The sequence below is a fragment of the Pseudomonas sp. GW823-FHT06B06 genome (assembly GCF_058795195.1).
Genome location: NZ_JBXAHO010000029.1, coordinates 7,616 through 65,286, shown reverse-complemented (window position 1 = coordinate 65,286; position 57,671 = coordinate 7,616). Strand labels below are relative to the sequence as shown.

Genomic DNA, 57,671 nt, shown 5'->3' with positions numbered 1-57,671 from the left:
CAGCAACGATGGCAGCATGGACATGCTCGATGCCGCCGCCGATGCGCTGAAACAAGGCCAGACCCTGATCATTTTTCCCGAAGGTACACGCACCCAGCCAGGCCAGGCGCCCGCCTTTCATCGGGGCGGCGCGGCAATTGCCGTGCGTGGTGCGAAAATCCTCAGCCCCGTGGTGATCCGGGTCAGCCCGACCACACTGACCAAGGCCGAACCCTGGTATCGGATCCCCAAGCGCCGCGTACACTTCAGTTTCCGTGTGGGGGACGATATAGACCCCCAGGCCTTCGCCGCGCTCGGCCCGCCCCCCCTGGCCTCGCGCAAGCTCAACGATTACTTGCATTCTTACTTTATCAAGGAGCTCGCCGAAGATGAGCAATCTTAACCGTGAAATAAAAGATCTGATCATTGAAGCCCTCGGCCTCGAAGACATCAGCGCCGACGACATCGACGATCAGCAGACCCTGTTCGGCGAAGGTTTGGGCCTGGACTCGGTGGACGCCCTGGAACTCGGCCTGGCCATCCAGAAAAAATACGGCATCAAGATCGATGCCGACGCCAAGGACACGCGCAATCACTTCAGTAACGTGGCGAGCCTCGCGGCCTTCGTCACTGCAAAACAGGCAGCTTGAGACCGGACCATGCAAACTCGTGACGACATTTTCAACACCCTGCGCGATGCCTTGGTCGAACTGTTCGAACTGGACCCGGACCGGGTGAGCCTCGAATCCAACCTGTACCAGGATCTGGAAATCGACAGCATCGATGCGGTCGACCTGATCGATCACATCAAGCGCCAGACCGGCAAGAAAATCGCGGCCGAAGAATTCAAGTCGGTGCGAACCGTCAGCGACGTGGTCGAGGCGGTCTACCGTCTGGTTCAACCGGCCGCATGAGTCGATTGATCGGCCTCGGCTTGCTGCTGGCGGGCCTGCTATACCCTTTTGCGGTGTATTTCGGCATGGAGCATTTCGCCCCGTGGCAGTTCGGGTTGCTGCTGGGCAGCCTGTGGCTGGCCCGCGCGCTGACCGGCAAGCGACGGCCAGGCAGTTCGTGGATGGCGGGCGTGGCTATCCTGTTCTGCCTGTTGCTGGCGTTGTTCGACAGCCCGGCACTGCTGCGCTGGTATCCGGTATTGATCAGCGCCTTCATGCTGGGGCTGTTCGGACTGAGCCTGAAGTACGGCCCACCGATGGTCGAACGCCTGGCCCGCCTGCGCGAAGCACATTTGCCGGCCAAGGCCATTCGCTATACCCGCCAGGTGACTATCGCCTGGTGTGTATTTTTCCTGTGCAACGGGATCTGCGCCGCAGCCCTGACACTGTGGGCGCCGCTGAGCTGGTGGATGCTGTACACCGGCCTGATCTCCTATGGATTGATAGGCCTGATGTTTGCCATTGAATGGCTAATACGCCAACGGGTAAGAGGCGGCGCATGAACTGGATAAAACTTGAGCATCTGTTGCTCAAGGCCGAGCCGGGGCGAGCCGTGACGGCCGACCCGCAGCTTGATCACGCACAATTGCGCGAGCAGGCCCTGCGCCTGGCCGCCGGCTTGCAAACCCGCGGTGTGCGGCGCATTGCCGTGCACCTCGAAGACGCCGCGGACCTGGCGATTGCCTTGTTGGGCGCCTGGCGCGCGGGGGTCAGCGTGTTGCTGCCGGCCGACTTGCAACCGCAAACCCGCCAGCGCTGGTCGGGTGAAGTCGATTTATGGCTCACCGATCAGCCCGACGACACACACCCGGGCGATTATCAGGATGCGCCCCTTGGCGCCGCTGCCCTCGATCTTGACGGCTGCTCGCTGAGCCTGTGCACTTCCGGCTCCAGCGGCGAACCCAAGCGCATCGAAAAAACCCTGCGCCAGCTGGTCAATGAAGTCCAGGCCCTGGAACAGCTGTGGGGCGCCGACCTGGGCCCAGCCTGCATCATTGGCAGCGTCGCCACCCAGCACATCTATGGCTTGCTGTTCCGGGTACTGTGGCCACTGTGCGCGGGACGCCCGTTCGTTCGCAGACAACTGGCCTTCCCAGAAGACCTGCAGCGTGCCAGTCTCGAACACCCGGCCTTCGCCTGGGTGGCCAGCCCGGCGCTGCTCAAGCGCATGGGCGACAACCTCGACTGGCCGGCGCTGAGCGCAGTACGTCGGGTATTTTCTTCCGGTGGCGCATTGCCCTCCGAGGCCGCGCAGCGTCTGCATGACCGCCTGCACCAATGGCCGACGGAAATATTCGGCAGTTCGGAAACCGGCGGCATCGCCTGGCGCCAGGGCCAGTCACTGTGGCAACCCTTTGCTGGCGTCCAGTTGACCCAGGACAACGAGGGGGCTTTGCTCATCGCCTCGCCCTACTTGCCTGACGGCCATATCGAGCACACCGCCGATGCAGCGCGAATGGCGGCTGATGGCCGCTTCGAGTTGCTTGGACGACTGGACCGGATCGTCAAGCTGGAAGAGAAACGGATCTCGCTGCCGATGCTGGAGCAGGCACTGATGGCCCACGACTGGGTGGCCGAAGCGCGCCTGGGTGTCGTCCAGGAAAACCGCGCCTCGCTGGGCGCATTGTTGGTCCTGACTGACGCAGGCTTGCATGTGCTGCGCAATCAAGGCCGGCGCACACTCACCGAACAACTGCGGCAACACCTGAGCCTGCATTGTGAAACCCTGGCCTTGCCCAGACGCTGGCGCCTGTTGCAGCAACTGCCGCTGAACGCCCAGGGCAAACTGCCCCAGGCCGACGTCGAAGCCGTGCTGCTGGCACCGCGCCCCAAGGCTCCGCAGGTGCTGGAACAGGTGGAAGCCAATGGTGAGTGGAGCCTGCAGCTGGCAGTGCCGCCGGATCTTGCCTATTTCAGCGGGCACTTTCCCACAGCTCCCGTATTGCCCGGCGTGGTGCAGGTGGAGTGGGCGCTGCTCTTGGGCCAGCAACTGATGAACCTGCCGCAGAAATTCGCCGGCATGGAAGTGCTGAAATTCCAGCAATTGGTGCGTCCCGGCGACGAAGTCCAACTGCACCTGCGCTTCGACCCAGCCCGCGGCAAGCTGTATTTCGCCTATCGCAACGAAACCGCCACCTGTTCCAGTGGACGGATTTTGCTGGAGCCGGCACATGCATAACCCCTGCGCCGTCGTCCCGGTCTACAACCACGAGACCGCCATCACCACCGTGGTCGATGCGCTGCTGGCCAACCACCTGCCGTGCATTCTGGTGGACGACGCCAGCAGCCCGCCCTGTGCCAGGGTGCTCGATCAACTGGCGCTGCGCGACAACGTGTATCTGATCCGCCTCGCCACCAACCAGGGCAAGGGCGGTGCGGTGATGACCGGTCTGCGGGAAGCCTCGCGCCTGGGCTTCAGCCACGCCTTGCAGGTGGACGCCGACGGCCAGCACGACCTGCAGGATGTGCGACGTTTTGTCGAACGCTCCCACGCCCATCCCGACGCCGTGATCTGCGGCTATCCGCTGTATGACGACAGCGTGCCAAAGGGTCGTTTGTACGCCCGCTACCTGACCCACGTGATGGTGTGGATCAACACGCTGTCGCTGCAGATTCGCGACTCCATGTGCGGCTATCGCCTCTATCCCTTGGCCCCGGTCCTGGCGTTGATCGAATCGGCGAAAATCGGCAAGCGCATGGACTTCGACTCGGACATCCTGGTCCGCCTCGCTTGGCGCGGGCAGCCGATGCAATGGCTGCAAACCAGAGTCCATTACCCGCTGGACGGTGTTTCGCATTTCCGCATGTTCCACGACAACGTACTGATTACCAGCATGCACACCCGGTTGTTCTTCGGCATGCTGCTGCGCTCGCCGCTGATCCTCTGGCGTCGGTGGCGCACATGAACGTCGACAAGCAACACTGGGCCGACCGCGAGGAGCGCGGCAGCTTCTGGCTGATGAAATTTACCGCGGTCGCTGCCAAGGTGCTTGGGCGTCGACTGCTGAGCCCGCTGCTGTACGGCATCGTGTTGTACTTTTTCCTGTTCGGCCGCAGTGCCCGTCAAAGCGCCTGGGAGTATCAGCAACGACTCGCCGACTGGAGCGGTCGCGACGAACTGCGCCCGAGTCATTGGCGTGTATTCAGCCAGTTCATGGCCTTCGCCGACTCCCTGCTCGACAAGCTCGACGTGTGGAACGGCAAGCTGGGCATCGAGCACATCGAAATCATCGACCCGGCATTGCTGCGCAACCAGTTACGCGGCACGCGCGGGCAAATGCTGGTGGGCGCCCACCTGGGCAACCTCGAAGTCTGCCGCGCACTGGCGGAAATCGGCGAGAAGGTCACCATGAACGTGCTGGTGCACACCAAGCACGCCGAGCGATTCAACCGCTTGCTGGGCGAAGCCGGGGCGACCAATCTGCGACTGATCCAGGTCAGTGAACTGGACCCGGTGATCATGCTGCAACTGCACGAACGCCTGGAACGCGGCGAATGGCTGGCGATTGCCGGCGATCGCGTGCCGCTGCACGGCGGGCGCAGCGTGACCGTGGACTTCCTCGGTCATCCGGCAAAGTTCCCGCAAGGACCATGGCTGCTGGCGGGGCTGCTGAAATGCCCGGTCCACCTGCTGCTGTGCCTGAAAAAGGCCGATGGCAATTATCGACTCACCCTCGAACCCTTCGCCGACTCGATCACCTGGAAACGCAGCGACCGCGAACAGGTCATACATCAGTGGGCCACCCGCTATGCCGAGCGCCTGAGTCACTATTGCCTCCAGGCACCTCGACAATGGTTCAACTTTTACCCTTTCTGGAAGACCGATGACGACGCCAACGCTTGAGCCTGTAATCTTCGGCGAACGCCCTTTGCGCATCGACGATGTGCTGGCCCTGGCCAACCGCCAGGCGCCCACGCAGTTGCAGGGCGACCCGCAGTTCCGCCAGCGCATCGCCAAAGGCGCGCAGTTCCTCGATTCCCTGCTCGACAAGGAAGGCGTGATCTACGGCGTGACCACCGGCTATGGCGATTCCTGCGTGGTCGCGGTGCCGCTGCATCACGTCGAGGCATTGCCGCGTCATCTGTACACCTTCCACGGCTGCGGCCTGGGCAAATTGCTGGACGCGCAAGCCACCCGCGCGGTACTGGCGGCACGCTTGCAGTCGCTCTGCCAGGGTGTCTCCGGGGTGCGCGTGGAGCTGCTGGAACGCCTGCAGGCATTCCTTGAACACGACATCCTGCCACAGATACCAGAAGAAGGATCGGTCGGCGCCAGCGGTGATCTGACGCCGCTGTCGTACGTTGCCGCCACGCTGTCCGGCGAGCGTGAAGTGATCTATCGCGGCGAGCGCCGGCAAGCCGCCGATGTTCACCGCGAACTCGGCTGGCAGCCACTGGTGCTGCGTCCCAAGGAAGCCCTGGCACTGATGAACGGTACCGCCGTGATGACCGGGCTCGCCTGCCTGGCCTACGCCCGCGCCGATTATCTGCTGCAACTGGCCACGCGCATCACCGCGCTGAACGTGGTAGCGCTGCAAGGCAACCCGGAACATTTCGACGAGCGCCTCTTCGCCGCCAAGCCACACCCTGGGCAGATGCAGGTCGCCGCCTGGTTGCGCAAGGACCTGGCCATCGACGCGCCGACCGCACCGCTGCATCGCCTGCAGGACCGCTATTCGCTGCGTTGCGCACCGCATGTCCTCGGTGTGCTGGCCGACAGCCTGAACTGGCTGCGCTCGTTCATTGAAATCGAACTCAACAGCGCCAACGACAACCCGATCATCGATGCCGAGGCCGAACGCGTGCTGCACGGTGGGCACTTCTACGGCGGGCACATCGCGTTCGCCATGGACAGCCTGAAAAACCTCGTGGCCAACGTCGCCGACCTGCTGGATCGACAACTCGCCCTGTTGGTGGATGAGCGCTACAACCACGGTTTGCCCAGCAACCTGTCCGGGGCCACGGCCGACCGCGCCATGCTCAACCACGGCTTCAAGGCCGTGCAGATCGGTGCCAGCGCCTGGACCGCCGAAGCGCTGAAAAACACCATGCCCGCCAGCGTATTCTCCCGTTCCACCGAGTGCCACAACCAGGACAAGGTGAGCATGGGCACCATCGCCGCCCGTGATGCGATCCGCGTGTTGGAGCTGACCGAACAGGTCGCCGCCGCCACCTTGCTGGCTGCCAACCAAGGCGTCTGGTTACGCGCCCAGGCCGAGGATGCGCGGCCACTGCCACCGGCTCTGGCGGCCATGCATGAAGCATTGGCCAAGGATTTCCCGCCGGTCATCGAAGACCGTGCGCTGGAGGGCGAACTGCGCCTGTGCCTGCAACGTATCGCCGCACAACACTGGAGGCTGCATGCGTAGCAAGGGAGTGCTCTACACCGATACGCAAATCCTCGTGCCGTTCTTCGACGTCGACAGGATGAACGTCGTCTGGCACGGCCATTACGTCAAATACCTGGAAATCGCCCGCTGCGCCTTGCTGGACAAGATCGGCCACAACTACACGGCAATGTCCGAATCGGGCTATGCGTGGCCGGTGATCGACCTGCAATTGCGCTACATACGCGGTGCCCAGTTCGGCCAGACGCTCAACGTGCGCGCCAATCTGGTGGAATGGGAGAACCGGTTGAAGATCAATTACCTGATCAGCGACCTGGAAACCGGCGAACGCCTGACCCGTGGTGTTTCCGTACAGGTCGCCGTCGACATGAGCAATCGCGAAATGCAATTGGCCTCGCCGAAGGTATTTACCGACGCCGTGGCGAGGGCCTTACCATGATTTCCGGCCCTGTAGGAGCGAGCCTGCTCGCGATGGTCGCTAACGATGACGCTGGGCGCCTGTCACCCCGCGGTGCCCTCAGGTTTTTCGCGAGCATGCTCGCTCCTACAGTGTTCTGGCTGTTACTGGGCATTCCTGGGCTGGCCAACGCCTTCGATCTACAGCAGCTCAGCGAGCAACTGGCCAGGCCCGATGTCATCCATGGCAACTTCATTCAGGAAAAACGCCTGCGCGCCCTGCCCCAGCCACTGACCAGCAAGGGCACTTTCGTCCTGGCGAAGAATCTCGGGTTGTTGTGGCTGCTGAAAACGCCGTTGCAACAGGACTACCGCATCACCCCCACAGGCATTGCCCGGCGTGATGCCAGCGGCTGGCAGATGTTGCCGGGCAAGAGCGCCGGCGCTGAGCAGAACCGCTTGTTCCTGGCCGTCCTGCAAGGCGACAGCAGCGGACTGCAACGGGATTTCGAGCTGGCGCTCAGTGGCGATGCACAAAACTGGACACTGAAGTTGACGCCACGCTCGATGCTGCTCAAGCAGGTGTTCAACCAGATCAACATCACCGGCGGCGAACTGGTCCACAGCATCGAGCTGCTGGAAACCCAAGGTGACAGCACGCTGTTGCGCATGCAAGACAGCACCAGCGCGCAACCGTTAAGCGACACGGAGCAGCATGACTTTGCCGAGTGAACGCAGGCTACCCTGGCTGTTCCTGATCCTGCTGCTGGCAGTGCTGGCGCTTGCCGGCTGGCAATGGCGCGACGGCGCCCCGCTGTCGGCCAACCTGATGGAGCTGGTGCCCGGCACCGCGCCGGATGCGCTGGAACTGCGTGCCGAACAACGCATGCAGGAACCGCTGAATCGCGAAATGCTGGTGCTGGTTGGCCACACCGATCGCCAGCAAGCCATTGCCATGGCGCAAACACTGGGCGATCAGTGGCAAGCCAGCGGCCTGTTCGACAAGGTCCAATGGAACCTGCAAGCCGACTTGCCGGCCTTGCGCACGCAACTGCTGCAAGGCCGATTGGCCATGCTCGCGGCAGAAGATCGCGAGCAGTTGATCGAACACCCCGATGCTTTTATCCAGCAACGGGTGCAGGCGCTGTTTGACCCCTTCACCGGTTTCAGCCTGGTGCCGAGCCAGGATGACTGGCTGGGCCTGACCGGGCGCATCCAGAACAGCCAGCCACAGCACGGTGCCGTGCAACTGGACATTGGCAGTGGCGCCTTGATTGCCGAGCAAGATGGCAAGCACTGGGTGCTGCTGCGGGCGCGCGCCACCGGCAATGCTTTCGACATGAACCTGCCGCTGCAAGTGGCCGACCTGCTCCAGCACAGCCGTGAAGAGGCCGCCCGGGCCGATGTGCAACTGCTCGCCGCAAGTGGTTTGCTGTACGCGGCCAACGGCCAGCGCCAGGCTTCCCGTGAGATGACCTGGGTGGGGGGCGGTGCCACCGTCGGGATCCTGTTGTTGCTGTTGCTGGCTTTCCGCCGTTGGCGTGTCGTGCTGGCGTTTGTCCCGGTGCTGGTGGGCATGCTGTTCGGCGCGGTGGCCTGCGTGGCATTGTTCGGCCACATGCATGTGATGACGCTGGTGTTGGGTTCGAGCCTGATCGGTGTCGCCGTCGATTACCCGCTGCATTACCTGTCCAAGAGCTGGAGCCTGAAGCCCTGGCACAGTTGGCCGGCGCTACGCCTGACCTTGCCGGGCCTGAGCCTGAGCCTGGTCACCAGCGCCATCGGCTACCTGGCCCTGGCCTGGACGCCCTTCCCGGCGCTGACCCAGATTGCCGTGTTCTCGGCGGCGGGACTGCTCGGTGCCTATTTGTCCGCGGTGTGCCTGCTGCCGGCGCTGCTCAAGGGTGCCGAGCTGCGCCCGGCGCAATGGCCGCTGCGCCTTAGCGAATTTTTACTGGGACGCCGCGAAGCGTTGCTCAGGCATTTGAGCACGCCGGTATTGCTGGCACTGCTGATCGCTTTTTGTGCCGGCGGCCTGGTGCAGCTCGAGACCCGCAACGACATCCGCCAATGGGTGGGCGCCCCGCAGCAGTTGACTGACGAAGCGCAGACCATTGCGCGAATCACGGGCTATCAACCCACCAGCCAGTTTTTCCTGGTGCAGGCGGCCGATCAACAGCAACTGCTCGAACGCCAGGGCGCCCTGAGTGAACGCCTGGATCAGTTGGTTGGCCTGCAGAAACTCCAGGGTTACCTGTCGCTCAACCAACTGGTCAGCCCGCCCAGCGAACAGCGCAAGGTGCGTGAGGCGTTGAGCAAATTGCCGGCGTTTTGGCAGCCGTTACTCGATATCGGCGTACCGGCACAGGCGCTGCAAGCAGAGTTGAGCCAATTGCAGGCCCTGCCCATCGAAGACATCGACAGCGCACTGGCCGGCCCCTTAGCCGAGCCTTATCGCCTGTTGTGGCTGGGGCCGACCGCTGACGGCGTGGCGGCGATGGTCAGCCTGCAGGGCCTGAACAATCCTGCCCTGTTGCGGGTACAGGCCGAAGATTTGCCGGGCGTGAAGCTGGTGGATCGACTGGGCGAGTTGAACAACGTGTTCGCCGCCACCCAGGTCAGTGCCGCAGAACTGAAACTCGCCTCCTGCGCGCTGATCGTCCTGGTGCTTGCCCTGCCGTTCGGTCTTGGCGGCGCGTTGCGCATTGTGTCCCTGCCATTGCTGGCGGCGTTGTGCAGCCTGGCCAGTCTCGGCTGGCTGGGACAGCCATTGACCCTCTTCAGCCTGTTCGGCCTGCTGCTGGTGACGGCGATCAGCGTCGACTACGCCATCCTCATGCGCGAACAGGTCGGCGGCGCCGCCGTGAGCCTGTTGGGCACTTTGCTGGCGGCACTGACCACCTGGCTGTCCTTCGGCCTGCTGGCAGTGTCGAGCACGCCAGCGGTGAGTAACTTCGGCCTGTCGGTAAGCCTGGGCCTGATCTTCAGCTTCCTGCTCGCGCCCTGGGCCGGTCGCCAGGTGCATGCCGCCAGTATCACGGAACCGACAACATGATGATCGCGCTGTTTTGGGCGATGGCCCTGGTACTGTTCGCCGTAGCGACCCGGGTCGGTCGCCATTTTGGCCTGATTCCAATCGTCAGCCAGTTGCTGCTGGCGACCCTCGGCTTGCCATTGCTGATGTACTTCTGGATCGAACCGCAATGGCAACTGAGCGGCGCGGCGCTGGTGTCACCGTCCTGGCTGAAGAACCTCTACAGCCTGAGTTTCGCGCTGCTGCTGGGCTACATCCTCAGCGACGTGATCGATCTGCAACTGGACCGCCAGAGCCTGAAAATCGCCCTGCCGAGTTTCTGCATTCCGTTTGCCTGCGGCCTCGCCACGGCCATCTGGCTGCTGCCACCGCAACCCTGGATCAGTTCGCTGGCGGTCGGCCTGCTGTTCGCCATTACCGCGATCCCGGTGTTGTACCTGTACCTGCGGCACATCGCTTACCCGCACGCCGCCACCCGGCGACTGGTGCAGACTGCGATTATCATCGACCTGACTTGCTGGACCCTGTTCGCTTTCGCCCAGGGCAGCCTGCACCTGAGCAGCCTGTTGCTACCCTTGGCCGGGGCCTGCCTGCCCGTGCTCCTGCGGCTGCTGGGCCTGCGTCAAACCTGGCTGTACAGCCTGGGCTTTTTCGCGTTACTGGTGGTCGCCGAGCACTACAAGCTCAATGCCCTCATTTTCGGCATCGGTTATGTACTGATCATGGCAGCACTCAAGGCACCGCTTGTCCTGCCGTTGCCGGCAATCTGGATGAGTCGCTTGCAGACGTACATCGCCATTCCACTGATACTCACCTTCGGTATCGTCCAGATCAACGTGCACAGCGCAATGGACAGCCTCGGCTGGGTGCAGCTGGCGGCCCTGCTGCTGTTGCCGATTGCCAGCAAGCTGCTGGGCAACTGGCTTGGCCTTGGCTGGGCCGGTGCCTCGTTCCAGGGCGCCAGCCGCTGGCGTGAAAGCATATTGCTGAACATTCGCGGCTTGAGCGAGATCGTCTTTCTCAACCTGCTGCTGCAACAACAGCTCATCAGCCCGGCGCTGTACTTTGCGTTGATGCTGATGGGCCTGGTCGCGACCCTGCTGCCGGCACTGGCCGGCATGCACCGTATCCCATTGATAGCTGCCGCCCCGGCAAGGAGCCCCCATGCCAATCGTTGAAATGCAACGTCGCCAGATCGTGGTCATCGGTGCAGGTCCGTCCGGCGCCATCGTCGCCGCGCTGCTCAAGCGCAAGGGACATGATGTACTGGTGATCGAGCGCCAGCATTTCCCGCGCTTTTCCATCGGCGAAAGCCTGCTGTCCCACTGCCTGGATTTCGTTGAAGAAGCAGGCATGCTCGACGCCGTCAATGCTGCGGGCTTCCAATTGAAAACCGGGGCCGCGTTTGCCTGGGGCGAGCGTTACAGCACGTTCGATTTCGGCGACACTTTCACTCAGGGCAAGCCGACGACTTTTCAGGTGCAGCGCGCGGATTTCGACAAACTGCTGGCCGATCAGGCCGCACTGCAAGGCGTTGAAATCCGCTATGGCGAAACCATCGTCAGCGTCGATATCGACCAGGCCAAACCGCTGCTTGGCGTACGTCGCGAAGACGGCAGCGAGTACCACATCGAGGCTGACTTCATGCTCGACGCCAGCGGATACGGTCGCGTCCTCCCGCGCTTGCTCGACCTTGAAGCACCGTCGAATTTCCCGGTGCGCCAGGCGGTGTTCACCCATGTCGAAGACCGCATCGTCCACCCGAACTTCGATCGCACCAAGATCCTCATCACCACCCATCCTGTCCAGCGTGACATCTGGTTCTGGACCATTCCGTTCAGCGGCGGCCGCTGCTCGGTCGGCGTGGTGGCCGCCGCGGAACATTTCGAAGGTCGCAGCGATAACCTCGACGATTGCCTGCGCGGCTTCATTGCCGAGACGCCCAGCCTGGCCGGGGTACTGGACAACGCCGTATGGGACACGCCAGCACGCACCATCGGCGGTTACTCCGCCAACGTGAAAACCCTGCACGGGCCTGGTTTTGCGTTGCTGGGTAATGCGGCGGAATTCCTCGACCCGGTGTTTTCCTCTGGCGTGACCATCGCCATGCGCTCGGCGAGCATGGCCGCGGGGGTGCTGCACCGTCAGCTGCAAGGCGAGTCCGTGGACTGGCAGCGTGAATTCGCCGAACCGCTCAAGCGCGGGGTCGATACGTTCCGCTGCTACGTCGAGAGCTGGTACGCCGGGACTTTCCAGGACGTGATTTACTACCCGGATGGCAATGCGGAAATCCGCCGCATGATCAGCTCGATCCTCGCCGGCTATGCCTGGGACGAGCGCAATCCATTCGTCGCCGAACCGAAACGTCGCCTGCGGATGTTGTCAGAACTCTGTGCAAGGGATGCGACATGAGCGACTTGAGCAACGTGCTGCGCAAGCCCGTTGAAGGGTGTGCCTGATGATTCGAGTTCTGCTGCTCGGCTGCATCCTGCTGCTGAGCGCCTGCGCGAGCCAGGCGCCACTGCCCGCGCAGACCCCAAGCATGGCGTTGCCGCTGCAATTGCACATCCAGCGCCTGCAGGCCGAACAACGCCAGGACTGGGTACTGGTCATCCAGCGTGAAGGCCCTGCCATACGCTGGTCGATGATGGACTTGCTGGGTATTCCGCAGGCCCGCCAGAAACTGGTCGATAGCCATTGGCAAGCCGATGGCCTGTTGCCGCCTAACCCGGAAGCCCGTGAGCTGTTCGCCGCGTTGCTGTTTGCACTGACCCCCAGGGATGAACTGCCTGGCAACTATCCAAAGGCGTGGCAATACGGGGCGCAACGCTCGCTGCCAGCGCGCTGGGACGTCCGTTATTCACAACCATTGAGCTTCGAATTGAATTTGCCCAAAGGCCCGAAATATCTAATCACCCCCCTGAGCGGTGACGCACCATGACGGCTTACCTCAATGCCCTCGGGGTCGTCTGCGCCCTGGGCCGTGACAAACAAGAAGTCGCCCGCCACCTGTTCGCCGGCGATTGCTCAGGCATGCGCAGCGAAGCCGGCTGGGTGCCAGAGCGTTCATTACCGGTAGGCGCGGTGCGTGGCGATCTCGTGCCGATTCCCGCAGAACTGGCCTGCCAACGCAGTCGCAACAATCAATTGCTGATGGAGGCCACGCTGCAAATTCGCGGTGACATCGATCAGGCCATCCAGACCTACGGCCGCGATCGCATCGGCATCGTGCTGGGCACCAGTACGTCGGGCATCGACGAAGCCAGCCAGGGCCTGGCTCGCTACGTGCGCGAACAGCAATTTCCGGCGCAATACGACTATCAGCAACAGGAACTCGGCGCACCGGCAAACTTTCTCGCCGACTGGCTGCAAGTAAGCGGCCCGGCCTATGTGATTTCCACTGCCTGCACCTCCAGCGCACGCGCATTGATGAGTGCCCAGCGCCTGCTCGATCTGGGCATGTGCGATGTGGTGCTGTGCGGTGGAGTCGACACACTGTGCAAGCTGACGCTCAACGGCTTCTCGGCACTCGAAGCCGTGTCCGGGCAGCGCTGCAATCCGTTTTCAGTGAACCGCAACGGCATCAATATCGGCGAAGCAGCCGTGCTGTTCCTGATGAGCAAGCAGCCTGGCGACCAGCCGATTGCCCTGCTTGGCAGTGGCGCCAGTTCCGATGCGCACCACATTTCCGCGCCAGAACCCACCGGCCGCGGCGCCCAACAGGCAATGCGCAAGGCCTTGAGCCGGGCCAGACTGCGGCCTGAGCAAATCGCCTACCTGAACCTGCATGGCACCGCCACCCAACACAACGACGCCATGGAAAGCCACGCAGTGGCGGCGGTGTTCCCGGCCGGCGTGCCCTGTTCTTCGACCAAGCCCATGACCGGCCATACCCTTGGCGCGGCCGGCGCGCTGGAAGCCGCCTTCTGCTGGTTGAGCCTGAGTGACGACAACCGCGAGCACCTCCTGGCCCCGCATGTCTGGGACGGCCAAGCCGATCCCGAGCTGCCCACCCTCAAATGGGTGACTCCCGCCGATCGCCTGGCGTCCACTGGACCTCGCTACCTGATGAGCAACTCCTTCGCCTTCGGTGGCAACAACGTCAGCCTGATTATCGGAGACGCCCCATGATTGATTGGCCGCTCGCCGAACTGCTGCCCCATGCTGGCGACATGATTCTCATCGAGCAGATCCTGGCATTCGATGAAGAGCAGATTCATACACGCCTCAGGGTCAAGCCCGACGGTCTGTTCAATTTGCCCGACGGCAGCCTGCCGGCCTGGGTCGGGATTGAACTCATGGCCCAGAGCGTCGCGGCCTTCGCCGGTTGCCATGCGCGCCAGCGCGGCGATGCAACGCAGCTGGGCTTTTTGCTCGGCTCTCGCAAGTTCGAATGCAACGTCGACCGTTTTCCCGCCGGCACCGAACTGACCCTGCATGGCATCCGCTCCCTGGAAGATGACAACGGCATGGGCGTGTTCGAGTGCCACATCAACGCACCCGGCATTCACGCCAGCGCCCGCCTGAACGTGTATCGCCCGCCTCAGGCGGCTCAATATCTTGATGAATCCGAAGGAGTCCAGTCATGACTGAATTCGTACTGGTCACCGGTTCCAGCCGTGGCATCGGCCGCGCCATCGCCCTGCGCCTGGCCCAGGCCGGGCATGACATCGTGCTGCATTGCCGCAGTGGCCTGGCGGATGCCCAAGCCGTACAAGTCGAAATCGAGACCCTGGGTCGCACTGCGCGCATCCTGCAATTCGATGTGTCCGACCGCGCCGGCTGCAAAGCCATCCTTGAGGCCGACGTCGAAACCCATGGCGCCTACTACGGCGTGGTGCTCAACGCCGGGCTGACACGTGACGGTGCTTTTCCGGCGCTGAGCGAGGATGATTGGGATGTGGTGATGCGCACCAACCTCGACGGTTTCTACAACGTGCTGCACCCGGTGATGATGCCGATGATCCGTCGTCGCGCTGCCGGGCGAATCGTTTGCATCACGTCGGTGTCCGGCTTGATCGGCAATCGCGGCCAGGTCAACTACAGCGCCTCGAAGGCCGGGTTGATCGGCGCGGCGAAGGCGTTGGCGATCGAGTTGGGCAAGCGCAAGATCACCGTCAACTGTGTCGCACCCGGCCTGATCGACACAGCCATGCTCGATGAAAACGTGCCGGTGGAAGAACTGATGAAAATGATCCCCGCACAACGCATGGGCACCCCGGAAGAGGTGGCCGGCGCGGTGAATTTCCTGATGTCGGCGGAAGCCTCGTACATCACCCGGCAGGTGCTGGCCGTCAACGGAGGCCTGTGCTGATGAAACGTGTCGTCGTCACCGGCATGGCCGGCATCACCTCGCTGGGCAGCGATTGGGCAACCATCGCCGACCACTTCGCAGCCAACCGCAGCGGCATTCGCCGCATGGACGAATGGGACCGCTTCACTGAACTCAATACGCGCCTGGCCGGGCCCATCGATGACTTCATCGTGCCGAGCCACTGGACGCGCAAACAACTGCGCAGCATGGGCCGCGTTTCGCGACTGGCCGTCGGCGCAGCGGAGCGGGCGTTGGCCGATGCCGGATTGCTCGGTGACGAATCGATCAAGGACGGGCGCATGGGCGTTGCCTGCGGGTCCTCCACGGGCAGCACCGACGAGATCAAGGCCTTCGGCAACATGTTGCTGAACTCGGTGGCCGAAGGCCTGAACGCCAACTCCTACGTGCGCATGATGCCGCACACCACCGCGGCCAACATCAGCATCTTCTTCGGCCTCACCGGCCGCCTGATCCCCACCTCCAGCGCCTGCACCAGCGGCAGCCAGGGCATCGGCTACGCCTACGAAGCCATCAAGTTCGGCCGCCTGCCGTTGATGCTCGCTGGCGGTGCCGAGGAACTGTGCCCGACCGAAGCCATGGTGTTCGACGCACTCTACGCCACCAGCCTGAAAAACAACGCCCCGCACACTACCCCGCGTCCCTATGACAAAGGGCGCGACGGCCTGGTGATCGGTGAAGGCGGCGGCATGCTGGTGCTCGAAGAACTGGAACACGCGCTGGCGCGAGGTGCCCGTATTCATGCCGAACTCGTTGGTTTCGGCAGCAATGCCGACGGCCAGCACACCACCCGCCCGGAGCAAGTCACCATGCGCCGGGCCATGGAGTTGGCCCTGGAAGATGCGGGCTTGAGCCCTGCCGACATCGGCTACGTCAACGGTCACGGCACGGCCACCGAACAGGGCGACATCGCCGAAACCCTGGCCACCAGCAGCCTGTTTGGCGAACACATGCCGATCAGCTCACAAAAGAGCTTCCTCGGCCACACGCTCGGCGCCTGCGGTGCGCTGGAGTCCTGGTTCAGCATCGAAATGATGAACAGCGACCTGTACGCCCACACCTTGAACCTTGACGAAGTCGACCCGCATTGCGGCAAGCTCGACTACCTGCGCGGCGAGTTCCGGCAGATGAGCAATCAGTACGTGATGAACAATAATTTTGCGTTTGGCGGGGTGAATACGTCGTTGATTTTCAAACGCTGGGCGTAGGCGGCGAGCGCACTTCAATCCCTGTAGGAGCGAGCATGCTCGCGATGGACTAAAGAACGCCGCGTGTCACCAGGAAACAAGCGTCATCGTTGACGACCATCGCGAGCATGCTCGCTCCTACAGGGACGGTGCAGCCTTCATGACTTTAACGGCTCAACCTTCCTCGTCAACAACTCCACGAACGCCCGCGCCATCGGCGACTTCTGGTCCTTGCGCTGCACCAGCCACACCGCCGACACCGCCGCCGGGTCGAGCAACGGCCGATAGACCACCCCGTCGATGCGCATTCGCTGATAAGACGCCGGCAGCACCGACACACCCAATCCTGCGGCTACCAGGCCAATGATAGTCATCGCTTCGCCGGCCTCTTGGGCAAAGTGCGGACTGAAGCCGGCATCACGGGCCAGGCTGAGTAATTGTGCGTACAGGCCACTGCCATAGCTACGGGGGAAAAATACGAAAGGCTCCAGTGCCAGGGCGGACAGGAACAGGCCTTCTTCACTGCCCTGCGCCAAAGGGTGCTTGGAACTGAGCACGGCCACTAACGGCTCACGCATCAACTCGACGACGCTCAAGCAATCCGGCAGCCCAAGAGGCCGCATGATCCCGACCTCGATCGACTCATCCACCAGCGCATCGGCCACCTGGGTGCTGCTCATTTCCCGCAAATTCAAATGCACTGCCGGAAAACGCTGGCGAAACGAAAAAATCGCCTGGGGAATCGTTGAGTTGAACGGTGCCGACGATGTGAAGCCGATTTTCAGTTCGCCCAACTCGCCCAACTGCGCCCGCCGCGCAACATCCGCCGCCTTGTCGACCTGCGCCAGCACCAGCCGTGCCTCTTCCAGGAACAGTCGACCGGCCTCGCTCAGCTCGACCCGACGATTGGTACGCTCGAACAATCGCGCACCCACTTCCTGCTCCAGGGCCTGGATCTGCTGGCTCAGCGGTGGCTGCGAGATACCAAGCGCCTGCGCAGCGCGGCCGAAGTGCAGTTCTTCGGCGACAGCGATGAAGTAACGCAGATGACGCAATTCCATGAAAACCCCATTAGGTCGTTAAAGCTATCAAACAGGTCGAACAATATATTGGATTGAATCATTAGCCAGCTATATGCTTTTTTCATTGCCTGACGGGCTGCGCTCCTCCGAGGTCCACCGTGAAAACTGCTGTCGCTCCACTTACCCATGAAGTTCCTCCCGCCACACCAGACGATGTGGCTGCCGAGCTGGAAGAGATATACATCGAAAAAGGCACGCCAGCCTTCATGCGCACGGTGCTGGCGCTGTTCTGCGGCGGCTTCGCGACGTTCGCCCTGCTCTACTGCGTGCAACCGATGATGCCGCTGCTGTCCAACGAATACTCGATCAACGCGGCGCAGAGCAGCCTGATTCTCTCGGTAGCCACGGGCATGCTTGCCATTGGCCTGCTGATCACCGGCCCGATCTCCGATCGCGTCGGGCGCAAAACGGTGATGGTGGCGGCGCTGTTTGCCGCCGCACTGTGCACCATGGCCAGCGCGATGATGCCGAGCTGGCACGGTGTCCTGGCGATGCGCGCGCTGATTGGACTGTCGTTGAGCGGCCTGGCGGCGGTGGCGATGACCTATTTGAGCGAAGAGATTCACCCGCAGCACATCGGCCTCGCCATGGGTTTGTACATCGGCGGTAACGCCATCGGCGGGATGAGCGGGCGTCTTATCACCGGCGTCTTGATCGACTTCGTCAGCTGGCACACGGCAATGCTGGTGATCGGCGGCCTGGCACTGATTGCGGCAGCGGTATTCTGGAAAATCCTCCCCGAATCGCGCAACTTCCGTGCCCGCTCGTTGCACCCGCGCAGCCTGGTCGACGGTTTCACCATGCACTTTCGCGACGCCGGGCTGCCACTGCTGTTCCTCGAAGCCTTTGTGTTGATGGGGGCGTTCGTCACCCTGTTCAACTACATCGGCTACCGCCTGCTGGCCGAGCCTTACCACATGGAACAGGCCTTTGTCGGATTACTCTCGGTGGTGTATCTCTCGGGTATCTACAGTTCGGCGAAAATCGGCTCGCTGGCCGACAAAATCGGCCGCCGCAAAGTGCTCTGGAGCACTATCGCGCTGATGATCGGCGGTCTCGCCCTGACGATGTTTACGCCATTGCCGCTGGTCATCATCGGCATGCTGGTCTTCACCTTCGGTTTCTTCGGCGCCCACTCCGTCGCCAGTAGCTGGATCGGCCGTCGTGCCACCAAGGCCAAGGGCCAGGCATCGTCCTTGTACCTGTTCAGCTACTACGCAGGAGGAAGCATTGCTGGCACGGCGGGCGGCGTGTTCTGGCACTTGGCTGGCTGGAATGGAATCGGCTTGTTCATCGGTGGACTGCTGGCCGTGGCATTAATGGTCGCCTTGAAGCTTTCAAAGTTGCCGCCACTGCCAGGCACCGGTGCGACTATCTGAGCACTATCTGCGCCTCCAGTACCGCGTTGCGCTTTTCCAGGGTCAAGGATTGCAGCGCGGTGCCGTCACGTTCGATGCGGTCCAACCATGCCAGTAATGCCTTGGCGTCACCGCTGAGGTTCAGGCGCAACTGATCACCGTCGGTGTTGACCTGATGCAGTTCGAGTCCGGCCTCGGTAGCACTTTCGCTGACGTGCAGTGACAGCGGCTGAGTGACAGGCTCGCGCATGCTGCGCGGACGCGCCAGCTGCAGTTGCGCCGTCAGTGCCAGCTGCTGCTGATACTGACGCTCGGCCGCTGCAAGACGCTGTTGCGTCGGTTGCCAGACCAGGCTGAATGCCGCTACACCAAAGACAAACGCGACCAACACCAGCAACAATCGTTGTTCGCGCAGCGACAGGCGCTGCCAGCGCTGCAGCAGCACCGGCCATGTGACCAACCCGCTCAGCTTCATGCGCCTTGCTCCAGGGTCAGGGTCGCCTGCACCCGATCGCCTTCCTTGCTCGCGCTGTCGAGTCGCACAGGCAAACCTTGCTGGCGGCCACGCTCACGCAGTAATTCCAGTTCGGTAAAACTATTGGCGGTCAGCCGGACTTTCCAACCATCGCTTTCGCGAAATTCAATGCGCTGGACATCGACATTGCTGGCGCCGATGACTTGTTCGACGAGTTTGACCAGCCCGGCGATATGGCCGTCCTGAGGGGCCGCATTTTGGCTTTGCATTACATTGAGTTGTAACGCCAGGTCAACGATGCGGGTCTGCTCCGGGTAAAGCCCTTTGAATTGCTCCACGTTGCGACTGTAGAGCTGGCGGGTCTGGTTTTCGAGAAAGCCGATACGTGCCGCGCTGGCACCCCAGTCGAGCAGCAGCAGCAACAACACGACCAGCCCGCCGAAACGCCAGGGCAGGCGCTTTCGAGGCGCCGCGAAATCGCCGTGCAACAGATTGATTGCCGGTCCATGCACCGGGATCAGCCACTGATCGATATCAGTGGCATCCTTACGCTCGTCACGCCACTGAACGTCCCTGGGCAAGCCTGGCTCGAGCGCCACCAGATCTTCATCCGACAACGTCAGGCGTGCAGGCAAGCCTCCACCGAGCAACCAGCGGCCAAACCACCAGATGCCGAGTGCCTGGTCACGAGGCAACACATCGGCATCGACGAACACAGATCGCACCTTAATACTCACTTCGGCCAGCAGCGCGAGGACAACGGCAAATCGTTCGCGGTCGATCACCATCACCGGATAGCGACCTTGTGGATCGCGCGCACCGGTACTCAGGTGCAGCTTTTCCAGGGCTTGGCTCAACTGCTCTTCGACAGCGTAAGCGATGGCCTGGGCATCAGGTTGGCGCCTGGATGGCCATGGATCGCTGAGCAACCAACTGCACAGTTCCATGGGCAACAGCACATCGACCGCCTGCCCAGCCAGTGACTGTGCCGCTTGATCCAAGGGCAAGCGCTGCCGTTCGCCGGTCGAAGTCCATAGACAACAAGGCCAGGCGAGCGTGGGCAGGCCCAAGCCTTCGGCTGTTAGATAAAGCCAGGTTTTCATTGCTGGATCTCGCTTGCATTCGAGGGGAGAACACGCCGTTGCAGGATCTTCAACTGACGCGTCTTGGGGTCGCGTTCGACATCGGTTGCCAGCCGCAGATGCCCCTGCCCCTGGGTTACTTGAACGGTGATCCGGTACCAGCGGCTATCAACGCCCAGGCCATGGCCGCTCAAGCCCAAACCGGATATCAGCGGGTCCTGGGTAAAGGCCTGAACGCTTGGCCAGCCTGCCGGGGAACGCTGGCGTACCAAGGTTTCGGCCGTGGTGCGCTCGATACCGTCGAGCGTACGCAATACCAGCGCTGGCGCTGTGTTGATGTTCATCGTGGCCTTTGCCGGCAACAGCGCGACCCAGGGCGCCAAACGACGCAACAGCTCAGCATCGACACCAGGAAGCAGTCGCAGCTGGCTGAGCTCGAGCAGCGGCCCTACTTGCTGCAGTTGCAACGACGGCAGTTCGAGCAGCGTCAGCAAACGCATCCAGCGCTTGAGCGTGACTTGATCGATCTGCCCCTGAATCAACAGGGTATTGAGATTGAAACGACCGGCCAGATCCTCGATCTCGACGCGTATCTGCGCATCTTCAATGGCAAAAGCGCTGGAAGGTTCGGCCATCGGCTCGCTGTCTTTTTGCTGAGCCTTGAGCAACACCAGGCCCCAGGTTTCCCCGGCTACACCGAGTTGCCGCAGGTGCATCTGCTGTAACTGCTGCCCGGTGCTTTGCAGCAATGCGCGATGGCTGCGCAGCATGCCGCCGATGATCAATAACGCCAGGCTCATGACCAGCAACACACTGATCAGAGCAACGCCGCGTTGACCGGCCCTCATGGCAGTGCTCCCGGCAATAACAGCACCCGACGGATCGCCTCGAAGCGCCCTGCCGACATTTGCATTTCCACCGCCAAGGGCGCCTTCGGGCTCTGCCCGGACGGCCAATCGCCGCGCCAACCAACCTGGCTGTCGTACAGACGCCAACGCACCTCTCGAACATCGTCGAGCAGTTTTTGCCGCTGCACGCTCTGCGCCCCTTCCGCCCGGCTGTCACGCCAAAGCGCGCCGTTGTCGAGTCGATAAGTCAGCAACTGCCGCTCACTGCGCGGTAAGTCCAGCGGATTACGCCAATTGCCGCGCAGCAGTTGCAACTGCGACGGGTCTTGCACGACAGGCGGCTGCGCGATGTGCATAAGGTCACGTTCGATTACTGCCACGGCGCGTTGCAGGTTCCTGAGTTCACGTTCGTGGCTCAGGGTGCCCCGCTGCACGCGCACCACACTGTCGAACAGCGTCCAGCTGGCCAGCCCCAGCAAGGCAAAAATCGAAATGGCAATAACCAGTTCGAGCAGGGTGAATCCGCCTTGCTCATTCATGACGATTGGCTATCCAACCGGTGGCGCGGAACAGGGTCTGGTCACGTCCGGCAAGGCCGACCTCGACTTCGACCAACAACCCGGGAGGATCGCGCGTCGGGTCGACGTTTTGACGTACAACCCAGTCGCGTTGACCCAGGCTCACCATCCGTTGTGGCTGCGCAAGCACGGGGGACGATTGCAGTCGCAGCTCGCTCAGCTGATTGTCTGCCACCCAGGCCGCGAGAAGACGCTCTTCGGCAGCGCCTGCCTGCCTGACCACGTATTGGCTTGCGGACAGCACCGCCGTCGCCAGGGTCGCGAAAATCGCCAGGGCCACCATGACTTCAAGCAAGGTGAATCCACTCATGCGAACAATGGCCGGTGGCTCACTCATCGATCATGATCTCGCCCATGCCATCACCGGACAGGGTCGCCCAAATCTTGTCTTTGCCAGCGAACGTCAGTGTGAAGTTGCTGGTTTCATCGCTGCTGTACAGCAGAATCTGCGGAGGGCCGACGTCAGCGCCCAGCCTCAGGGCATACCCCTCCTGCTCAAGGCTCAGTTGCAAGCTCTCGGGCCATCGGTTGAAGGCGGCCAGCGGTTCCCAGCCACGCCCATCCAGACGCATCGACCGGTACCCCAGGACGCTCAGCCGCAGACCGTATTCGCGCCCCTCCAGCACTGCCTGTTGCCGCAGCTGGCGGATGACGCCACCCAGGGCGCTCGCTTCCTGCCTCGCTTGCTGTGCCGGGTGGATGCCCGTGGCCAGACTCACCATGCCCAACAGCACGCCGATCAGGACGGTCACGATCATCATTTCCAGCAAGGTAAATCCCCGACTACGGCGCGGCATGGTTCAACTACCCCAATTGCCGACTTCCGCTGCGTGCCCTTCGCCACCCGCTACGCCATCGGACCCGAGGGAATACAAGTCATAGCCGCCATCCGCCGATTTAACACCGGGATTGAGGTACTGATAGGGCGTGCCCCACGGATCAACGGGCAAGGATTTCAGGTAACCCTGAGGGTTCCAGCTCCTCGCCGCCGGCATTCCGGAAGGTCGCTTGCTCAAGGCCTCCAGCCCTTGTTGCGTGGAGGGGTAGTGGAAGTTGTCGAGACGATACATTTCCAGGGCGGTGCCGATGGCCTGGAGATCGACTTTGGCCGCGGTGACTTTGGCCTGATCGGGGCGGCTCATGAACTGCGGCACCACGATTGCCCCCAAAATGCCGATGATGACTACCACCACCATGATCTCGATCAGGGTAAAGCCGTGCTGGGAAGTTCTGTGACGTAAAGCGTGCATGGTCAATTCACCAATTGGTTGAGGCTGAGAATCGGAAGCAGAATGGCCAGGACGATCAGCAACACGACGCCGCCCATCAGCACGAGCATCGCGGGCTCGAACAGACTCACCACCAGGGCAATTCGCGCCGCCAGGCTGCTTTCCTGTTGTTCGGCGGCGCGGGCCAGCATGCGATCGAGTTCGCCCGCCCGCTCGCCACTGGCGATCATGTGCAGCATCATCGGCGGGATATCGCCGCTCAATTCCAGGCCATGGGTCAGGGTTGCGCCTTCGCGGACCGAGCGGGCGACATCGGTCATTCGCGCACGGATGGTCAGGTTGCCGATCACGGCAGCGGCAATTTCCAATGCGTCGACCAAAGGCACGGCGCTTTTGCCGAGGATGGCCAGGGTGCTGGCAAATCGTGCGGCCTCCATTGCGCGCAGCACGTCGCCAAAAACCGGGACGTTCAACGCCAGGCGATGCCAGCGCAGGCGCCAGGCTCTTTGACTCAAGCTCCAGCGCCAGAGGGCGACCAGCAGCGCCAGCGCAGCTATCAACAACAAGCCATGGCTACGCAACCCGTCACTGGTACGTATCAATGCCCGCGTCAGCAACGGCAGCGGTTGGCCGCTGTCGACGAAAATCTTCACTACGTCGGGCACCACGTAACCGAGCAGAAAGCCGACGATGACCACGCTGGCCGACATCAGGATCAACGGATACACCAACGCCATCTGGATCTTTTGCCGTGAGGCCTGGCGAGCCTGGGTATACGCGGCCAATTGCTCCAGCACATGGCCCAGATGGCCGGAACGTTCGCCAGCGGCCACGGTGGCACGGAACAGGTCGGGAAACGCCTTGGGAAACTGCGCCAGCGCATCGGCGAGGGCATGCCCTTCCATGACCCGACTCCTGACCATCGACAGCAAACTGGCAACCCGACGCTTGGCACTCTGTTTCGCCACGGCCTCAAGAGATTCCTCCAAGGGCAATCCGGCCTGAACCAGCGTGGACAATTGCAGTGTCAGCAGTGCCAGGTCGGCGGCACTCAAACGCCCTGCGCTGCCTGGCTTGTTTGTGCCACCAACGACCCGGATTTCCTTCAAGTCCCGCGGCCACAACCCGCGCTCACGCAACAGTTGCCGAGCATGACGGGGGTTGTCTGCCTCCAGCCGTCCCTTGCAACGGCGACCCTGACCGTCATCGGCCCGGTAATCGAATGTCGGCATGACCTAGTCCTCTCGCGTCACGCGCAACAACTCGTCGAGACTGGTCAGCCCGTCCAGCACCCGTTGGCGGCCGTCCTGGAACAGACTGCGCGACATCTGGCGGGCCTCGTTGGCCAAGGCTTGTTCACTGGCCCCCTGGTGAATCAGCGATGCCAGTGACGGTGTCACGCAGATCAACTCATAGATGCCGACGCGCCCGCGATAGCCGTGCTGACACTGCTCACACCCCACGGCCCGGAACAGCTGCAGCGATGCGGTGCCGAGCCCCAGGCGCTGGCAAGCTGTTGCATCGGCGCTGTAGGGCACCTTGCAATGAGGGCACAAGGTGCGCAGCAGTCGCTGGGCTAGAACACCCACCAGCGACGATGCCAACAGGTAGGCATCGACACCCATGTCCGCCAGGCGAGTCACCGCACCGACCGCACTGTTGGTGTGCAGCGTCGAGAGCACCAGGTGACCGGTCAGCGAAGCCTGGACGGCAATTTCAGCAGTCTCGCGGTCACGGATTTCGCCGACCATCACCACATCCGGATCCTGACGCAGGATCGCTCGCAACCCCCGGGCAAAAGTCATGTCCACTTTGGGGTTGACCGGCATCTGCCCCACGCCCGGCAGGTGGTATTCGATGGGATCTTCGACCGTAAGGATATTGCGGGTCTGGTCATTCAGACTGTTGAGCGCGGCGTAGAGGCTGGTGGTCTTGCCTGATCCGGTGGGCCCGGTCACCAGCAAAATGCCGTGCGGTTTGCCCAGCAGGTGGCGCAGGTTCCGGAGGATGTCCTCCGGCATGCCCAGACGCGACAACTCAAGGCGCCCGGCCTGCTTGTCGAGCAAGCGCAGTACCACCCGTTCGCCGTGTGCCGAGGGTAGGGTCGAGACCCGCACATCGACTTCATGCCCGGCCAGGCGCAAGGCCATTCGACCATCCTGGGGCACACGCTTTTCAGCGATATCCAGGCGCGCCATGACCTTGATGCGCGATACCAGCAGCGTTGCCAATTCACGTCGGGGCCGGAGCATTTCGCGCAACTGCCCGTCGACCCGCATGCGCACCGACAGGTACTGCTCGAACGTTTCCAGATGCACGTCCGAGGCGTGTTCGCGCATGGCCTCGCTGAGTAATGCATTGATCAAACGGATGATCGGCGCATCGCCCTGCTGCTCCAGCAAATCGGCGGTTTGCGGTACCTTGTCCACCAGGCTGAGCAAGTCCAGTTCTTCGTCCAGCCCTTGGGCGACCTGCTCGGCGGCGCTCTGGCCTTCGCGGTAGGCGGCGGCCAGGCGGGTCGCAAAAATATCAGGGGTGAGCACCTGCAGCGACAGCTCGCGAGCGCATGTCCGGCGAGCTTCCGCCAGGGCGGTGAGCGGCGTATCGGCCCGCACCGCAAGGCTCGCCTTGTCGCCTTCGCTCTCCAGCAGCACGCCGAAACGACGGGCAAAACCGAAGGGCAGTGGTGGGCAACCATCGCTCGAATGGGTCATGGCGTCTGCGGTGCCGGCTTGCGCAGGTCGAACACGGGCGCCTTGGAAACCGGTTCGAACAGCTGACGCGAATCTGACGGCAGCAGCAACGAGTTGTTATCCCGCGCCCCCGCCTGGCTCAAGTCGCGCAGTGCGTTGTAACGCTGCTGGCTGATACCGTTCAGGTCTTCCTTGCTGCGTACAATCGTGGGCCGCAAGAACACCATGAGATTGCTTTTACTCTGGGTGTCTCGGTTCCAGCGAAACAGAGCACCCAGGTAAGGAATATCCCGCAGTAACGGCACCCCGCTTTTTTGTGTTCTTACGCTGTCTCTGATCAGCCCGCCAATGACGATGATTTCGCCATCGTCGGCCAGGATGGTGCTCTTGAGTGCACGCTTGTTAGTGATCAGGTCCGAAGAATCGATGCCTGATACCGACGGCGCGATGTCCGACACTTCCTGCTCAACCTCCAGCCGCAGCGTCGAGCCTTCGTTGATGTAGGGCTTTATCTTCAGGCTGATTCCCACGTCCTCGCGGGTGACTGTGGTAAACGGATTATCCGCCCCATTACTGTTTGTGGCGTAGGAGCCGGTCTTGAACGGGACGGTCTGGCCGACGATGATGTGCGCTTCCTGATTATCCAGCGTCAACAGGCTGGGCGTAGAAAGCAGGTTGCTGTGGGTATTGCTGGCCAGGGCCGAAATCAATGCGCCAAAGCGATCACTGCCCAGGCGTAACAGCGCGCCTTCGGGTGCGGATTTCTTCTCGTCGAAATCCAGGCCGCCGACAATCGGGATATCGGTGCCGGGGAAGTTGATGAAGCCTTTCGCGTCGCCGGTACTGAAGCCCCATTGCACGCCAACCGCTTCAGCGATGTCCCCGGAAATCTCGACGATGGCGGCATGGATCAGCACCTGCGCGCGCGGCTGGACCAACTGACGCACGATGCTTTCAATGGTCCTGACCTGCTCCGACTCGGCGATCAGCACCAGCGCATTCTGGCTTTCGTCAGCCTTGATCATGAAGGCAGTCCCGGTTGGTGCGTCCTTATTGCTGCCAAGGGTTGGGGCCGTTTTTCGGCCCTGCCCCATGCTTTCCAGAATCTCGGCCAATTGCTTGGCGTCGCTGTGACGCAGGCGGATCACCCGAGCGTTGTCCGGAGCCGCCGTGGCAGGAACATCGAGACCGCGCGCCAGTTCGGCCAAGCGTTGGCGAACGGCTGACGGGCCAATCAGGATCAGCCGATTGGTTCTGCTGTCGGCCAATACCTGGACCGCGTTCTCGGCAGTGCGCTTGCCCAGGGAGGCTTCCATGACGGAGGCCACGTCACTGGCCTGGGCGTGACGTAACTGCACTACGGCGTGCATATTGTTTTGTCCAGAGTCCAGCTGGCGGATGACTTGGACGATGCGTTGCGCATTGGCTGCCGTTTCCGTGACCACCACTGCATTGGCCGACACGGACGGCCCGACATAGCCGTTGACCGAGACCAAAGGCCGGACCAGCCCGGCGATATCGGCGGCACTGCCATTGTTCAGCTCGATCACTCGAGTGACAAATTGCGAGGGCGTAGCGTTCTTTGCAGCGCTGCTGCCAGCGCGAGTCCTGGCTTCTGTCACTGGCGTGATCAGGATGCGGTCACCTTGGTCGATCACCGTGAAGTTGTGGGCGTCGAGCACCCCGTAGAACAAGCGGCGCACGCCTTCGCGATCAAGGGCTTGCCGAGACACAACGGTGATGCGTCCGGAGACCCTGGGATCGAGCACCACGGTGGTCCCCAGAATGCCGGAGATTTCTTCAACGATGTCGCGCAACTCAGCGTTGTTCATCGCCAGCTGCCACTTTTCCTCAGCTGCCTGCAACGCGCCCGGCAAAGCCAGACTCGCCAACACGACAAGGAAACGCATCGAGCGCAAGGCCTGCGCGCCAATGAAACTGTTCATTATGTTGATTACTCTGACGGCCCGGAAACCGGGCGTAGAAAACGCGTGGAAACAGCGGGAGCCTGTGTGTCGCCGGCTGACTCGAGCTTTCGCAGGAACCGCGCAACGGACGGTCGCAGCGTTAGTCGCTCTTCGCGCCCCTTGTTCCACAGCACCACTTGATTGGCCTCGACGCGACGCAGCACGCTGCCACCGGGCAAACGTTCGCCCACCTGATACACACGTGAACCTTGATCATCGGCGAGCAACGCTCTGGACACGCCGCCGCTCAAAACAAAACTGGCCTGCAAGGTCAGCGGTTCGGCACTGGCGAGCAATGAGGCTCCTTGGGTCAGGCCGAGCACCGACACCACCGCACCAGCATCCAGCGGTACATGGGCGGGACCAGGGATTGGCGCCGCCATGGGTAGCGGCGGCGCGGCAAGGCGCTCCCGAAAGTGCCACTCCTGCCAGATCAGCAGCGCTGCATAACCCAACGGCATGACTACCAGGCCGAAACGGCTCAGCACCCGCCACGAATTCTTCATGAGTAGTTCACTCGAGCCGTTCGATAACCTGAATCCGTCATTTGCAACTCGAAAAAAAGAGAACCTCCAGGCGACCTTCACAGATCACCTGGAGTACTGCGCGATAGACTTAGAGTTTGTCCCAGGCCATGTGCCAATGCGCACCGATGCCAGGTTCAAAACCATTGGCAGTCGGGCTGTATTGCTTGCAATAACCGGACTCAGGGAATGGCTTGCACTCAAAGACTTCGTTGGTCTTCGGCTGCAGTACCTTGGTACCGGCGGTGTACTCGCCAAGGCCTTGCGGGAACACAAAGTCGTAATCGGCGCCCGCGCCTTCGCCGGTCAACTGGGTTACCTGGGTGTCCTGGCGGGTGGTCCGGCCATCCAGGGTGGTGCCGACCAGGGTCAGGGTGTGCTTGCCAGGATTGCTGCGAACATCCATCGCCAACCAGGTCGGGCCGCTGCCCACTTGTGTGGAAGTGGAGCCGACCGGCTTGTTGCTCTCATCGAACAGCGTCGCTTCGACGTTCATCTTGCGATTGGACAGGATGCTGAACTCGATCTTGGCCAAGCCTTTGTCCAATACGTACTCAGCTTGCTGGGAAGCTACCGACAGACGAGCCGCGGCATCTTCCTGCATGTTCAGTTGCACTTCGTAGCGTGTCACGCCGCTGTCTTTTTGCGCGTACACGCTGTTGTTGCCCTTGACCGGCTCGATCTTGCCGTTTTCATCTCGAACGCCCGCACGCACAAGTGTGTGCGCTTCATTGATGGCTTCTGCCAACTTGAACGACCAGTTGTTTGGCGAGCCTTCCTCGGCACTATTGATGGGGATCTCTATGCTGTATTCCGGGCTCTCGCCATTGGCGGAGAATGCACGGGCCCTGACCTTGTCACCGACCAGCAACGAAGTCGATGGGGCGATGCTGCCTACGGAAGACCAACCACCCGGAAGCTCCGGCTCTGCAAGGATGTTTACATCCCCCACGTTATAAAACGCTGCATCGGTATCACCGACCGTCCAGATCGCCAGGATGACATGCTGCCCGGATTTGTCCGCGGGGATGTTGCAGTTGTGTTTGGCTCCCGACTCCGGTTTCTGGTTGCCGCCGTCAATGGTGCAGAACGGCGCACTTTCAAAGGTGGCACGCTTGAGTGCTTCGTTCGGGTTCCAGCCGTTTCGGGTGATGAAATACTCATGTTTTGTGGCTGGATGCACAGCGGTGTAGCGCCACTGGAAATCGATGTTGCGTTCCTTGATTTCCGTCATATGCCAACGGGTGGCTGATTGCGCGTCCAGCGCGGAAAACAGCGAGTGACCGCCACTCGGGATCTTGCCATCCACCGGCCCTTGCAGAGGCGCGCCGCCCACTCCCGCTGGAAAACCCTTGAAGGTTTCACCAACGCTTTGCGGTTCGTATTGGGCGCCACCGCACTGGGTGTTCAAGCCTTTCTGGCAGGCTAATGCGCGCGAGGGTGGCACTTCCAGATAGCCATGCGCGGAAACACTTTGAGAGGCGAACATTGCCGATAACAGGATCATTGAAGAAGTGCAGGCGGCCAGCGCACTTCCCTTGTAGTAAGCATTTTTCATCCAATAAATTCCAGACTGCTTATCGAAATAAGGCGTGCATTGCAGACGCCTTTAATTGCAATTCTGCTCACCACGGGGGAGCACGAACCGTTCAATCTACTTGGATGAAAGAACTTTATATGTAGGGAAAATCTCTACTTCCTGCAGGATTAATCCGCTTAGACGTTATCTGATACAGAATGAGAAAAAACCTTACAGAGAAAATATTTAAACTAGTTACGAAACTAAAAGTATAAAAAAACCCGTCCTGCGCTAGGCCGGACGGGTTTTAAACAACTTAAACGCAGTTATTCGTGATACTGCGCCGACAACTCATGCACGGCGCGCAAGAACGCACCCGCATGTTCCGGATCGACTTCCGGAGTAATGCCATGGCCGAGGTTGAACACGTGGCCGCTGCCTTTGCCGTAGCTGGCCAGGATACGCCCGACCTCAGCGCGAATGGCTTCAGGCTTGGCGTAGAGCACGGTCGGGTCCATGTTGCCTTGCAGGGCAACTTTGCTGCCGACACGCTCACGGGCGCTGCCGAGGTCGCACGTCCAGTCCAGGCCCAGCGCGTCGGCGCCAGCGTCGGCAATGCTTTCCAGCCACAGGCCGCCGTTCTTGGTGAACAGGATGACCGGAACCTTGCGGCCTTCGTGCTCGCGGATCAGGCCGCTGACGATTTTGCGCATATAAGCCAGGGAGAATTCCTGGTACGCCGCCGCCGAGAGGCTGCCGCCCCAGCTGTCGAAGATCTGTACCGCTTGCGCGCCGGCCAGGATCTGGCCGTTGAGGTAGCTGGTGACCGTCTGCGCGAGCTTGTCCAGAAGCAGGTGCAAGGCTTGCGGGTTGTCGTAGAGCATGGTTTTGGTCTTGCGGTAGTCTTTCGACGACCCGCCTTCGACCATGTAGGTAGCCAGTGTCCATGGGCTGCCGGCGAAGCCGATCAGCGGCACGCGGCCGTTCAGTTCACGGCGAATGGTGCTGACCGCGTCCATCACATAACCCAGGTCTTTCTGCGGATCAGGAATCGGCAGGGCTTCGATGTCGGCCAGGGTGCTGACGACTTTCCTGAAGCGCGGGCCTTCGCCCGTTTCGAAATACAGGCCCTGGCCCATGGCATCGGGAATGGTCAGGATGTCGGAGAAGAGGATCGCCGCGTCCAGTTGCGGATAGCGGTCGAGCGGCTGCAGTGTGACTTCGCAAGCGAACGCCGGGTTCATGCACAGGCTCATGAAATCGCCGGCCTTGGCACGGCTGGCGCGGTATTCAGGCAGGTAGCGACCGGCCTGACGCATCATCCACACGGGAGTGACGTCTACGGGTTGCTTGAGCAGGGCGCGCAGGAAACGGTCGTTCTTCAGGGCAGTCATGTCGGCATCCGGAAAAAAAGTGCGGGCATTTTCTCAGAGCCGGACGCAAAAGGCACGAATGCAGGTCAGCCTTTTGTCTATCGGGTCAATTTGTCGCGCTGAAACGCGACATTCGTATCACCACCAAACGACTGTGGGAGCGAGCCTGCTCGCGAAGGGGCCTGTAACATCCAACATTGATGTTGACTGACAGACCGCTTTCGCGAGCAGGCTCGCTCCCACAGGGGTATTGCTTTTGGCTCTAGAGCGGGCTTAGACGCCCAGGTAATCCAGGATCCCTTCGGCTGCATTACGGCCTTCGAAGATCGCCGTCACCACCAGGTCAGAGCCGCGAACCATATCGCCACCGGCGAAGATTTTCGGGTTGCTGGTCTGGTGCTTGTACTGACCCTGTTCCGGAGCTACTACACGGCCCTGGCTATCGGTCTGGATGCTGAACTGCTCGAACCACGGCGCAGGGCTCGGACGGAAACCGAAGGCGATGACCACGGCGTCGGCCGGGATGATCTCCTCGGAGCCCGGGATCGGCTCGGGGCTGCGACGGCCACGGGCGTCCGGCTCGCCGAGACGGGTCTCGACCACCTTCACGCCTTCGACCCTGTCTTCACCGACAATCGCGATCGGCTGGCGGTTGTAGAGGAATTTCACGCCTTCTTCCTTGGCGTTCTTCACCTCTTTGCGCGAGCCCGGCATGTTCGCTTCGTCACGACGATAGGCACAGGTCACCGACTTGGCGCCCTGGCGGATCGAAGTACGGTTGCAGTCCATCGCGGTGTCGCCACCGCCCAGTACCACGACCTTCTTGCCTTTCATGTCGACGAAATCTTCCGGCGACTTTTCGAAGCCCAGGTTGCGGTTGACGTTGGCAATCAGGAAGTCCAGGGCGTCGTACACGCCCGGCAGGTCTTCACCGGCAAAGCCGCCCTTCATGTAGGTGTAGGTGCCCATGCCCATGAATACGGCATCGTATTCTTCGAGCAGTTGCTCCATGGTCACGTCCTTGCCCACCTCGGTGTTGAGGCGGAACTGGATGCCCATGCCGGTGAAGACTTCGCGGCGATTGCTCAGCACGGTCTTTTCCAGCTTGAACTCGGGGATGCCGAAGGTCAGCAGGCCGCCGATTTCCGGGTTCTTGTCGAACACCACCGGCGTCACGCCACCGCGTACCAGCACGTCGGCACAGCCCAGGCCCGCCGGGCCCGCGCCGATGATCGCGACACGCTTGCCAGTCGGCTTGACCTTGGACATATCCGGGCGCCAGCCCATGGCGAACGCGGTGTCGGTGATGTACTTCTCCACCGAACCGATGGTGACCGCGCCGAAACCGTCGTTCAGGGTGCAGGCACCCTCGCACAGACGGTCTTGCGGGCACACGCGGCCGCAGACTTCCGGCAGGGTGTTGGTCTGGTGGGACAGCTCGGCGGCCTGGAGGATATTGCCCTCGGCCACCAGTTTCAGCCAGTTGGGAATGAAGTTGTGCACCGGGCACTTCCATTCACAATACGGGTTACCGCAACCCAGGCAGCGGTGGGCCTGGTCGGCCGACTGCTGGGGTTTGAACGGTTCGTAGATTTCCACGAACTCTTTCTTGCGTTGACGCAACAGTTTCTTCTTCGGATCCTTGCGCCCGACCTCGATGAACTGGAAGTCATTATTCAGACGTTCAGCCATTTTAAAACCTCATCAAACTCTTCAGGCGCATATCACTGCGGGTTGGCACGGGTGCTGGAAAGCAACGATTTCAGGGAGGCAGCCTTGGGCTTGACCAACCAGAAACGACGCACGTAATCATCGAGGTTCTCGGCGAGTTCACGACCCCACTCGCTGTCGGTTTCCTCAACGTACTCGTTCAGCACGCGTTGCAAATGGCTACGGTAGGCTTCCATCGCCTCGCCGCTGATCCGCTGGATTTCCACCAGTTCGTGGTTGACCCGGTCAACGAAGGTGTTGTCCTGGTCGAGCACGTAGGCGAAACCGCCGGTCATGCCAGAGCCGAAGTTATAACCGGTCTTGCCCAGGACGCAGACGAAACCACCGGTCATGTACTCGCAGCAGTGATCGCCAGTGCCTTCCACGACGGTGTGGGCACCGGAGTTACGCACGGCGAAACGCTCGCCCGCGGTACCGGCGGCGAACAACTTGCCGCCCGTGGCGCCGTACAGGCAGGTGTTGCCGATGATGGCACTGTCCTGGGTCTTGTAGATGCTGCCCTTTGGCGGAACGATCACCAGCTTGCCGCCGGTCATGCCCTTGCCGACGTAGTCGTTGGCGTCACCTTCCAGGTACATGTTCAGGCCGCCGGCGTTCCATACACCGAAGCTCTGGCCGGCCGTGCCCTTGAAGCGGAAGGTGATAGGCGCATTGGCCATGCCCTGGTTGCCGTGCTTACGGGCGATGTCGCCGGAGATCCGCGCGCCGATGGAACGGTCGCAGTTGCAGATATCCAGTTCGAACTCCGCGCCGCTCTTGTCGTTGATCGCCGAGGTGGCCATTTCGACCATTTTCTCGGCCAGCAAGCCTTTGTCGAACGGCGGGTTACGCTCCACACCGCAGAACTGTGGCTTGTCCGCCGGCACGTGGTCGCTGCCCAGCAACGGGGTCAGGTCGAGGTGATGCTGCTTGGCGGTCTGGCCTTCGAGGACTTCCAGCAGATCGGTACGACCGATCAGCTCTTCGAGGGAGCGCACGCCCAGCTTGGCCAGCCACTCACGGGTTTCTTCGGCGACGTAAGTGAAGAAATTCACCACCATGTCGACGGTACCGATGTAGTGATCCTTGCGCAGCTTCTCGTTCTGGGTCGCGACGCCGGTGGCACAGTTGTTCAGGTGGCAGATGCGCAGGTATTTGCAGCCCAGGGCAATCATTGGCGCGGTGCCGAAGCCGAAGCTTTCAGCGCCGAGGATGGCTGCCTTGATCACGTCAAGGCCGGTCTTCAGGCCGCCGTCGGTCTGCACCCGGACTTTGCCGCGCAGGTCGTTGCCACGCAGGGTCTGGTGAGTTTCGGCCAGGCCGAGTTCCCACGGAGCGCCCGCGTATTTGATCGAGGTCAGTGGCGATGCGCCGGTGCCGCCGTCGTAGCCGGAGATGGTGATCAAGTCCGCGTAGGCCTTGGCCACACCGGCAGCGATGGTGCCGACGCCCGCTTCCGCTACCAGCTTCACCGAGACAAGCGCCTTCGGGTTGACCTGCTTGAGGTCGAAAATCAGCTGCGACAAGTCTTCGATCGAATAGATGTCGTGGTGCGGCGGTGGCGAAATCAGGGTCACGCCCGGCACTGCATAACGCAGCTTGGCGATCAGGCCGTTGACCTTGCCGCCTGGCAGTTGACCACCTTCGCCAGGCTTGGCGCCTTGGGCAACCTTGATCTGCAGCACTTCAGCGTTGACCAGGTACTCCGGGGTCACACCGAAACGGCCGGTCGCAACCTGCTTGATTTTCGAGCTCTTGATGGTGCCGTAGCGCGCCGGGTCTTCACCACCTTCACCGGAGTTGGAACGCGCACCGAGGCGGTTCATGGCTTCGGCCAGGGCTTCGTGAGCCTCAGGCGACAGGGCGCCCAGCGAGATACCGGCGGAGTCGAAGCGCTTGAGCACCGATTCCAGCGGTTCGATTTCGCTCATGTCCAGCGGGGTATCGAGGGTCTTGACCTTGAGCAGGTCACGGATCATCGACACCGGGCGGTTATCCACCAGCGAGGTGTATTCCTTGAACTTGCTGTAGTCGCCCTGCTGCACGGCGGCTTGCAGGGTGTTGACCACGTCCGGGTTGTACGCGTGATATTCGCCACCGTGGACGAACTTCAGCAGGCCGCCTTGCTGGATCGGCTTGCGCGGGCTCCAGGCTTCGGTGGCCAAGGCTTTCTGCTCGGCTTCGATGTCGACGAAACGCGCGCCCTTGATGCGGCTCGGCACGCCCTTGAAGCTCAGGTTGCAGACTTCCTCGGACAGGCCGATGGCTTCGAACAACTGTGCGCCACGGTACGAAGTGATGGTCGAGATGCCCATCTTCGAGAGGATCTTGAGCAGGCCCTTGGTGATGCCTTTACGGTAATTCTTGAACACCTCGTAGAGGTCGCCCAGCACTTCACCGGTACGGATCAGGTCGCCCAGCACTTCGTAGGCCAGGAACGGATAAACGGCAGAGGCACCGAAACCGATCAACACGGCGAAGTGATGCGGATCGCGAGCAGTCGCGGTTTCCACCAGGATGTTGGAGTCGCAACGCAGGCCCTTCTCGGTCAGGCGGTGGTGTACCGCGCCGGTGGCCAGGGAGGCGTGGATCGGCAACTTGCCCGGGGCAATGTGACGGTCACTCAGGACGATCTGCGTACGACCGGCGCGCACGGCTTCTTCAGCCTGATCGGCGACGTTGCGGATGGCTGCTTCGAGGCCGACGCTTTCGTCGTAGTTGAGGTCGATGATCTGGCGTTCGAAGCCTGGACGATCGAGGTTCATCAGCGAGCGCCACTTGGCCGGGGAAATGACCGGCGAGCTGAGGATCACGCGCGACGCGTGTTCCGGCGACTCCTGGAAGATGTTGCGCTCGGCACCGAGGCAGATCTCCAGCGACATGACGATGGCTTCACGCAGCGGGTCGATCGGCGGGTTGGTCACCTGCGCGAACTGCTGGCGGAAATAGTCGTAAGGCGTACGCACGCGCTGGGACAGCACGGCCATCGGCGTATCGTCGCCCATCGAGCCCACGGCTTCGTAGCCTTGCTCGCCAAGCGGGCGCAGCACCTGGTCGCGCTCTTCGAACGTGACCTGGTACATCTTCATGTATTGCTTGAGCTGATCGACGTCGTAGAACGCCGAACCGTGGTCGTTGTCTTCCATGGTCGCCTGGATGCGCAGGGCATTCTTGCGCAGCCATTGCTTGTACGGATGACGTGACTTGAGACGGTTGTCGATGGCATCGGTGTCGAGGATCTGACCGGTCTCGGTGTCCACGGCAAAGATCTGGCCAGGCCCCACGCGGCCCTTGGCGATCACGTCTTCAGGCTGGTAGTTCCAGACACCGATTTCCGAAGCCAGGGTGATGAAACCGTTCTTGGTGGTGACCCAACGCGCCGGACGCAGGCCGTTACGGTCGAGCAGGCACACCGCGTAGCGACCGTCGGTCATAACCACACCGGCCGGGCCATCCCACGGTTCCATGTGCATCGAGTTGTACTCGTAGAACGCACGCAGGTCCGGGTCCATGGTCTCGACGTTCTGCCACGCAGGCGGAATGATCATCCGCACGCCGCGGAACAGATCGATACCACCGGTGACCATCAGCTCGAGCATGTTGTCCATGCTCGATGAGTCGGAACCGACACGGTTGACCAGCGGGCCGAGTTCTTCCAGATCCATCAGATCGTTGGCGAACTTGGTGCGACGGGCCACGGCCCAGTTGCGGTTGCCGGTGATGGTGTTGATCTCGCCGTTGTGCGCCAGGAAGCGGAACGGTTGGGCCAGCGGCCATTTCGGCAGGGTGTTGGTGGAGAAGCGCTGGTGGAACACGCAAATCGAGGTTTGCAGGCGCTCATCGCTCAGGTCTGGATAGAAGGCGGTCAGGTCCGCCGGCATCATCAGGCCTTTATAGATAATGGTCTTGTGCGAAAAGCTGCAGACGTAGTGGTCGGTATCGGCGGCGTTGGCCACCGATGAACGACGACGGGAGGTGAACAGCTTGACGGCCATGTCCTGGTCGCTCAGGCCTTCGCCACCGATGAACACCTGCTCGATCTGTGGCAGGCGCTCAAGGGCCAGGCGGCCGAGGACGCTGGTATCGATCGGCACTTTGCGCCAGCCGACCAACTGCAGGCCGGCAGCCAGGATCTCGCGGTTCATGTTCTCGCGAGCGGCTTCAGCCTTGACCGGGTCCTGGTTGAAGAAAACCATGCCCACAGCGTATTGCTTGGGCAGTTCGACGCCGAAGGTTTCCTGGGCGATCGCTCGCAGGAACACGTCCGGCTTTTGAATCAGCAGACCGCAACCGTCACCGGTCTTGCCGTCAGCATTAATCCCACCGCGGTGGGTCATGCAGGTCAGGGCCTCGATGGCCGTTTGCAAAAGGGTATGACTGGGCTCGCCCTGCATATGGGCAATCAGGCCGAAACCGCAGTTATCCTTGAATTCATCTGGTTGGTACAGACCTGCTTTCATAGACACTTTCTCACCAGGCTGCCCCTTATCGAGGCAAATTTCTTTTCAATTCAACCACTTACCATCCGCACCGAACGTACGCCAGCTTTGCGGGGGCAAAAGGGAGGTCATTGTACACACCGACACTTGGCCTCACAAATTTGGCGACGAAATGTCGCAAATCTATGTCGCATTTGTGAAAGGTTTAAAGCGATCTGCTGTGCTAGTCAAAACTTTTTTTAATTTTGACCGCTACGACTCAAAGACTACTGTGACGCAGACACCACAAGGCACGCAGCCCGAAAGGTTGCGCGCACTTGTAGAAATTTTGAGGTGCTTGGAGAGGCGGCCTGGGTAAGGCCGCCGAATCTTCAGCGAGTTGTTGCCAGTTCCTGTTGGACGCTGGCGACAGTGCGAGGCCAAGGTTTACCAGCCTGGACCTTCGCTGGCAAGGCCTTGATGGCGGAAACGGCTGCATCACGATTGGCGAAGTTGCCGTAGGTGATCACGTAGAGCGGTTTGCCGTTGAGGACTTTCTTGAAATAACGGTACTCGCCGCCTTGCTCCTTGACGAAGTTTTGTGCGGCGGTTTCCGAGCTGGTGCCGAGGATCTGCACCACGTAATTACCCGGTGCCTGACCGGCGTACCAGGTGCCACCGGCAGCCTTGGCGACGGTCGCTGGCTTCTCGGCCGGCTTGGCAGCAGCGGCGGCTGGCTTGGCTGGCGCCGGAGCTGGAGCCGGCTTGGCAACCGGAGCAGGCGCTGGCTTGGCGGTAGCGACCTGGGTCGGTGCAGGCGTCGGCTTGGCGGTTGGCGTGGGCGTTGGCGCAGGACCAGCCGGAACGCCCGCTGGCGGTGCGATCGTAGTCACGGTCGGTGGCGTTGCGCTGGAACCCTCGACCGGCACGCCGTCATCGCCCTCGGTAATGCCACCCGCTGCTTCGGCCAATGGAGCACGCATGACAGGTTGCGAATTGCCGACCAACGGCAATGGCGTAGGCTGCGTGTTGCCGGCGAATTCGACGGCCGGAGCACCGCCCGACGAGCCCTGGCCAAGCGGCAGTTGCGCCTGTTCGTTGGCAGGCGCACCGGTGGTCGGTGTCTTGCTGCGACCAGGCATCAACCAGGCGGCGGCTACCGCGACCACAACGACGGCGGAAATCGCCAATACGTGTTTCTTCGGCATATTGAACCCCATACTTGGACGCTTCACCGCTGAGCGGCTGGCAATCATGGCTTCGATCATCGCATCGCGGGCAGCCTGGTTGATGTTGCCAGGCCAACCCTCGGAGCTTTCGTGAATATCAGAGATCTGATTTACAGTGAAAAGTTCGATACCCCGGCCGGCGCCTTCAAGCCGCTGCTCCAGGTATTCACGCGTTTCCTCTTCGGTGTAAGGCTGCAGCTCGATGACGTGGAAGCGTTCTTCCTCGAGTTGCAAAGCCTCAAGCTGAGCGATCATCGAGGACTCGCCGAACAGGAACACATGCGGACGGCCTTCCGGCGCACCCGCGCCCAAGGCCATCAAGGCTTCAAGCCCGGACTCGTCGAGCTGCTCGGCATCATCGACCAGCAGATAGACTTCCTGCCCAGTCAGAGCAAGCTGCACCACCTGTTTCAGAATTGCCCCGATCTCAGCCTGGGCAACGTCCAGTGCCTGGGCAACCTGGCGCAACACGCCAGCCGAATCACCCGCACCACGGGCGGAAACCACCACGCTTTGCACGGTCTGCTTGTTGGTACTGGCCACCAGGGCCTGGCGCAGCAGGGTCTTGCCACTGCCATGCGGACCTGTGACCACCAACAGCAACTGGCTGTAACGCGCCAGATGGTGCAACTGCCCCAGCACCGGCTTGCGCTGGGCAGGGAAAAACTTGAAGCCAGGGACCCGTGGAGCAAAAGGGTCATGACTCAACTGGTAGTGGCCGAGGAAAGCCTCGTCGGCATGCAAACTAGTCATCGCGTTCTTATTAACCTTTAAGCTGAGCCAGGGCGCGGTAATCCGCTCCCAGCGTGGCCTGTAGAACCTCTTTCGGATAATCGTCGGTCACTACCGCTTCGCCCATGTGGCGCAGCAGCACCAGGCGCAAACGACCGTCGATCACTTTCTTGTCAATTGCCATGTGTTCGAGAAAATCGGCCGGGGTCATCTCTTCAGGCGGAATAACCGGCAGGCCGGCACGCTGGAACAGGCGAATGCCGCGGTCGCGCTCCTGTTCGCTGATCCAGCCCAGGCGCGCGGACATCTCCAAAGCCATGACAGTGCCAGCAGCCACCGCTTCACCATGTAGCCAGACACCATAGCCCATGTGGGTCTCGATGGCGTGACCGAAGGTGTGCCCCAGGTTGAGCGTTGCCCGTACACCAGTTTCTTTCTCGTCGGCGCCGACCACGGCCGCCTTGGCCGCACAGGAGCGCTCGATGGCATAGGTGAGGGCTTGCTGATCCAGGTTGCGCAGGCGGTCGACGTTGTCTTCGAGCCAGGTCAGGAACGGCTCATCGCAGATCAACCCATACTTGATGACTTCGGCCAGGCCGGCGGACAGCTCGCGGGCCGGCAGCGTATTGAGGGAGGCGGTGTCGATAAGCACGACGTTCGGCTGATAGAAGGCGCCGACCATGTTCTTGCCCAGCGGATGATTGATACCGGTCTTGCCACCCACCGAAGAGTCAACCTGCGACAGCAGCGTGGTCGGAACCTGGATAAAATCGACACCGCGCTGGTAGCAGGCTGCCGCAAAGCCGGCCATGTCGCCAATCACGCCGCCACCCAGGGCGATCACCGTGGTGCGCCGATCGTGCCGCGCGGTCAGCAGACCGTCGAAAATCAGCTGCAGGGTTTCCCAGGTCTTGAAGGCCTCGCCGTCGGGCAACACCACGGAAATCACCGAGAACTGCGCAAGGCTGCGGGTCAGGCGTTCGAGATAGAGAGGCGCAACGGTTTCATTGGAAATGATCGCCACTTGCCGTCCGCGAATGTGCGGGGCCAGCAGCTCAGGCTGGTCCAACAAACCTTCGCCAATATGAATCGGGTAGCTGCGCTCGCCTAGATCGACCTTGAGTGTCTGCATGTGTCCCCACAGTGAAGATGGAATCAGGCAACCTGCCTTGGGTTAACGAATGTCTACGGCCACCGCGGGTGTGACGTCGCTCGATGGCCATTCGCCACAACCTCGAGCGGTCATGGCAGGAGGCCGAGGATAGCGCATTTCGTGCGACGCTTTAACGGGGCGGCAATTGCTGCAAACGCTCCAGGATATCGAGCACGACCATTCGCGGCGGTCGTTCATCCGTTTCCACCACCAGATCGGCGATTTCCCGATAAAGAGGGTCGCGAATGGCCAAAAGGTCCCTGAGGGTCTTGGCCGGATCGGCTGTACGCAACAATGGCCGATTGCGGTCGCGTGAAGTGCGGCCGACCTGCTGCTCGACGGAGGCATGCAGATAGACCACACGTCCGCCAGCGCGCAGCGCCCGACGATTGGCCTCGCGCATGACCGCGCCACCGCCTGTCGCCAGCACCACGCCGTCGTAATCGCACAGCTCGGCAATCATTGCCTGCTCGCGCTCACGAAAGCCCGGTTCGCCTTCCTTGTCGAAGATCCATGGGATATTGGCGCCCGTGCGTAATTCAATTTCCTTATCGGAATCTTTGAATGGCAAGCGCAGCTCTTTGGCCAGCAATCGGCCGATGGTGCTTTTTCCAGCCCCCATCGGTCCTACAAGTATCAAATTTCGCACAGAATCAACGACTCACAGCAATCGCCTGGTTATTCATGATACGCGGTGTGAGAAACACCAACAGCTCGGATTTTTTCTCCGAAACCACGTCACGCCGGAAAAGGCGGCCAAGATACGGCACATCGCCAAGAAATGGCACCTTATCTACAACCTTGCTTTGAGTATTTGAGAAAACACCACCAATGACGATGGTCTCGCCATCGTTGACCAGGACCTTGGCATTGACTTCGTTTTTCTTGATCGGCGGCACATCCTGGACCTTGTTCAGGTAATCCGGCTCATCCTTGGTGACCTTGACCTCCATGATGATCCGGTTGTCCGGCGTGATCTGCGGCGTCACCTCCAGCGATAGCGAAGCCTCTTTGAACGAGACCGAAGTAGCGCCGCTGGAGCTGGCTTCCTGGTAGGGAATCTCGGTGCCCTTGAGGATCTTTGCGGTTTCCTTGTCGGAAGTGACGACCTTGGGTTGCGAGACGATTTCGCCATTGCCGGTCTTTTCCATGGCCGTCAATTCAAGGTCCAGCAAGACGTTGTCGGTGATGAAGGCGATGCCGATGCCCGATGTGTTGTTGGCGACCCCCAGGTCGACGAACGGCGAGCTGGTGCTACCGCCGTCGCTGGTGCCGTTACCGACTCCCGAGGCATTCCAGTTGCCTTTGTTCTGTATTGAGCCTCCCCAACGCACGCCAAGGCTCTTGTCGTAGTCAACGTTGGCTTCAACGATACGCGCCTCGATCATCACCTGACGTACCGGAATATCCAGCTGCGCAACGATGCGCCGCAGTTCGTCGAGCCGGTCCTGGGTCTGGTAGGCAATGATGTTGTTGGTGCGTTCATCGACCGTGATCGATCCCCGTTCGTCGGCTTTCGCCTCGGCGTTGGTCACCGACTGGAACAGTTTGGCGATATCGGCCGCCTTGGCGTAATTGACCTGCAACAGCTCCCGACGCAGTGGTGCCAGGTCGGCAATCTGCTTTTGCGACTCCAGCTCCTGGCGTTCACGGGCGGCAATTTCGTCGGCCGGAGCGACGAGCAACACATTACCCAGCTTGCGCTTGTCCAGGCCCTTGGTTTTCAGTACCAGGTCCAGCGCCTGGTCCCAGGGTACGTTTTGCAGGCGCAGGGTAATTCCCCCCTGGACCGTGTCACTGGCGACGAGATTGAGGTTGGTGAAATCGGCGATCAGTTGCAGTACCGAGCGCACGTCGATGTCCTGGAAATTCAGCGAAAGCTTTTCACCGCTGTAGGCATTGCGATCGGCGTTGCGCTTTTGCAGGTCGTCGACCGTCATCGGACGAATGCTGACGGTCAGCTTGTTGTCGGTCTGGTAGGTCGAATAGTCAAAGGCACCGCTGGGTTCTATGGTGATGGTCGCCTTGTCCCCCGTGGCACTGGCATTGACGAATTGTACCGGTGTGGCGAAATCCTTCACATCCAGGCGCACACGCAACGGCTCGGGCAATCGGGTCTTGTTGAAGCCGAGAACGATCTTGCCTTCGCGCTCCTGGATATCGGGTGCAATGGACGGATCCGACAAGTCGATCACGACATTGCCTTCGCCCTCGGTACCCCGCTGGAAATCCACCGCACGAATCGCTTTGCCTGTCGGTGCAACCGCGCGCGCCGGAACCGGGACCGGTACAGCAGCAGCGGCCGCTCTTGGCGCACGGCTTTTACCTCCCTGCCCGACGACCACAAACAGGTTATTGCCTTCGACCCGCATGTCGTAGGGGCTCAACTGGGTCAGGTTGATGATCAGCCGCGCACGATCCTTGGCCTCCACCACGGTCGCGCTGCGGGCATTGCCACTGCCCAGGTCGCGAGTTTTGCTCGCCAGCTGACTGACGACACCGGGCAGATCCAGGGCAATCCGGGCAGGAGAGTCCGTTGTATAACCACGGGGCGTCGGAGGCGGTTGGTCGAACACCAGCTTCAACTCGACGCGATCTCCCGGCAATGCGGCGACATCCAGCGCCTTGAGGTTGGCCGCTTGTACCATCGGTGACAGCAACGCTATCCATAGCGATACTCCGAGGGTGGAGAAAATCCTGTTCATTGTACGAGTTCCACTATGAGTGCTCTTTCAAAGGAAGGATCCGCGGCCGCTCCAGCCAGGCACCTTCGCCGTCAGGAACGATTTCTACCACTTCGACTTGCGAGCCACTGATGGCGACAATCCGGCCGTCGTTACGCCCCAGGTAATCACCGACTTTCAGCCGATGCACCCCACCAGCGCCGCGCAGCAGTGCAAAGGAGCCTGCCGCATTGGAAATCGTGCCGACCATTTCAAACTGCTCGATATTGAAACCCTCGAGGTACTGCTTGACCCGGCTGGGGTCAGGCTTGACGTTGCGCGCACCTTGTTGGTGTGCCAGATCGACCTTGACCTGCCGTGAAAACGGGCTACGCAAGTTGGCGGCGTTGTAGGTGAACGTCGGGTAAGACCGAAATGTCGGCGTTGGTTCAATTTTGCCCGGCGCCCGAAGGCGCATTTCGTTCATGTAGGCGTCCAGGTCGCTGAAATCATCGCCGCCGTCACAGCCAGCCAATAAGGCGACCAAAACCACTATCGAACAACCACGTAGCGGGCTCATCAATTCAGTCCCTTGTCGTTGTAGCGGTAAGTCCTGGCCAGGATGCTCATGCGCAATTTCGGTCCGTCGTCTGGATTGACCGGCGCGAGGTCGAAATCATGCAGGGTGACGATACGCGGCAACCCGGCCACGCCACTGACAAAAGTGGCCAGGTCGTGATAGGCACCGGTGACCGTGATCTTGATCGGCAGTTCGATGTAGAACGGCTGGGTGACCTCCGGCAACAGCTTGATCTCTTCGAACTCCAGGCCGCTGCCCAGCCCTGTTCGAGTGATATCTTCCAGCAGGCCTGGGACTTCAGTGTCGCTGGGGAGTTGCCGTAGCAGAACACCGAAGGCATTCTCCATCTCCTTCATCTGCTGGGAGTAAAGTTCCAGATTCGCCGCCATTTGGGATTTGCTGGCAAATTGCTCCTTGAGGGTCGACTCCTCCTCTCGCTTGAGCTCAAGCTGGTTTTCAAGCTCGCTCGTGGAAAAGTTGTAGCCGATCGACAGCACCAGGACCGCGACCACAATGCCCATCAGGACTTTAATCGCGGGTGGCCAGGCCCCCATGTTGTGAGTATCCAGATCGTTGATATCGATCCTGCGCAACCCGTCGAGCCATTCGGACGGACTCATTCGCCATCCTCCACGGCCGCGGTCCGGGTTTGACGAACGGTCAACTGAAAAACATTGGCCTGGTCCAGTTGGCCCGAGGTCGTCGCCTTGACTTCAGTCAGGCTGGGCGCATCGAACCAGTCGGACGCCTCCAGGTTTCGCATCAGGTCTGAAACACGGTTGTTCGATTGCGCCGCCCCAGTGATGGACAAGGTCTTGCCCGTCATTTTGACTTCGGTGAAATACACCCCATCGGGCAAGGTCCGCGCCAGTTGATCAAATATTCGCCCGCTGATCGGGCGATTACCTTGCAAGTCCTGGATGATGCTCATGCGCTCGACCAATTGTTGGCGACGAGCCTTGAGATCGCTGATCTGCTTGATCCGCTCGTCGACCATGGCGATCTGTCTGCCGATGTAGTCGTTACGTGCAATCTGCCGCTCGATAGCTCCGCCGATGACTTGGTTGAGCACGAGCAAGGCGCCTGCCGAACCCAGCACTACAGCTGCCAGCACCACGAGGAAGCGCTTGCGCCGCTCTTCCCGTCGCTCTTCGCGCCAGGGTAATAGATTGATCCGCGCCATCAGTCGAAACTCCTGAGGGCCAACCCGCAGGCAATCATCAGCGCCGGCGCATCGCTGGCCAGGGCCACGGCATTGACCTTGCTGCCCAACGTCATGTCGCAAAACGGGTTGGCCACCAGCGTTGGCGTTCCCAATTGCTGCTCGATCAACCGCTCCAGACCGGGGATTGACGCAGTACCGCCGGCCAGCAGAATCTGGTCGACCGCGCTGTACTGGCCCGAAGCGAAGAAGAACTGCAATGAGCGCGATACTTGCTGTACCAGCGCTTCGCGAAACGGCTGCAGCACTTCGCCGACATAATCATCCGGCAAGCCGCCTTGTCTCTTCGCCAAGCCGGCCTGCTCAACGGTCAGGCCATATCGGCGCTGAATTGCCTCGGTGAGCTGACGGCCGCCGAACAATTGCTCTCGGGTATAGATAATCCGCCCCTCAAGCAGCACGCTCAGGGTGGTCATGGTTGCTCCGACATCGACTACTGCCACCAAGCGCCCTTGAGCGCCTCCCTGCTGGATCTTGAGCAAACCGAACGAACGCTCCAGGGCATAGGCCTCCACGTCGACCACGCGCGCAGTCAAGCCCGCCAGGGCCAGTGCGGCCTCACGGACCTCGACATTTTCCTTGCGACAGGCGGCAAGTAACACGTTGACCCGCTCAGGATTGCGCGTGGAAGCGCCCTGGACTTCGAAATCGATGGCGACATCGTCCAGCGGATAAGGGATGTACTGGTCGGCCTCGATCTTCAACTGGTCTTCCATCTCGTCATCGGTAAGGCCGGCATCCATTTCAATGGTCTTGGTGATCACTGCAGAACCGGCCACGGCCACCGCTACGTACTTGAGGTCGGTCCTGGCCTTGACCAGCACGCGCGCCAGCGCCTGGCCCACCCCATCGAGCTCGGCGATATTTTTCTCGATGACCGCCTTGGCGGGCAACGGCTCGACTGCGTAGGCTTCGACCCGATAGCCATTGCCCTGGCGGCTCAGTTCCAGCAACTTCACCGAAGTGGAGCTGATATCGATTCCCAGGAGCGACCTGGCTTTTTTATTGAAGAGTCTTAGCACTACCAATTCCCTATGACTTTCCGTGAGTTACGGACTCCATAACGGGTGTTGCGTTCAATCCACCCGTCTTGACAGCTAGCGCAAATAACGCCTTGGACGGAAAAATGCTTATAATGCCCAGCGTTTTTTTCCGGTTTTTCTCAAGCGCGGGTCGTTCTCCTTTAGCCTGAACCCTGATGCCAAATTCATTTTTTGCCCTGGATGTCCAAAAGCCTTGATTCGTCTGCTGAAATTTTTCGGTTGGTCCATCGTCGCCGTATTCTGCGGACTGCTTCTGGGTCTGAGTGGGGCGTTTCTTTACCTTAGTCCTGGATTGCCCTCCGTTGAGGCACTGAGAAGCATCCAGTTGCAGATTCCCCTGCGGGTCTACAGCAGCGACAACAAGTTGATCGCAGAATTTGGCGAAATGCGCCGTACACCGATCCGTTTCGCCGACATTCCCCCCAACTTCATTAATGCGTTACTAAGTGCTGAAGACGATAACTTCGCCAATCACTACGGCGTCGATCCCAGCAGCCTGATGCGCGCTGCCACTCAACTGGTCAAAAGTGGCCATATCCAGTCCGGCGGCAGCACCATCACCATGCAGGTGGCAAAAAACTTCTTCCTGACCAGCGAACGCAGCTTCTCGCGTAAAACCACCGAAATCCTCTTGGCCCTGCAGATCGAACGGCAGCTGACCAAGGATGAAATCCTTGAGCTGTACGTCAACAAGATCTATCTGGGCAACCGCGCCTACGGCATCGAGGCAGCGGCGCAGGTGTATTACGGCAAGTCGATTCGCGACATCAGCCTGGCGCAGATGGCGATGATCGCCGGCTTGCCCAAAGCGCCTTCGCGATTCAACCCGCTGGCCAACCCGGCCCGTAGCAAGGAGCGTCGCGACTGGATCCTGGGGCGCATGTACAAGCTGGGCAAAATCAGCGAAGCCGACTACACCACTGCCGTCAACGAGCCGCTGAACGCCAGCTATCACGTACCGACTCCAGAAGTGAACGCGCCCTACATCGCCGAGATGGCCCGCGCCGAAATGGTTGGCCGCTATGGCAGCGATGCGTACACCGAAGGTTTCCGCGTCACCACCACGGTGCCGAGCAACCTTCAGGAAATGGCCAACACCGCCCTCCACGAAGGCTTGATGACCTATGACCAGCGTCACGGCTATCGGGGCCCCGAGTCTCGTCTGCCGGGCAAGACGCGCGAGGCGTGGGCGACCGAACTGACCAAGCAACGCACCATCAGCAGCCTTGAACCAGCCATCGTCACCCAGGTCGACAAGAGCGGCCTGCAGGTGCTGACCCGCACCGGCAGCGAACACGTTAGCTGGGACACCATGAAATGGGCTCGCCCATTCCTGAACACCAACAGCATGGGTCCAAACCCCAAGCAGCCTTCGGATGTGGCCCAGGTCGGCGATCTGATTCGCGTGCAACGCCAGGCGGACAATTCGCTGAAATTCAGCCAGATCCCGCAGGCTCAGGGCGCATTGGTCTCCCTTGATCCGCAAAACGGCGCCATCCGCGCGCTGGTCGGCGGTTTCGCCTTTGAGCAAAGTAACTACAACCGCGCCCTTCAAGCCAAGCGCCAGCCGGGTTCGAGCTTCAAGCCTTTCGTCTACAGTGCCGCACTGGATAACGGCTACACCGCGTCCAGCCTGGTGAACGACGCACCGATCGTGTTTGTCGACGAATACCTGGACAAAGTCTGGCGCCCGAAAAACGACACCAATACCTTCCTCGGCCCGATCCGCCTGCGTGAAGCGCTCTACAAGTCACGTAACCTGGTTTCGATTCGCCTGTTGCAAGCGATGGGCGTTGGCAAGACCATCGACTACATCTCCCGCTTTGGCTTTAACAAGCAGGATCTGCCACCCAACCTTTCCCTGGCCCTGGGTACCGCAACCCTGACACCAATGGAAATTGCCACGGGCTGGAGTACCTTTGCCAACGGTGGCTACAAGATCACCCCGTACATCATCGAAAAGATCGAAAGCCGCAATGGCGATACACTGTTCGTTGCGAACCCACCCAGCGTGCCAAAAGGCGCTGTCGCGACCGACGGTATCGCCGCACCCGCCGCCGAAGCCTTTACGGTCAATGCAACACCTGGCCAGGCACCGGGCGAGCAACCAGCACCACAAACACCTGCCGTGGCTGAACGCATTGTCGATGGACGAACCACCTACATCCTCAACAGCATGCTGGAGGACGTGATCAAGCTCGGTACCGGTCGTCGCGCGCTGGCCCTGGGCCGCAGCGACATTGCCGGCAAGACCGGCACCACCAACGAGTCCAAGGACGCCTGGTTCTCCGGCTACAACGCCGATTACGTCACCACCGTCTGGACAGGCTTCGACCAGCCCGAAAGCCTGGGTCGCAAGGAGTTTGGTGGCACCGTCGCCCTACCCATCTGGATGAACTTCATGGGTGCCGCGCTCAAAGACCTGCCGCCTCACACCCAGCCAGAGCCGGAAGGCATCCTGAGCCTGCGGGTAGATCCAATCAGCGGCCGTGCAGCCACTCCAGGCACGCCTGGGGCCTACTTCGAGCTGTTCAAGGTCGAAGATACGCCGCCGACGGGCAATGAGCTGGGCAACGGCAACGCTCCAGGCAGCCCGCTACCGGCGGATGAGGGCGCGCCGATCGATTTGTTCTGATCGCAAGCCACATCAAAGAGCCCTGCCCTCGTGAGAAGTGCAGGGCTTTTTATTGCCTGCCAGATTTGCATTTATTTAACTGCCGCCTTCGCGGGCAAGCCCGCTCCCACAGGAATCGCATAAACCTTGCGGGAGCGGGCTTGCCCGCGAAAAGGCCTGCACAATCGACGCAAAACTCACGGATGTAAAAAAGCCCCGGCTCAAAACGAGCCGGGGCTTTCGGTTGAAGCGCTACAACGGCTTAGCCGTTGAACACGTCATCCACGCTTTTGAGCGGGTAGTTCTTCGGATACGGCAGGGTCGCCACGCCGGTCTCGATCGCAGCCTTGGCCACAGCGTCAGAGATCAGGGTGATCAAGCGAGCATCCATTGGTTTCGGAATGATGTACTCACGACCGAATTCCAGCTTGATGCCACCGTAGGCATCGCACACTTCCTGAGGCACTGGCAGCTTGGCCAGTTCACGCAAGGCGTTGGCCGCAGCCACTTTCATTTCTTCGTTGATGCGCTTGGCGCGAACGTCCAGGGCACCACGGAAGATGAACGGGAAGCCCAGCACGTTGTTGACCTGGTTCGGGTAGTCCGAACGGCCGGTGGCCATGATCACGTCGCTACGGGTAGCGTGTGCCAGCTCCGGGGAGATTTCCGGATCAGGGTTGGAGCACGCGAACACGATCGGGTTAGGCGCCATGGACAGCAGGCCTTCAGCGCTCAGCAGGTTCGGGCCGGACAGGCCGACGAACACGTCTGCACCTTGCAGGGCGTCTGCCAGGGTGCGTTTGTCAGTCGCGTGAGCGAAGACGGCCTTGTACTGGTTCAGGTCGTCACGGCCGGAGTGGATCACACCGGTACGGTCAACCATGTAGATGTTTTCGATGTTGGCACCCATGCTCACCAGCAATTTCATGCAGGAGATGGCGGCAGCACCGGCACCCAGGCACACGATCTTGGCTTGCGGCAGGGTTTTGCCAGCGATTTCCAGGGCGTTGATCATGCCGGCTGCGGTCACGATCGCGGTACCGTGCTGGTCGTCGTGGAATACCGGGATGTCACACTGCTCGATCAGGGCGCGTTCAATTTCAAAGCACTCAGGCGCCTTGATGTCTTCCAGGTTGATGCCACCGAAAGTGATGGAGATCCGCTTGACGGTGTCGATGAAGGCCTGCGGGCTTTCAGAATCGACTTCGATGTCGAAAACGTCGATGCCGGCGAAGCGCTTGAACAGCACGCCTTTACCTTCCATCACTGGTTTGGAGGCCAATGGGCCGAGGTTACCCAGGCCCAGAATCGCGGTGCCATCGGAAATGACTGCAACCAGGTTGCCTTTGCCGGTGTATTTGTAGGCCAGCTCAGGATCGCGGGCGATCTCGCGTACTGGTTCAGCTACGCCGGGGCTGTACGCCAGCGACAGGTCGCGGGCGGTAGCAGTGGCCTTGGTGAGCTCGACACTCAGCTTCCCTGGACGAGGATTGGCGTGATATTCGAGAGCGGCAGTTTTCAGATCAGACATTTTGGCATTCCGCTTTTACTGTTGGACAGACTGGTCAGCGAGGATACGCGCCTGGCAAAATCCCCACAAGACTGACCGGTCACCCCTGTCAAGCGCCCGGCCCTACGACTTTGGGCCAAGAGCCGCGGAACACAAGGGATAGACTGTTCACAATCCAAGTAAAAAATGTCTACAATTATTTGAAAATGGCCATTGCAGCCAAATCACAGACACAAAAAAGGCGTCCCGAGGGACGCCTTTTTCATCAGCATGGGAAAACTGCAGCGTTTTCCCATGATGATCGGCCTTAGGCCTTTTTCGCACCGAAAGCACCGAAACGGTCTGCGAAGCGCTGAACGCGGCCGCCAGTGTCCAGAGTCTTCTGCTTACCGGTGTAGAACGGGTGGCATTCGTTGCAAACGTCGATCGCCAGGGCTTTGCCGAAGGTCGAACGAGTTTCGAACTTGTTGCCGCAGCTGCAGGTAACAGCAACTGCTGGGTATTCTGGATGGATATCAGCTTTCATGGTGTCTTCCTCGGGCTAGCGTGCCGCCACCCAACACTATTGTTGAATACCGCACGTAATTAGGCCGCGGATTCTACCAGACAATGCCAATCACGCAAGCTGTCCCTCAAACCGGTCGTCTGCTAGGCTCCCGGCCCTGAGTCATCCTTTGTACCGTCTATCGAGATCCCCCCGCGTGCCCGACGCCATTTTGCGCCTCGCCCTGCCTTCGCCCCTGCGCCGCCTGTTTGACTACCGGGCGCCGGCTGGCGTTCTGCGTGCGCAGTTGCACCCCGGTATGCGCTTGCGGGTGCCGTTCGGCCGGCGGGAGATGATCGGGATTCTGGTGGAGGTCGCCGACACCAGCGAAGTGCCGGCGGAAAAACTCAAACCCGCCCTCGCACTGCTTGACGCAACTTCGCCCTTGCCGCCCGCGCTGTTCAAGCTTTGCCTGTGGACCTCGCAGTATTACCAGCATAGCCTCGGCGACACCTTGAGCTGGGCACTGCCGGTATTGCTGCGCCAGGGCGAACTGGCTGAGGCGCGCCAGGAGCGCTTCTGGTCCGCTGCGCCGGGCGCCAGCCTCGATGACCCGCGCATCGCCCGCGCCCCGCGCCAGCGCGAAGCCCTGGCAACGCTGGCCCAGCACCCCCACGGCGTTGCCCATCAGCTATTGAGCAAGCTGATGCTGAGCAAGGACAGCCTCGACCTGCTGCTGGCCAAGGAACTGGTCCAGGTCGACATTCGCAGGCACGCCCCCGGAGCCCGGCATGATCACTGGCTGGCCCAACCGGAGCTGCCGCTCAACCCGGAGCAACGCGCCGCCTATGAAGCGATTCGCTCAGGGTTCGACAGTTATCATGCGTTTCTGTTGGCCGGTGTCACCGGCAGCGGCAAGACCGAAGTCTATCTGCAGCTGATTCGCGAAACCCTGGAGGCCGGCAAGCAAGCACTGGTACTGATCCCGGAAATCAACCTCGGCCCGCAGACCCTGGCGCGCTTCGAGCAACGTTTCAACGCGCGTATCGCGCTGATTCACTCGGCGGTCAATGATCGCGAACGTCTCGAGGCCTGGCTCGCCGCCCGCGATGGTGAAGCCGACATCATTATCGGCACCCGCTCGGCGCTGTTCACGCCGATGAAAAACCCGGGGCTGATCATCATCGACGAAGAACACGATGGTTCCTATAAACAGCAGGAAGGCTTGCGCTATCACGCCCGCGACCTGGCGCTGGTCAGGGCACGCCAGGAAAACATCCCGATTGTCCTGGGCTCTGCCACGCCCTCACTGGAAAGCCTGCACAACGCCTACACCGGCCGGTATGGCCTGCTGCGGCTGAACGAGCGTGCCGGCGGCGCCAAACAACCGCGCTTCCTACGCCTGGACGTGAAAAGCCGTCCACTGGACAGCGGCATTTCCGGGCCCATGCAACAAGCCATCGGCCAGACCCTCGCTGCCGGCCAGCAGGTGCTGGTGTTCCTCAACCGCCGCGGCTTTGCCCCAACCCTGCTGTGTCATGACTGCGGCTGGATGTCCGAGTGCCAACGCTGCGATGCGCGCATGACGGTGCACCAGCGCTACGGCGAACTGCGTTGCCATCATTGCGGCTACGTCGAACGCGTACCGCGCCAGTGCCCCAAGTGCAACAAGGTCGACCTGCGCCCCGTGGGAGCCGGCACCGAACGGGCCGAGGAACGCCTGGGAATCCTGTTCCCGGACTATCCGGTCTTGCGGGTCGACCGCGACAGCACGTCGCGCAAGGACGCGATGAACCAGTTGTTCTCCACCATCCACAAAGGGCAGCCGTGCATCCTGGTCGGCACGCAGATGCTTGCCAAGGGCCACCACTTCCCACGGGTCACCCTGGTGTCGATCCTGGATGCGGACGGCGGGCTGTTCTCCGGCGACTTCCGCGCCAGTGAGCGCATGGCGCAACTGATTGTCCAGGTCGCCGGTCGAGCAGGCCGGGCGGAAGAGCCGGGCAAGGTGATCATCCAGACACACCTGGCCGACCACCCGCTGCTGGTGCAGTTGACCGAACAGGGTTACTTCGCCTTTGCCGAGCAGGCCTTGAGTGAACGTCGCGCAGCCGGCTTGCCGCCGTTTGCGCATTTGGCATTGCTGCGCGCCGAGGCCCACAAGCCCGGACAGGCCGAAGGGTTCCTCGATGAGGCCTGCAGCGAGGCCGAGCGCTTGCTCGCCGAACAGAATCTGAGCGCAATCGAACTGCTCGGGCCGGTACCCGCCCCGATGGAGCGACGCGCCGGGCGTTATCGTGCCCAGTTGTTGTTACAGGCTACGGCCCGGGCACCGCTGCACCGGTTGCTTGCCAGCTGGCTGTTGGTGCTGGAGCAGATGCCAAGCGGGCGGGCGGTGCGCTGGTCGCTGGATGTCGATCCCGTCGATTTGTATTGATCGCAAGGTCGCCTTCGCAAGCAGGCTCGCTCCCACAGGGGTTAAGGTGAATGCAGAGTTTATGCACACCCTTGATCTACTGTGGGAGCGAGCCTGCTCGCGAAGGGGCCCGATTTGTCACCGCATATCCATAACCTGCCAGCTATGGTTGGCAAGGTCGCCTCGGCAACGGATAATGCCCAGTTTTTCCACCAGCGCATTGATGCGCCGCCGCGCCTGCGGTCGAAAGAGAAGACCATGAAAGACACCATTCGCCAGCTGATCCAACAAGCCATCACCCAACTCGTCAACGAAGGTGTGTTGCCTGAAGGCCTGTCGCCGGCGATCCAGGTTGAAAACTCTCGCGACAAGAAAAACGGCGACTTCGCCAGTAACATCGCCATGATGCTGGCCAAGCCTGCGGGCATGAAACCGCGCGACCTGGCGGAAAAAATCATCGCGGCCCTGCCGGCTGACGAGAACGTCTCGAAGGCCGAAATCGCCGGCCCTGGCTTCCTGAACTTCTTCCAGAACACCCAGGCCTTGGCCACTCGCCTGGACGCCGCCCTGGCCGATGAACACATCGGCGTACGCAAGGCTGGCCCGGTACAGCGCACCGTGGTCGACCTGTCGGCACCGAACCTGGCCAAAGAGATGCACGTCGGCCACTTGCGCTCGACCATCATTGGCGACGGCGTAGCCCGCGTATTGGAATTCCTCGGTGACGAAGTGATCCGGCAGAACCATGTCGGCGACTGGGGCACCCAGTTCGGCATGCTGATGGCTTACCTGCAGGAAAACCCGATCACCAGCGACGAACTGTCGGACTTGGAAAACTTCTATCGCGCCGCCAAAGGGCGCTTTGACGAATCCGAAGAGTTCGCCGACCGCGCCCGTGGCCTGGTGGTCAAGCTGCAGGCTGGCGATCCCGATTGCCTGGCACTGTGGACCAAGTTCAAGGACATCTCGCTGTCCCACTGCCAGAAAATCTACGAGCTGCTGAACGTCAAGCTGACCATGGCCGACGTGATGGGCGAAAGCGCCTACAACGACGACCTGATCAATGTGGTCAACGACCTGAAGGCCGCCGGCATGCTGGTCGAGAGCAACGGCGCCCAGTGCGTGTTCCTCGACGAGTTCAAGAACGCCGACGGCGACCCGCTGCCCGTGATCATCGTCAAGGCCGACGGAGGCTACCTGTACGCCACCACCGACCTGGCCGCCGTGCGCTACCGCAGCGGCACGCTCAAGGCCGATCGCGCCCTGTACTTCGTCGACCAGCGTCAAGCCCTGCACTTCCAGCAAGTGTTCGCAGTCGCCCGTAAAGCGGGCTTCGTGACGCACCCGATGGAAATGGAACACATGGGCTTCGGTACCATGAACGGCGCTGACGGTCGCCCGTTCAAGACCCGTGACGGCGGCACCGTGAAGCTGATCGACCTGCTGACAGAAGCCCAGGAGCGCGCCTACACACTGGTGAAGGACAAGAACCCGGAGCTGGCCGAAGCCGAGCTGCGCAACATCGCCAAGGTGGTGGGTATCGGTGCGGTGAAATATGCCGACCTGTCCAAGCACCGCACCAGCGACTACAGCTTCAACTTCGACCTGATGCTGAACTTCGAGGGCAACACCGCCCCGTACCTGCTGTACGCCTACACCCGCGTGGCTGGCGTGTTCCGCAAACTCGGCAAGGACTTCAGCGAAGTCGAAGGCCAGATCGTTCTCGAAGCCCCGCACGAACTTGAACTGGCGGCAAAACTCGCGCAGTTTGGCGAGGTGCTGAACAACGTTTCCGAGAAAGGCACCCCGCACATCCTCTGCACCTACCTGTATGACGTCGCCGGCCTGTTCTCCAGCTTCTACGAGAACTGCCCGATCCTCGCCGCCGATACCCCGGAACAAATGCAGAGCCGTCTGCGCCTCGCCGCGCTGACCGGACGCACTCTCAAACAAGGCCTGGAACTCTTGGGCCTGGAAACTCTGGAGCGTATGTAAGTTGGCTGCCAAGAAAAAACCTGCACCCAAGCGTGGCGCCAGCCGTTACCAAGCTCCAGCGAAGCAACCGATCCCGGGATGGCTGTGGATGGCCATCGGCCTGACGGTCGGTGCTTTCATCGTATTCCTGATGAAGCTGGAGCCCGGCAAGGGCAGCGACACGGTCAAGCGCGAGAAAGTCGAGCAGCAACAGAAAGCCACCAAGATCGCCGAGGCCAACAAGACCCCGCCGAGTCCGACGCAACCGGTGAAGCCGAAATACGACTTCTACACCCTGTTGCCGGAATCGGAAGTGATCGTGCCACCGGATGCCGTGCCGGAAAAAACCCTGCCGACGCCGCAGGTACCGGCCATTCCGACAACGCCGGTTACACCGGCGGAAGCGGCGAAGATCGATACCGCCCGTGCCCAGGCAGCGCTGGCGGGCATTACGCCGCCGCCAGCGCCACCGGTGGCCAAGGCCGCACCGGTGACCAAGTTCTTCCTGCAGGCCGGATCGTTCCGCAAGGAGGCTGACGCGGATAAGGTGCGGGCGCAAATCATCCTGCTTGGCCAGGCGGTGGCGGTTGAATCGGGTACGGTGAAGGACGAGACCTGGTATCGGGTATTAGTGGGTCCGTTCAGTAACCGTGAGCAACTGACCACGGCACAGAAACAACTGGCCGGCGCCGGCTTCAGCAATTTGTTGTTACAACAACGCCAGAATCGCTGATTCCACCAAGGCCGCTGATCGTTCCCATGCTCCGCGTGGGAATGCAGCCCGTGACGCTCCGCGTCACTGGACGCGGAGCGTCTCTTGAGGCGTTCCCACGCGGAGCGTGGGAACGATCACCGCTGCGCAACACCACTCGTCTCCTGCCAACACCCACAGTTGAAATCCACTCCACCACCCCCATATGAATGGGCATACGGCATTTTCGCCCCGCAGCGTGGAGACTCTTCCCTTGACCACCATCGTTTCAGTTCGCCGCCACGGCAAAGTCGTCATGGGCGGCGACGGCCAGGTTTCCCTTGGCAATACCGTGATGAAAGGCAACGCGAAAAAAGTTCGTCGCCTGTACCACGGCCAGGTCATTGCCGGTTTTGCCGGTGCCACCGCTGACGCCTTTACCCTCTTCGAACGCTTCGAAGGCCAACTTGAAAAGCATCAGGGTCACCTGGTACGCGCCGCTGTCGAGCTCGCAAAGGAATGGCGTACCGATCGTTCCCTGAGCCGCCTCGAAGCCATGCTCGCGGTTGCCAACAAAGACGCCTCCCTGATCATCACCGGTAACGGCGACGTGGTCGAACCCGAAGAAGGCCTGATCGCCATGGGTTCCGGCGGCGGTTACGCCCAGGCCGCCGCCAGCGCACTGCTGAAGAAAACCGACCTGTCGGCCCGGGAGATCGTCGAGACCGCTCTCGGCATTGCCGGCGACATCTGTGTATTCACCAACCACACCCAGACCATTGAGGAGCAGGACTGCGCCGAGTAAGCCTGATTTGGCCCCGCGCCACGGCTCATTCTTGCTTGAGGTCCATTAAATATTATGTCCATGACTCCCCGTGAAATCGTCCACGAACTCAATCGCCATATCATCGGCCAGGACGATGCCAAGCGCGCCGTCGCCATTGCCCTGCGCAATCGCTGGCGCCGCATGCAGTTGCCTGAAGAACTGCGAGTTGAAGTCACACCCAAGAATATCCTGATGATCGGCCCGACCGGTGTCGGCAAGACCGAGATCGCACGTCGCCTGGCGAAACTGGCCAACGCGCCTTTCATCAAGGTCGAAGCCACCAAGTTCACCGAAGTCGGCTACGTCGGCCGTGATGTCGAATCGATCATTCGTGACCTGGCCGATGCCGCGATCAAGCTGCTGCGCGAACAGGAAATCGTCAAAGTGCGCCACCGCGCCGAAGACGCTGCCGAAGAGCGCATCCTTGACGCCCTGCTGCCTCCTGCACGCATGGGCTTCAGCAGCGACGACGCCCCGACCCAGGACTCCAATACCCGCCAACTGTTCCGCAAGCGCCTGCGCGAAGGCCAGCTGGACGACAAGGAGATCGAAATCGAAGTCGCCGAAATGGCCGGCGTCGACATCTCCGCGCCACCGGGCATGGAAGAAATGACCAACCAGCTGCAGAGCCTGTTCGCCAACATGGGCAAGGGCAAGAAGAAAGCCCGCAAGCTCAAGGTCAAAGAAGCGCTGAAGATGGTGCGCGACGAAGAAGCCAGCCGCCTGGTCAACGATGACGAGTTGAAAGCCAAGGCCCTGGAAGCAGTCGAACAGCACGGCATCGTGTTCATCGACGAAATCGACAAGGTCGCCAAGCGCGGCAACTCCGGCGGTGTCGATGTATCCCGCGAAGGCGTGCAGCGCGACTTGCTGCCGCTGATCGAAGGCTGCACCGTCAACACCAAGCTGGGCATGGTCAAGACCGACCACATCCTGTTCATCGCCTCCGGCGCCTTCCACCTGAGCAAGCCAAGCGACCTGGTGCCGGAGCTGCAAGGTCGACTGCCGATCCGTGTCGAACTCAAGGCCCTGAGCCCGGAAGATTTCGAACGCATCCTCAGCGAGCCCCACGCCTCGCTCACCGAGCAATATTGCGCGCTACTGAAAACCGAAGGCCTGGGTATCGAATTCCTGCCGAGCGGGATCAAGCGCATTGCCGAGATCGCCTGGCAGGTCAACGAGAAAACCGAAAACATCGGTGCGCGTCGCCTGCACACCTTGCTTGAACGCCTGCTGGAAGAAGTGTCTTTCAGTGCCGGCGACCTGGCCAGCGTCCATGATGACAAGGTAATCCAGATCGACGCCGACTACGTCAACAGCCACCTGGGCGAATTGGCGCAGAACGAAGACCTGTCCCGTTATATCCTGTAGGTCATGTGATTCCTTGTAGGAGCCGGGGGGGGGGGGGGGGGGGGGGGGGGGGGGGGGGGGGGGAGGGGAGGAGGGGAG

The 57,671-nt window shown here is 61.1% G+C and carries 51 protein-coding genes (1 of these 51 cut by a window edge); 25 read left to right on the top strand and 26 right to left on the bottom strand.

Annotated features, from left to right (window positions below):
* The 18 genes in view from AC1Q8Q_RS23250 to AC1Q8Q_RS23165 are tightly spaced (at most 46 nt apart) and all read left to right on the top strand, a layout consistent with a single transcriptional unit that may run on beyond the window.
* On the top strand, positions 1-382 hold the 3' portion of the coding sequence (locus AC1Q8Q_RS23250) for a lysophospholipid acyltransferase family protein (protein ID WP_492615535.1). Its footprint begins 422 nt before the window's first position; the window shows 382 of its 804 coding nt (coding positions 423-804); the start codon falls outside the window, past its left edge; the stop codon is at positions 380-382.
* The gene (locus AC1Q8Q_RS23245) at positions 369-629 is read left to right on the top strand and encodes a phosphopantetheine-binding protein (RefSeq protein WP_020796190.1); all 261 of its coding nucleotides are present in this window, start codon (positions 369-371) and stop codon (positions 627-629) included. Before AC1Q8Q_RS23250 ends, AC1Q8Q_RS23245 begins: the two co-directional genes overlap by 14 nt.
* Positions 630-638: 9 nt before the next feature.
* Complete coding sequence (locus tag AC1Q8Q_RS23240) at positions 639-893, top strand: acyl carrier protein (RefSeq protein ID WP_020796189.1); 255 nt, start codon at positions 639-641, stop codon at positions 891-893.
* Positions 890-1,435, top strand: a complete 546-nt coding sequence (locus tag AC1Q8Q_RS23235) for a COG4648 family protein (RefSeq protein WP_168757112.1) — start codon at positions 890-892, stop codon at positions 1,433-1,435. The genes AC1Q8Q_RS23240 and AC1Q8Q_RS23235 overlap by 4 nt, the downstream gene beginning before the upstream one ends.
* A complete protein-coding gene (locus tag AC1Q8Q_RS23230) occupies positions 1,432-3,111 on the top strand; it encodes an acyl-CoA synthetase family protein (protein ID WP_492615534.1) in 1,680 nt (559 codons plus the stop codon). The genes AC1Q8Q_RS23235 and AC1Q8Q_RS23230 overlap by 4 nt, the downstream gene beginning before the upstream one ends.
* Positions 3,104-3,838, top strand: a complete 735-nt coding sequence (locus AC1Q8Q_RS23225; RefSeq protein WP_492615533.1) for a glycosyltransferase family 2 protein — start codon at positions 3,104-3,106, stop codon at positions 3,836-3,838. The genes AC1Q8Q_RS23230 and AC1Q8Q_RS23225 overlap by 8 nt, the downstream gene beginning before the upstream one ends.
* Positions 3,835-4,776, top strand: a complete 942-nt coding sequence (locus AC1Q8Q_RS23220; protein WP_188264565.1) for a lysophospholipid acyltransferase family protein — start codon at positions 3,835-3,837, stop codon at positions 4,774-4,776. The genes AC1Q8Q_RS23225 and AC1Q8Q_RS23220 overlap by 4 nt, the downstream gene beginning before the upstream one ends.
* Positions 4,757-6,301: an HAL/PAL/TAL family ammonia-lyase gene (locus AC1Q8Q_RS23215; RefSeq protein ID WP_492615532.1), complete on the top strand. Its 1,545-nt coding sequence runs from the start codon at positions 4,757-4,759 to the stop codon at positions 6,299-6,301. Before AC1Q8Q_RS23220 ends, AC1Q8Q_RS23215 begins: the two co-directional genes overlap by 20 nt.
* Positions 6,294-6,719: an acyl-CoA thioesterase gene (locus AC1Q8Q_RS23210; RefSeq protein ID WP_020796183.1), complete on the top strand. Its 426-nt coding sequence runs from the start codon at positions 6,294-6,296 to the stop codon at positions 6,717-6,719. The genes AC1Q8Q_RS23215 and AC1Q8Q_RS23210 overlap by 8 nt, the downstream gene beginning before the upstream one ends.
* Positions 6,716-7,408 (top strand): outer membrane lipoprotein carrier protein LolA, encoded by a 693-nt coding sequence (locus tag AC1Q8Q_RS23205; protein ID WP_492615531.1) that lies wholly within the window; start codon positions 6,716-6,718, stop codon positions 7,406-7,408. The genes AC1Q8Q_RS23210 and AC1Q8Q_RS23205 overlap by 4 nt, the downstream gene beginning before the upstream one ends.
* Positions 7,392-9,731, top strand: coding sequence for an MMPL family transporter (locus tag AC1Q8Q_RS23200; protein WP_492615530.1), 2,340 nt, complete (start codon positions 7,392-7,394; stop codon positions 9,729-9,731). The genes AC1Q8Q_RS23205 and AC1Q8Q_RS23200 overlap by 17 nt, the downstream gene beginning before the upstream one ends.
* A complete protein-coding gene (locus tag AC1Q8Q_RS23195; RefSeq protein WP_151143867.1) occupies positions 9,728-10,888 on the top strand; it encodes a cation:proton antiporter in 1,161 nt (386 codons plus the stop codon). Before AC1Q8Q_RS23200 ends, AC1Q8Q_RS23195 begins: the two co-directional genes overlap by 4 nt.
* Positions 10,875-12,122 carry an NAD(P)/FAD-dependent oxidoreductase gene (locus AC1Q8Q_RS23190; RefSeq protein WP_151143865.1) on the top strand — a complete coding sequence of 416 codons (1,248 nt, stop codon included), beginning with the start codon at positions 10,875-10,877 and terminating at the stop codon, positions 12,120-12,122. Before AC1Q8Q_RS23195 ends, AC1Q8Q_RS23190 begins: the two co-directional genes overlap by 14 nt.
* Positions 12,123-12,168: 46 nt before the next feature.
* The gene (locus AC1Q8Q_RS23185) at positions 12,169-12,651 is read left to right on the top strand and encodes a hypothetical protein (RefSeq protein WP_020796178.1); all 483 of its coding nucleotides are present in this window, start codon (positions 12,169-12,171) and stop codon (positions 12,649-12,651) included.
* Positions 12,648-13,841 carry a beta-ketoacyl-[acyl-carrier-protein] synthase family protein gene (locus AC1Q8Q_RS23180; protein WP_033044226.1) on the top strand — a complete coding sequence of 398 codons (1,194 nt, stop codon included), beginning with the start codon at positions 12,648-12,650 and terminating at the stop codon, positions 13,839-13,841. Before AC1Q8Q_RS23185 ends, AC1Q8Q_RS23180 begins: the two co-directional genes overlap by 4 nt.
* Entirely contained in the window at positions 13,838-14,299 is a 462-nt protein-coding gene (locus AC1Q8Q_RS23175; RefSeq protein ID WP_020796176.1) for a hotdog family protein, read from the top strand. The genes AC1Q8Q_RS23180 and AC1Q8Q_RS23175 overlap by 4 nt, the downstream gene beginning before the upstream one ends.
* On the top strand, positions 14,296-15,024 hold the full coding sequence (gene fabG / locus AC1Q8Q_RS23170) for a 3-oxoacyl-ACP reductase FabG (RefSeq protein ID WP_020796175.1): 729 nt from the start codon (positions 14,296-14,298) through the stop codon (positions 15,022-15,024). The genes AC1Q8Q_RS23175 and fabG overlap by 4 nt, the downstream gene beginning before the upstream one ends.
* The gene (locus AC1Q8Q_RS23165) at positions 15,024-16,250 is read left to right on the top strand and encodes a beta-ketoacyl-ACP synthase (protein ID WP_033044227.1); all 1,227 of its coding nucleotides are present in this window, start codon (positions 15,024-15,026) and stop codon (positions 16,248-16,250) included. The genes fabG and AC1Q8Q_RS23165 overlap by 1 nt, the downstream gene beginning before the upstream one ends.
* A 137-nt stretch (positions 16,251-16,387) precedes the next feature.
* Here AC1Q8Q_RS23165 and AC1Q8Q_RS23160 read toward each other — a convergent pair whose 3' ends face one another.
* A complete protein-coding gene (locus AC1Q8Q_RS23160; protein ID WP_020796172.1) occupies positions 16,388-17,290 on the bottom strand; it encodes a LysR family transcriptional regulator in 903 nt (300 codons plus the stop codon).
* Between the two features lie 119 nt (positions 17,291-17,409).
* Between AC1Q8Q_RS23160 and AC1Q8Q_RS23155 the strand changes: the two genes are divergently transcribed.
* Complete coding sequence (locus AC1Q8Q_RS23155; protein ID WP_033044055.1) at positions 17,410-18,690, top strand: MFS transporter; 1,281 nt, start codon at positions 17,410-17,412, stop codon at positions 18,688-18,690.
* On the opposite strand, the gene AC1Q8Q_RS23150 is transcribed toward AC1Q8Q_RS23155, so the two are convergent.
* The 23 genes from AC1Q8Q_RS23150 to AC1Q8Q_RS23040 form a co-directional block, all read right to left on the bottom strand.
* Positions 18,683-19,144 carry a type II secretion system protein M gene (locus tag AC1Q8Q_RS23150; protein WP_020796170.1) on the bottom strand — a complete coding sequence of 154 codons (462 nt, stop codon included), beginning with the start codon at positions 19,142-19,144 and terminating at the stop codon, positions 18,683-18,685. The two genes, AC1Q8Q_RS23155 and AC1Q8Q_RS23150, sit on opposite strands and share 8 nt — an antisense overlap.
* Positions 19,141-20,247, bottom strand: a complete 1,107-nt coding sequence (gene gspL / locus AC1Q8Q_RS23145) for a type II secretion system protein GspL (RefSeq protein WP_492615529.1) — start codon at positions 20,245-20,247, stop codon at positions 19,141-19,143. Before gspL ends, AC1Q8Q_RS23150 begins: the two co-directional genes overlap by 4 nt.
* Positions 20,244-21,074 (bottom strand): type II secretion system protein GspK, encoded by an 831-nt coding sequence (locus tag AC1Q8Q_RS23140; RefSeq protein WP_033044050.1) that lies wholly within the window; start codon positions 21,072-21,074, stop codon positions 20,244-20,246. Before AC1Q8Q_RS23140 ends, gspL begins: the two co-directional genes overlap by 4 nt.
* On the bottom strand, positions 21,071-21,613 hold the full coding sequence (gspJ, locus tag AC1Q8Q_RS23135) for a type II secretion system minor pseudopilin GspJ (protein ID WP_020796167.1): 543 nt from the start codon (positions 21,611-21,613) through the stop codon (positions 21,071-21,073). Before gspJ ends, AC1Q8Q_RS23140 begins: the two co-directional genes overlap by 4 nt.
* Entirely contained in the window at positions 21,606-21,989 is a 384-nt protein-coding gene (gspI, locus tag AC1Q8Q_RS23130; protein WP_033044049.1) for a type II secretion system minor pseudopilin GspI, read from the bottom strand. The genes gspJ and gspI overlap by 8 nt, the downstream gene beginning before the upstream one ends.
* A complete protein-coding gene (gspH, locus tag AC1Q8Q_RS23125) occupies positions 21,982-22,449 on the bottom strand; it encodes a type II secretion system minor pseudopilin GspH (RefSeq protein ID WP_033044047.1) in 468 nt (155 codons plus the stop codon). The genes gspI and gspH overlap by 8 nt, the downstream gene beginning before the upstream one ends.
* Positions 22,450-22,452: 3 nt before the next feature.
* Entirely contained in the window at positions 22,453-22,902 is a 450-nt protein-coding gene (gspG, locus tag AC1Q8Q_RS23120; protein ID WP_492615528.1) for a type II secretion system major pseudopilin GspG, read from the bottom strand.
* Between the two features lie 2 nt (positions 22,903-22,904).
* Complete coding sequence (gene gspF / locus AC1Q8Q_RS23115; protein WP_492615527.1) at positions 22,905-24,113, bottom strand: type II secretion system inner membrane protein GspF; 1,209 nt, start codon at positions 24,111-24,113, stop codon at positions 22,905-22,907.
* A gap of 3 nt (positions 24,114-24,116) precedes the next feature.
* The gene (gspE, locus tag AC1Q8Q_RS23110; protein ID WP_020796162.1) at positions 24,117-25,595 is read right to left on the bottom strand and encodes a type II secretion system ATPase GspE; all 1,479 of its coding nucleotides are present in this window, start codon (positions 25,593-25,595) and stop codon (positions 24,117-24,119) included.
* Positions 25,592-27,520, bottom strand: coding sequence for a type II secretion system secretin GspD (gene gspD / locus AC1Q8Q_RS23105; protein WP_492615526.1), 1,929 nt, complete (start codon positions 27,518-27,520; stop codon positions 25,592-25,594). The genes gspE and gspD overlap by 4 nt, the downstream gene beginning before the upstream one ends.
* An 8-nt stretch (positions 27,521-27,528) precedes the next feature.
* Entirely contained in the window at positions 27,529-28,047 is a 519-nt protein-coding gene (locus AC1Q8Q_RS23100; RefSeq protein WP_492615525.1) for a type II secretion system protein N, read from the bottom strand.
* A 109-nt stretch (positions 28,048-28,156) separates the two neighbouring features.
* Positions 28,157-29,623, bottom strand: coding sequence for an N-acetylglucosamine-binding protein GbpA (gene gbpA / locus AC1Q8Q_RS23095; protein WP_033044044.1), 1,467 nt, complete (start codon positions 29,621-29,623; stop codon positions 28,157-28,159).
* 287 nt (positions 29,624-29,910) lie between these two features.
* Positions 29,911-30,978 carry a uroporphyrinogen decarboxylase gene (gene hemE / locus AC1Q8Q_RS23090; protein WP_020796158.1) on the bottom strand — a complete coding sequence of 356 codons (1,068 nt, stop codon included), beginning with the start codon at positions 30,976-30,978 and terminating at the stop codon, positions 29,911-29,913.
* Between the two features lie 252 nt (positions 30,979-31,230).
* Positions 31,231-32,649, bottom strand: coding sequence for an FAD-dependent oxidoreductase (locus AC1Q8Q_RS23085; protein WP_020796157.1), 1,419 nt, complete (start codon positions 32,647-32,649; stop codon positions 31,231-31,233).
* Positions 32,650-32,681: 32 nt separating this feature from the next.
* Positions 32,682-37,127 carry a glutamate synthase large subunit gene (gltB, locus tag AC1Q8Q_RS23080; protein WP_020796156.1) on the bottom strand — a complete coding sequence of 1,482 codons (4,446 nt, stop codon included), beginning with the start codon at positions 37,125-37,127 and terminating at the stop codon, positions 32,682-32,684.
* A 350-nt stretch (positions 37,128-37,477) separates the two neighbouring features.
* Positions 37,478-39,067 carry an AAA family ATPase gene (locus AC1Q8Q_RS23075; RefSeq protein WP_168757102.1) on the bottom strand — a complete coding sequence of 530 codons (1,590 nt, stop codon included), beginning with the start codon at positions 39,065-39,067 and terminating at the stop codon, positions 37,478-37,480.
* 10 nt (positions 39,068-39,077) lie between these two features.
* Positions 39,078-40,178, bottom strand: coding sequence for a 3-dehydroquinate synthase (gene aroB, locus AC1Q8Q_RS23070; protein ID WP_020796154.1), 1,101 nt, complete (start codon positions 40,176-40,178; stop codon positions 39,078-39,080).
* A gap of 151 nt (positions 40,179-40,329) precedes the next feature.
* Positions 40,330-40,848 carry a shikimate kinase AroK gene (gene aroK, locus AC1Q8Q_RS23065; protein WP_032831512.1) on the bottom strand — a complete coding sequence of 173 codons (519 nt, stop codon included), beginning with the start codon at positions 40,846-40,848 and terminating at the stop codon, positions 40,330-40,332.
* Positions 40,849-40,852: 4 nt separating this feature from the next.
* Positions 40,853-42,904, bottom strand: coding sequence for a type IV pilus secretin PilQ (locus AC1Q8Q_RS23060; protein WP_489327103.1), 2,052 nt, complete (start codon positions 42,902-42,904; stop codon positions 40,853-40,855).
* A gap of 13 nt (positions 42,905-42,917) precedes the next feature.
* Complete coding sequence (locus AC1Q8Q_RS23055) at positions 42,918-43,442, bottom strand: pilus assembly protein PilP (RefSeq protein ID WP_033042554.1); 525 nt, start codon at positions 43,440-43,442, stop codon at positions 42,918-42,920.
* Entirely contained in the window at positions 43,442-44,062 is a 621-nt protein-coding gene (locus AC1Q8Q_RS23050; protein ID WP_033042556.1) for a type IV pilus inner membrane component PilO, read from the bottom strand. Before AC1Q8Q_RS23050 ends, AC1Q8Q_RS23055 begins: the two co-directional genes overlap by 1 nt.
* The gene (locus AC1Q8Q_RS23045; protein ID WP_020796150.1) at positions 44,059-44,625 is read right to left on the bottom strand and encodes a PilN domain-containing protein; all 567 of its coding nucleotides are present in this window, start codon (positions 44,623-44,625) and stop codon (positions 44,059-44,061) included. Before AC1Q8Q_RS23045 ends, AC1Q8Q_RS23050 begins: the two co-directional genes overlap by 4 nt.
* Positions 44,625-45,686, bottom strand: coding sequence for a pilus assembly protein PilM (locus tag AC1Q8Q_RS23040; RefSeq protein WP_020796149.1), 1,062 nt, complete (start codon positions 45,684-45,686; stop codon positions 44,625-44,627). Before AC1Q8Q_RS23040 ends, AC1Q8Q_RS23045 begins: the two co-directional genes overlap by 1 nt.
* A 214-nt stretch (positions 45,687-45,900) precedes the next feature.
* Between AC1Q8Q_RS23040 and AC1Q8Q_RS23035 the strand changes: the two genes are divergently transcribed.
* Complete coding sequence (locus AC1Q8Q_RS23035) at positions 45,901-48,342, top strand: penicillin-binding protein 1A (RefSeq protein ID WP_033042561.1); 2,442 nt, start codon at positions 45,901-45,903, stop codon at positions 48,340-48,342.
* Positions 48,343-48,583: 241 nt separating this feature from the next.
* On the opposite strand, the gene AC1Q8Q_RS23030 is transcribed toward AC1Q8Q_RS23035, so the two are convergent.
* The gene (locus AC1Q8Q_RS23030; protein ID WP_020796147.1) at positions 48,584-49,852 is read right to left on the bottom strand and encodes a malic enzyme-like NAD(P)-binding protein; all 1,269 of its coding nucleotides are present in this window, start codon (positions 49,850-49,852) and stop codon (positions 48,584-48,586) included.
* 286 nt (positions 49,853-50,138) lie between these two features.
* Positions 50,139-50,357 carry a 50S ribosomal protein L31 gene (gene rpmE / locus AC1Q8Q_RS23025; RefSeq protein WP_008047849.1) on the bottom strand — a complete coding sequence of 73 codons (219 nt, stop codon included), beginning with the start codon at positions 50,355-50,357 and terminating at the stop codon, positions 50,139-50,141.
* A 175-nt stretch (positions 50,358-50,532) separates the two neighbouring features.
* On the opposite strand from rpmE, the gene AC1Q8Q_RS23020 reads away from it, so the two are divergent.
* From AC1Q8Q_RS23020 to hslU, 5 genes are all read left to right on the top strand, one after another.
* Entirely contained in the window at positions 50,533-52,752 is a 2,220-nt protein-coding gene (locus AC1Q8Q_RS23020; protein WP_492615524.1) for a primosomal protein N', read from the top strand.
* A 237-nt stretch (positions 52,753-52,989) separates the two neighbouring features.
* Positions 52,990-54,726, top strand: coding sequence for an arginine--tRNA ligase (gene argS, locus AC1Q8Q_RS23015; protein ID WP_033044373.1), 1,737 nt, complete (start codon positions 52,990-52,992; stop codon positions 54,724-54,726).
* A gap of 1 nt (position 54,727) precedes the next feature.
* Positions 54,728-55,438 (top strand): SPOR domain-containing protein, encoded by a 711-nt coding sequence (locus tag AC1Q8Q_RS23010; RefSeq protein ID WP_008058118.1) that lies wholly within the window; start codon positions 54,728-54,730, stop codon positions 55,436-55,438.
* A gap of 232 nt (positions 55,439-55,670) precedes the next feature.
* Positions 55,671-56,201: an ATP-dependent protease subunit HslV gene (gene hslV / locus AC1Q8Q_RS23005; protein WP_020801247.1), complete on the top strand. Its 531-nt coding sequence runs from the start codon at positions 55,671-55,673 to the stop codon at positions 56,199-56,201.
* Positions 56,202-56,255: 54 nt separating this feature from the next.
* Positions 56,256-57,593 carry an ATP-dependent protease ATPase subunit HslU gene (gene hslU / locus AC1Q8Q_RS23000; RefSeq protein ID WP_020801248.1) on the top strand — a complete coding sequence of 446 codons (1,338 nt, stop codon included), beginning with the start codon at positions 56,256-56,258 and terminating at the stop codon, positions 57,591-57,593.
* Positions 57,594-57,671 lie beyond the last annotated feature (78 nt).

Coding starts and splice junctions, on each gene's coding strand:
- AC1Q8Q_RS23245 (WP_020796190.1), top strand. CDS start 369: ATGAGCAATCTTAACCGTGAAATAAAAGATCTGATCATTGAAGCCCTC.
- AC1Q8Q_RS23240 (WP_020796189.1), top strand. CDS start 639: ATGCAAACTCGTGACGACATTTTCAACACCCTGCGCGATGCCTTGGTC.
- AC1Q8Q_RS23235 (WP_168757112.1), top strand. CDS start 890: ATGAGTCGATTGATCGGCCTCGGCTTGCTGCTGGCGGGCCTGCTATAC.
- AC1Q8Q_RS23230 (WP_492615534.1), top strand. CDS start 1,432: ATGAACTGGATAAAACTTGAGCATCTGTTGCTCAAGGCCGAGCCGGGG.
- AC1Q8Q_RS23225 (WP_492615533.1), top strand. CDS start 3,104: ATGCATAACCCCTGCGCCGTCGTCCCGGTCTACAACCACGAGACCGCC.
- AC1Q8Q_RS23220 (WP_188264565.1), top strand. CDS start 3,835: ATGAACGTCGACAAGCAACACTGGGCCGACCGCGAGGAGCGCGGCAGC.
- AC1Q8Q_RS23215 (WP_492615532.1), top strand. CDS start 4,757: ATGACGACGCCAACGCTTGAGCCTGTAATCTTCGGCGAACGCCCTTTG.
- AC1Q8Q_RS23210 (WP_020796183.1), top strand. CDS start 6,294: ATGCGTAGCAAGGGAGTGCTCTACACCGATACGCAAATCCTCGTGCCG.
- AC1Q8Q_RS23205 (WP_492615531.1), top strand. CDS start 6,716: ATGATTTCCGGCCCTGTAGGAGCGAGCCTGCTCGCGATGGTCGCTAAC.
- AC1Q8Q_RS23200 (WP_492615530.1), top strand. CDS start 7,392: ATGACTTTGCCGAGTGAACGCAGGCTACCCTGGCTGTTCCTGATCCTG.
- AC1Q8Q_RS23195 (WP_151143867.1), top strand. CDS start 9,728: ATGATGATCGCGCTGTTTTGGGCGATGGCCCTGGTACTGTTCGCCGTA.
- AC1Q8Q_RS23190 (WP_151143865.1), top strand. CDS start 10,875: ATGCCAATCGTTGAAATGCAACGTCGCCAGATCGTGGTCATCGGTGCA.
- AC1Q8Q_RS23185 (WP_020796178.1), top strand. CDS start 12,169: ATGATTCGAGTTCTGCTGCTCGGCTGCATCCTGCTGCTGAGCGCCTGC.
- AC1Q8Q_RS23180 (WP_033044226.1), top strand. CDS start 12,648: ATGACGGCTTACCTCAATGCCCTCGGGGTCGTCTGCGCCCTGGGCCGT.
- AC1Q8Q_RS23175 (WP_020796176.1), top strand. CDS start 13,838: ATGATTGATTGGCCGCTCGCCGAACTGCTGCCCCATGCTGGCGACATG.
- fabG (WP_020796175.1), top strand. CDS start 14,296: ATGACTGAATTCGTACTGGTCACCGGTTCCAGCCGTGGCATCGGCCGC.
- AC1Q8Q_RS23165 (WP_033044227.1), top strand. CDS start 15,024: ATGAAACGTGTCGTCGTCACCGGCATGGCCGGCATCACCTCGCTGGGC.
- AC1Q8Q_RS23160 (WP_020796172.1), bottom strand. CDS start 17,290: ATGGAATTGCGTCATCTGCGTTACTTCATCGCTGTCGCCGAAGAACTG.
- AC1Q8Q_RS23150 (WP_020796170.1), bottom strand. CDS start 19,144: ATGAAGCTGAGCGGGTTGGTCACATGGCCGGTGCTGCTGCAGCGCTGG.
- gspL (WP_492615529.1), bottom strand. CDS start 20,247: ATGAAAACCTGGCTTTATCTAACAGCCGAAGGCTTGGGCCTGCCCACG.
- AC1Q8Q_RS23140 (WP_033044050.1), bottom strand. CDS start 21,074: ATGAGGGCCGGTCAACGCGGCGTTGCTCTGATCAGTGTGTTGCTGGTC.
- gspJ (WP_020796167.1), bottom strand. CDS start 21,613: ATGAATGAGCAAGGCGGATTCACCCTGCTCGAACTGGTTATTGCCATT.
- gspI (WP_033044049.1), bottom strand. CDS start 21,989: ATGAGTGAGCCACCGGCCATTGTTCGCATGAGTGGATTCACCTTGCTT.
- gspH (WP_033044047.1), bottom strand. CDS start 22,449: ATGCCGCGCCGTAGTCGGGGATTTACCTTGCTGGAAATGATGATCGTG.
- gspG (WP_492615528.1), bottom strand. CDS start 22,902: ATGCACGCTTTACGTCACAGAACTTCCCAGCACGGCTTTACCCTGATC.
- gspF (WP_492615527.1), bottom strand. CDS start 24,113: ATGCCGACATTCGATTACCGGGCCGATGACGGTCAGGGTCGCCGTTGC.
- gspE (WP_020796162.1), bottom strand. CDS start 25,595: ATGACCCATTCGAGCGATGGTTGCCCACCACTGCCCTTCGGTTTTGCC.
- gspD (WP_492615526.1), bottom strand. CDS start 27,520: ATGAACAGTTTCATTGGCGCGCAGGCCTTGCGCTCGATGCGTTTCCTT.
- AC1Q8Q_RS23100 (WP_492615525.1), bottom strand. CDS start 28,047: ATGAAGAATTCGTGGCGGGTGCTGAGCCGTTTCGGCCTGGTAGTCATG.
- gbpA (WP_033044044.1), bottom strand. CDS start 29,623: ATGAAAAATGCTTACTACAAGGGAAGTGCGCTGGCCGCCTGCACTTCT.
- hemE (WP_020796158.1), bottom strand. CDS start 30,978: ATGACTGCCCTGAAGAACGACCGTTTCCTGCGCGCCCTGCTCAAGCAA.
- AC1Q8Q_RS23085 (WP_020796157.1), bottom strand. CDS start 32,649: ATGGCTGAACGTCTGAATAATGACTTCCAGTTCATCGAGGTCGGGCGC.
- gltB (WP_020796156.1), bottom strand. CDS start 37,127: ATGAAAGCAGGTCTGTACCAACCAGATGAATTCAAGGATAACTGCGGT.
- AC1Q8Q_RS23075 (WP_168757102.1), bottom strand. CDS start 39,067: ATGACTAGTTTGCATGCCGACGAGGCTTTCCTCGGCCACTACCAGTTG.
- aroB (WP_020796154.1), bottom strand. CDS start 40,178: ATGCAGACACTCAAGGTCGATCTAGGCGAGCGCAGCTACCCGATTCAT.
- AC1Q8Q_RS23060 (WP_489327103.1), bottom strand. CDS start 42,904: ATGAACAGGATTTTCTCCACCCTCGGAGTATCGCTATGGATAGCGTTG.
- AC1Q8Q_RS23055 (WP_033042554.1), bottom strand. CDS start 43,442: ATGAGCCCGCTACGTGGTTGTTCGATAGTGGTTTTGGTCGCCTTATTG.
- AC1Q8Q_RS23050 (WP_033042556.1), bottom strand. CDS start 44,062: ATGAGTCCGTCCGAATGGCTCGACGGGTTGCGCAGGATCGATATCAAC.
- AC1Q8Q_RS23045 (WP_020796150.1), bottom strand. CDS start 44,625: ATGGCGCGGATCAATCTATTACCCTGGCGCGAAGAGCGACGGGAAGAG.
- AC1Q8Q_RS23030 (WP_020796147.1), bottom strand. CDS start 49,852: ATGTCTGATCTGAAAACTGCCGCTCTCGAATATCACGCCAATCCTCGT.
- rpmE (WP_008047849.1), bottom strand. CDS start 50,357: ATGAAAGCTGATATCCATCCAGAATACCCAGCAGTTGCTGTTACCTGC.
- argS (WP_033044373.1), top strand. CDS start 52,990: ATGAAAGACACCATTCGCCAGCTGATCCAACAAGCCATCACCCAACTC.
- hslU (WP_020801248.1), top strand. CDS start 56,256: ATGTCCATGACTCCCCGTGAAATCGTCCACGAACTCAATCGCCATATC.